Annotated in this window: 43 protein-coding genes and 1 tRNA gene (1 of these 44 running past the window's edge); 18 read left to right on the forward strand and 26 right to left on the reverse strand. The window is 57.5% G+C overall.

Annotation, left to right across the window (positions count from 1 at the left end):
* Window positions 1–113 precede the first annotated feature (113 nt).
* Window positions 114–189 (reverse strand) — tRNA-Gly (locus tag QV747_RS14395).
* 233 nt (window positions 190–422) lie between these two features.
* On the opposite strand from QV747_RS14395, the gene nadA reads away from it, so the two are divergent.
* Complete coding sequence (nadA, locus tag QV747_RS14400; protein ID WP_273432442.1) at window positions 423–1,337, forward strand: quinolinate synthase NadA; 915 nt, start codon at window positions 423–425, stop codon at window positions 1,335–1,337.
* Between the two features lie 116 nt (window positions 1,338–1,453).
* Here nadA and mpl read toward each other — a convergent pair whose 3' ends face one another.
* On the reverse strand, window positions 1,454–2,830 hold the full coding sequence (mpl, locus tag QV747_RS14405; protein ID WP_273432444.1) for a UDP-N-acetylmuramate:L-alanyl-gamma-D-glutamyl-meso-diaminopimelate ligase: 1,377 nt from the start codon (window positions 2,828–2,830) through the stop codon (window positions 1,454–1,456).
* A 174-nt stretch (window positions 2,831–3,004) separates the two neighbouring features.
* On the opposite strand from mpl, the gene QV747_RS14410 reads away from it, so the two are divergent.
* Complete coding sequence (locus QV747_RS14410) at window positions 3,005–3,976, forward strand: GGDEF domain-containing protein (RefSeq protein ID WP_028449888.1); 972 nt, start codon at window positions 3,005–3,007, stop codon at window positions 3,974–3,976.
* Between the two features lie 60 nt (window positions 3,977–4,036).
* Here QV747_RS14410 and QV747_RS14415 read toward each other — a convergent pair whose 3' ends face one another.
* From QV747_RS14415 to QV747_RS14435, 5 genes are read right to left on the reverse strand one after another with little or no spacing between them, the layout of a single operon-like run.
* Window positions 4,037–5,392, reverse strand: a complete 1,356-nt coding sequence (locus QV747_RS14415) for an ATP-binding protein (RefSeq protein WP_273432446.1) — start codon at window positions 5,390–5,392, stop codon at window positions 4,037–4,039.
* Complete coding sequence (locus QV747_RS14420; protein ID WP_273432448.1) at window positions 5,385–6,047, reverse strand: response regulator transcription factor; 663 nt, start codon at window positions 6,045–6,047, stop codon at window positions 5,385–5,387. Before QV747_RS14420 ends, QV747_RS14415 begins: the two co-directional genes overlap by 8 nt.
* Window positions 6,028–6,579, reverse strand: a complete 552-nt coding sequence (locus QV747_RS14425; protein WP_273432450.1) for a cytochrome b/b6 domain-containing protein — start codon at window positions 6,577–6,579, stop codon at window positions 6,028–6,030. Before QV747_RS14425 ends, QV747_RS14420 begins: the two co-directional genes overlap by 20 nt.
* The gene (locus QV747_RS14430) at window positions 6,549–7,295 is read right to left on the reverse strand and encodes a phosphatase PAP2 family protein (protein WP_273432452.1); all 747 of its coding nucleotides are present in this window, start codon (window positions 7,293–7,295) and stop codon (window positions 6,549–6,551) included. Before QV747_RS14430 ends, QV747_RS14425 begins: the two co-directional genes overlap by 31 nt.
* 3 nt (window positions 7,296–7,298) lie before the next feature.
* On the reverse strand, window positions 7,299–7,565 hold the full coding sequence (locus QV747_RS14435) for a PepSY domain-containing protein (protein WP_028449884.1): 267 nt from the start codon (window positions 7,563–7,565) through the stop codon (window positions 7,299–7,301).
* Between the two features lie 223 nt (window positions 7,566–7,788).
* Here QV747_RS14435 and QV747_RS14440 point away from each other — a divergent pair, with 223 nt between their 5' ends.
* Entirely contained in the window at window positions 7,789–9,417 is a 1,629-nt protein-coding gene (locus QV747_RS14440) for a phosphoethanolamine transferase (protein WP_273432455.1), read from the forward strand.
* Between the two features lie 252 nt (window positions 9,418–9,669).
* Here QV747_RS14440 and QV747_RS14445 read toward each other — a convergent pair whose 3' ends face one another.
* From QV747_RS14445 to def, 9 genes are all read right to left on the reverse strand, one after another.
* Complete coding sequence (locus QV747_RS14445) at window positions 9,670–10,302, reverse strand: LysE family translocator (RefSeq protein ID WP_273432457.1); 633 nt, start codon at window positions 10,300–10,302, stop codon at window positions 9,670–9,672.
* Between the two features lie 138 nt (window positions 10,303–10,440).
* A complete protein-coding gene (locus QV747_RS14450; RefSeq protein WP_197053833.1) occupies window positions 10,441–11,910 on the reverse strand; it encodes a TrkH family potassium uptake protein in 1,470 nt (489 codons plus the stop codon).
* Window positions 11,911–13,278, reverse strand: a complete 1,368-nt coding sequence (gene trkA, locus QV747_RS14455) for a Trk system potassium transporter TrkA (protein ID WP_034619554.1) — start codon at window positions 13,276–13,278, stop codon at window positions 11,911–11,913. It abuts the gene before it with no gap.
* A 96-nt stretch (window positions 13,279–13,374) separates the two neighbouring features.
* Window positions 13,375–14,673 (reverse strand): sigma-54 dependent transcriptional regulator, encoded by a 1,299-nt coding sequence (locus tag QV747_RS14460; RefSeq protein ID WP_047393605.1) that lies wholly within the window; start codon window positions 14,671–14,673, stop codon window positions 13,375–13,377.
* Complete coding sequence (locus QV747_RS14465) at window positions 14,666–16,792, reverse strand: HAMP domain-containing histidine kinase (RefSeq protein ID WP_047393607.1); 2,127 nt, start codon at window positions 16,790–16,792, stop codon at window positions 14,666–14,668. The genes QV747_RS14460 and QV747_RS14465 overlap by 8 nt, the downstream gene beginning before the upstream one ends.
* Window positions 16,789–17,418: a DUF4390 domain-containing protein gene (locus tag QV747_RS14470; protein ID WP_288791521.1), complete on the reverse strand. Its 630-nt coding sequence runs from the start codon at window positions 17,416–17,418 to the stop codon at window positions 16,789–16,791. Before QV747_RS14470 ends, QV747_RS14465 begins: the two co-directional genes overlap by 4 nt.
* On the reverse strand, window positions 17,375–18,676 hold the full coding sequence (gene rsmB / locus QV747_RS14475; protein WP_273432463.1) for a 16S rRNA (cytosine(967)-C(5))-methyltransferase RsmB: 1,302 nt from the start codon (window positions 18,674–18,676) through the stop codon (window positions 17,375–17,377). Before rsmB ends, QV747_RS14470 begins: the two co-directional genes overlap by 44 nt.
* Window positions 18,677–18,738: 62 nt before the next feature.
* Window positions 18,739–19,665: a methionyl-tRNA formyltransferase gene (gene fmt, locus QV747_RS14480; RefSeq protein ID WP_273432465.1), complete on the reverse strand. Its 927-nt coding sequence runs from the start codon at window positions 19,663–19,665 to the stop codon at window positions 18,739–18,741.
* A gap of 67 nt (window positions 19,666–19,732) precedes the next feature.
* Window positions 19,733–20,230, reverse strand: coding sequence for a peptide deformylase (gene def / locus QV747_RS14485; protein WP_273432467.1), 498 nt, complete (start codon window positions 20,228–20,230; stop codon window positions 19,733–19,735).
* 158 nt (window positions 20,231–20,388) lie between these two features.
* On the opposite strand from def, the gene QV747_RS14490 reads away from it, so the two are divergent.
* The 5 genes from QV747_RS14490 to QV747_RS14510 all read left to right on the forward strand — a co-directional run bounded on the left by QV747_RS14490 (window position 20,389) and on the right by QV747_RS14510 (window position 28,131).
* Window positions 20,389–21,459, forward strand: coding sequence for a LysM peptidoglycan-binding domain-containing protein (locus QV747_RS14490; RefSeq protein ID WP_047393613.1), 1,071 nt, complete (start codon window positions 20,389–20,391; stop codon window positions 21,457–21,459).
* A gap of 2 nt (window positions 21,460–21,461) precedes the next feature.
* Complete coding sequence (gene dprA, locus QV747_RS14495) at window positions 21,462–22,577, forward strand: DNA-processing protein DprA (RefSeq protein WP_273432470.1); 1,116 nt, start codon at window positions 21,462–21,464, stop codon at window positions 22,575–22,577.
* Window positions 22,578–22,587: 10 nt separating this feature from the next.
* Window positions 22,588–23,046 carry a DUF494 family protein gene (locus QV747_RS14500; RefSeq protein ID WP_047393616.1) on the forward strand — a complete coding sequence of 153 codons (459 nt, stop codon included), beginning with the start codon at window positions 22,588–22,590 and terminating at the stop codon, window positions 23,044–23,046.
* Between the two features lie 89 nt (window positions 23,047–23,135).
* Window positions 23,136–25,427 carry a type I DNA topoisomerase gene (gene topA, locus QV747_RS14505; protein ID WP_273432471.1) on the forward strand — a complete coding sequence of 764 codons (2,292 nt, stop codon included), beginning with the start codon at window positions 23,136–23,138 and terminating at the stop codon, window positions 25,425–25,427.
* 94 nt (window positions 25,428–25,521) lie between these two features.
* Complete coding sequence (locus QV747_RS14510; RefSeq protein WP_273432473.1) at window positions 25,522–28,131, forward strand: EAL domain-containing protein; 2,610 nt, start codon at window positions 25,522–25,524, stop codon at window positions 28,129–28,131.
* Here the strand turns inward: QV747_RS14510 and QV747_RS14515 are convergent.
* The 6 genes from QV747_RS14515 to QV747_RS14540 form a co-directional block, all read right to left on the reverse strand.
* The gene (locus QV747_RS14515) at window positions 28,128–28,877 is read right to left on the reverse strand and encodes an ABC transporter substrate-binding protein (protein WP_273432475.1); all 750 of its coding nucleotides are present in this window, start codon (window positions 28,875–28,877) and stop codon (window positions 28,128–28,130) included. The two genes, QV747_RS14510 and QV747_RS14515, sit on opposite strands and share 4 nt — an antisense overlap.
* A 128-nt stretch (window positions 28,878–29,005) precedes the next feature.
* Window positions 29,006–29,746 (reverse strand): amino acid ABC transporter ATP-binding protein, encoded by a 741-nt coding sequence (locus tag QV747_RS14520; protein WP_273432493.1) that lies wholly within the window; start codon window positions 29,744–29,746, stop codon window positions 29,006–29,008.
* A gap of 73 nt (window positions 29,747–29,819) precedes the next feature.
* Window positions 29,820–30,605 carry a 16S rRNA (adenine(1518)-N(6)/adenine(1519)-N(6))-dimethyltransferase RsmA gene (rsmA, locus tag QV747_RS14525; protein ID WP_028449869.1) on the reverse strand — a complete coding sequence of 262 codons (786 nt, stop codon included), beginning with the start codon at window positions 30,603–30,605 and terminating at the stop codon, window positions 29,820–29,822.
* A gap of 19 nt (window positions 30,606–30,624) precedes the next feature.
* Entirely contained in the window at window positions 30,625–31,647 is a 1,023-nt protein-coding gene (gene pdxA, locus QV747_RS14530; RefSeq protein WP_273432478.1) for a 4-hydroxythreonine-4-phosphate dehydrogenase PdxA, read from the reverse strand.
* Window positions 31,647–32,960: a peptidylprolyl isomerase gene (locus QV747_RS14535; protein WP_273432480.1), complete on the reverse strand. Its 1,314-nt coding sequence runs from the start codon at window positions 32,958–32,960 to the stop codon at window positions 31,647–31,649. The genes pdxA and QV747_RS14535 overlap by 1 nt, the downstream gene beginning before the upstream one ends.
* Before the next feature lie 11 nt (window positions 32,961–32,971).
* On the reverse strand, window positions 32,972–35,152 hold the full coding sequence (locus tag QV747_RS14540; protein WP_273432481.1) for an LPS-assembly protein LptD: 2,181 nt from the start codon (window positions 35,150–35,152) through the stop codon (window positions 32,972–32,974).
* A 64-nt stretch (window positions 35,153–35,216) separates the two neighbouring features.
* On the opposite strand from QV747_RS14540, the gene QV747_RS14545 reads away from it, so the two are divergent.
* The 7 genes from QV747_RS14545 (at window position 35,217) to QV747_RS14575 (ending at window position 45,619) form a co-directional block, all read left to right on the forward strand.
* On the forward strand, window positions 35,217–36,209 hold the full coding sequence (locus QV747_RS14545) for an aminoglycoside phosphotransferase family protein (RefSeq protein WP_273432482.1): 993 nt from the start codon (window positions 35,217–35,219) through the stop codon (window positions 36,207–36,209).
* A 68-nt stretch (window positions 36,210–36,277) separates the two neighbouring features.
* Window positions 36,278–36,970, forward strand: coding sequence for an N-acetylmuramate alpha-1-phosphate uridylyltransferase MurU (gene murU, locus QV747_RS14550; RefSeq protein WP_273432483.1), 693 nt, complete (start codon window positions 36,278–36,280; stop codon window positions 36,968–36,970).
* A 118-nt stretch (window positions 36,971–37,088) separates the two neighbouring features.
* Window positions 37,089–38,813, forward strand: a complete 1,725-nt coding sequence (locus QV747_RS14555) for an alpha/beta hydrolase (RefSeq protein WP_273432484.1) — start codon at window positions 37,089–37,091, stop codon at window positions 38,811–38,813.
* A 246-nt stretch (window positions 38,814–39,059) separates the two neighbouring features.
* Complete coding sequence (gene tkt / locus QV747_RS14560) at window positions 39,060–41,060, forward strand: transketolase (protein WP_273432486.1); 2,001 nt, start codon at window positions 39,060–39,062, stop codon at window positions 41,058–41,060.
* Between the two features lie 331 nt (window positions 41,061–41,391).
* A complete protein-coding gene (locus tag QV747_RS14565; protein ID WP_273432487.1) occupies window positions 41,392–43,116 on the forward strand; it encodes an amidohydrolase in 1,725 nt (574 codons plus the stop codon).
* A 56-nt stretch (window positions 43,117–43,172) separates the two neighbouring features.
* On the forward strand, window positions 43,173–43,706 hold the full coding sequence (locus QV747_RS14570) for a hypothetical protein (RefSeq protein WP_273432488.1): 534 nt from the start codon (window positions 43,173–43,175) through the stop codon (window positions 43,704–43,706).
* A gap of 365 nt (window positions 43,707–44,071) precedes the next feature.
* The gene (locus tag QV747_RS14575; protein WP_273432489.1) at window positions 44,072–45,619 is read left to right on the forward strand and encodes an autotransporter domain-containing protein; all 1,548 of its coding nucleotides are present in this window, start codon (window positions 44,072–44,074) and stop codon (window positions 45,617–45,619) included.
* A 79-nt stretch (window positions 45,620–45,698) separates the two neighbouring features.
* Here QV747_RS14575 and QV747_RS14580 read toward each other — a convergent pair whose 3' ends face one another.
* Window positions 45,699–46,907 (reverse strand): cation:proton antiporter, encoded by a 1,209-nt coding sequence (locus QV747_RS14580; RefSeq protein WP_273432490.1) that lies wholly within the window; start codon window positions 46,905–46,907, stop codon window positions 45,699–45,701.
* Between the two features lie 215 nt (window positions 46,908–47,122).
* On the opposite strand from QV747_RS14580, the gene argS reads away from it, so the two are divergent.
* The 3 genes from argS (at window position 47,123) to QV747_RS14595 (ending at window position 51,167) form a co-directional block, all read left to right on the forward strand.
* Window positions 47,123–48,841: an arginine--tRNA ligase gene (gene argS / locus QV747_RS14585; protein ID WP_273432491.1), complete on the forward strand. Its 1,719-nt coding sequence runs from the start codon at window positions 47,123–47,125 to the stop codon at window positions 48,839–48,841.
* Window positions 48,842–48,902: 61 nt separating this feature from the next.
* Window positions 48,903–49,406, forward strand: a complete 504-nt coding sequence (locus QV747_RS14590; protein WP_273432492.1) for a hypothetical protein — start codon at window positions 48,903–48,905, stop codon at window positions 49,404–49,406.
* A gap of 1,341 nt (window positions 49,407–50,747) precedes the next feature.
* Window positions 50,748–51,167, forward strand: coding sequence for a VOC family protein (locus tag QV747_RS14595; protein ID WP_273432710.1), 420 nt, complete (start codon window positions 50,748–50,750; stop codon window positions 51,165–51,167).
* Window positions 51,168–51,170: 3 nt separating this feature from the next.
* On the opposite strand, the gene recD is transcribed toward QV747_RS14595, so the two are convergent.
* The 3 genes in view from recD to recC are tightly spaced (each overlapping or abutting the next) and all read right to left on the reverse strand, a layout consistent with a single transcriptional unit that may run on beyond the window.
* Window positions 51,171–53,102 (reverse strand): exodeoxyribonuclease V subunit alpha, encoded by a 1,932-nt coding sequence (recD, locus tag QV747_RS14600; RefSeq protein WP_273432708.1) that lies wholly within the window; start codon window positions 53,100–53,102, stop codon window positions 51,171–51,173.
* Window positions 53,095–57,036, reverse strand: a complete 3,942-nt coding sequence (gene recB / locus QV747_RS14605; protein ID WP_273432706.1) for an exodeoxyribonuclease V subunit beta — start codon at window positions 57,034–57,036, stop codon at window positions 53,095–53,097. Before recB ends, recD begins: the two co-directional genes overlap by 8 nt.
* A protein-coding gene (recC, locus tag QV747_RS14610; RefSeq protein ID WP_273432705.1) for an exodeoxyribonuclease V subunit gamma crosses the window boundary here: on the reverse strand, window positions 57,033–57,671 show its final stretch. The gene runs 2,769 nt beyond the window's last position; 639 of the gene's 3,408 nt are visible here — the last part of the coding sequence; its start codon lies off the right edge, out of view — the gene reads right to left on this strand; its stop codon occupies window positions 57,033–57,035. The genes recB and recC overlap by 4 nt, the downstream gene beginning before the upstream one ends.

The raw sequence follows: 57,671 nt of genomic DNA on the forward strand, positions 1-57,671 counted from the left end.
TCTCGACCTATACCTTGGCAAGGTATCGCTCTACCAACTGAGCTAATCCCGCATCGCGATTTGCTTTGATGCTTGTACTACGCCAATCTCACTGGATGCTGACCCTGAAAGGGTGGAGCGGGATAAGAGGCTCGAACTCTCGACCTATACCTTGGCAAGGTATCGCTCTACCAACTGAGCTAATCCCGCACATCCAACTCGCTGTCACATTGCTGCGAAGCGATTTGCAGAGGAGGCGAATTATGGGCATCTGGCTGGGGGCTGTCAACCCTTTTGTCGAAAATTTTTCGCCGAAGTGGGGCAAGTGGCGGAGGCAAAAGGCGAAATTTCAGCCCGCCGGGCGAGGCGGGCATGCTAAAATGGCGGCCAGTTTTTGCTGCGCGCTTGCCGCAGTCTATCCATTGCCTGATCGAGGATTTGTTATGCCACGCGTTGTCACGCTTGCCCATTACTACACGCAGCCAGAAATTCAGCAAATGGCTGACAAGGTGGGCGACAGCCTGGAACTTTCCCTGTTTGCACGCGATGCCGATGCCGACATCATCGTGTTTGCCGGGGTGCGCTTTATGGCCGAAACGGCCAAGATTCTGAATCCGAATGCCACGGTGATCCTGCCGGATGCCGGCTCGACCTGTTCGCTGGTGACCCAAACGGATGTCACTGCCCTGAAGCAATGGCGCGAGGCGCATCCGGATCATGTGCATGTGTCGTACATCAATAGCTCGGCCGAGCACAAAGCGCTGAGCGACTGGATCGTGACCAGCCGCAATGTGGACGACATCATTGCTCACCTGTATGCCGAGGGCAAACAAGTGATTTTCTCGCCTGATCGCAATATGGGCGCGTATCTGAACTTCCAGCATGGCTACGATATGCCGCTGTGGTCAGCCGTGTGTGAAGTGCACGATAAATTCAATCAGGCCGCGCTGGACGAAGCGTTTGCCGCGGTGAAAACCGCCAAATACCTGATCGCACACCCGGAAAGCCCGCTGCCCGTGCTGCAGCAAGCCGATTATGTGGGCTCCACTTCAGGCATGCTGAACTGGATCAAGACTTTCGACAAAGAGCCCGATGCGGCTATTTTCGTGGCAACCGAAGATGGCATTTTGTATAACATGCGTCAGGCTCGCCCCGATCTGAATATCGAGCAAGCGCCGATTTACGCTGGCTGCCAGTGTAATTCCTGTCCGTACATGAAGATGAATACCATCGAAGCGGTGAAACGCGCGCAGGCCGGGCAGGGCACGGTGATTGATTACCTGAGCCCCGCTGATATGGATGCCGCCCGCGCCCCGATCGAGCGCATGCTGGAATTCTCTAAACGCTATTACGCCTAAGCATGGCGCCTGTGTGGCGCCTGTGTCTTGGCCAATAAAAAAGCCCGCTGTTGCGGGCTTTTTTATTGGGTATATGCTGCTAGGCTAATAAATATATTGGCTACAGGGCAATACCCCTAAGCAAGTGCGGCGAGTAGCTTGCTGTGAATGCCGCCAAAGCCCCCATTACTCATCACCAGAATCTGATCGCCCGGCTGCGCCTCGGCCACGATGGCGGCGATGAGCGTATCGAGATCGGTAAAGCTTTGCGACTTCTCGCCCAGTGGTGCCAGCGCTTCGGCGGTATCCCAGCCTAAATTCGCGCCGTAGCAAAACACTCGATCGGCGTCGGCCAAACTGCCGGGCAGGGCTTCTTTCATCGTACCCAGTTTCATCGTGTTCGAGCGCGGCTCCAGCACGGCCAGAATGCGCTGGCTGCCCACTTTCGCGCGCAGCCCGGCTACGGTGGTGGCAATGGCGGTGGGGTGGTGGGCGAAATCATCGTACACCGTGATGTCGTTGACCACGCCTTTGATTTCCATCCGGCGTTTTACATTTTCAAAGCGGCCTAGCGCCTCGATCGCCACCTGCGGCGTAACGCCCACATGGCGAGCGGCGGCAATCGCTGCCAGTGCGTTGTGAGCATTGTGTTCGCCCATCAGGCTCCACACCAGACGCCCTTGCCGCTCGCCATTGAAGATGACCTCAAAGCCATCAGGGTAGACGGTGCCCAGTGCCCAGCCCGCGTGGCCAGTCGGGGTGGCGAAGTGCTCCACCTCTGACCAGCAGCCGCGTTCGAGCACGCGCTGCAGGCTTTCTTCCTTGCCATTCACAACCACGCGGCCTTGGCCAGGGATGGTGCGTACCAGATGGTGAAATTGTGTTTCAATCGCGGCCAGATCGGCGAAAATGTCCGCGTGATCGAATTCCAGATTGTTCAAAATTGCCGTGCGCGGGCGGTAATGGACAAATTTACTCCGTTTGTCGAAAAAGGCCGTGTCGTATTCGTCGGCTTCCAGCACAAAAAACGGAGAAGTGCTGGCCGCATCTTGCCGCGGTGTGCCCGGTGCACGCGCCGAAACGCCAAAGTTCTCGGGAATGCCGCCCACCAGAAAACCGGGCGCCAAACCAGCGTCTTCCAAAATCCACGCCAGCATCGAGGTGGTAGTGGTTTTGCCGTGCGTGCCAGCTACGGCCAGCACCCATTTATCGCGCAGTAGATGCTCGCCCAGCCATTGCGGGCCCGAGGTATAGGGCAGCCCGGCGTTTAAAATCGCCTCCATCAGCGGCATACCCCGCTTCACCACATTACCAATCACGAATAAATCGGGCTTGAGCTCAATTTGCTCGGCGCCAAAACCTTCGATCAATTCGATGCCCAAACTTTCTAATTGGGTCGACATTGGTGGATAGACATTGGCGTCGCAACCGGTGACCTTATGGCCCGCTTCGCGCGCCAGCGCGGCAATCCCGCCCATAAAGGTGCCGCAGATACCCAAAATATGAATATGCATAATCGATCGATCCTGGTTGCCGAGTGCTAGCCCATCTTGGCGCAATCAGCAATATTGATTTTGAATAAAAAGGTGCATCATTGTAGCGAAGTTGCTTGGCTCAGTGGGAGCGCACGCCTTACAATCAAGCCGACTAGCTCTAACGCCCTAATGTATTAACCTAGGTTTTGATTGATGACCTCTGCAACACCGGTGAACCCGGTTGAGATTGCGCGTATCGCACTCAAACGGCTGTCCGAGCGGGGCCTGCCCCCCACGCCTGAAAATTACGCCCAGTTCTACAACGCCATTCTCACCATCAAGGCGCCGGAAAGCAAAACGGCCACCGAGATGCAGCTGGCTTGGCAGGTGCTGTATAAGCTCGATGATGCCGCGACCGATGTCGCCGACATTACCGATGGGCTGCTGCAGAATCTATCTGGCTCGAGCTCAGTGATGCAACAAAGCCTAGGCGATCTGCAATCGATGCGCGAAGCGCACGCCGAGCAGCGCGTGAGCCCCGAGCAGGCGCATGCCTCGCTGGAAGATTTGCTCAATGTGGTCATCAACACCACTAGCAATGTGCACTCTACCGTCACCAGTTCGCACACCGATCTGCAAAGCATCCGTGATTCGATCCGTCATATCGAAGAAGACCTCGCTTTCAACCGCAAGGTGCTGGAACAAGATGCGCTGACCGGCGCGCTGAATCGGCAGGGGCTCGATCATTTGCTGATGCGCGAAGTGAAACGCGCCCAGCGCAATGGCGCTCGCCTGACCGCGGTGCTGGTGGATCTGGACGAATTCAAGCAAATCAACGATCGCTTTACCCATCTGGTGGGTGATCAGGTCTTGATTCACATGGCCAATCTGACCAAGGCCGTGTTGCGCGAATCGGATATTCTGGTGCGCTATGGCGGCGAAGAATTTCTGATTTTGCTGCTGGATACCGATCTAAAAGGCGCCAGCTACGTGATCGACCGCCTGCGGCTGGTGACTGGCCGCACGCCGTATATGCATCACGCCCAGCGCATCGAAGTGCGCTTCTCGGCCGGGATTGCCCAGCTGCGTGATGATGAAAATGGCCGCGCGATGGTGTTGCGTGCCGATGAAGCGCTATATCGGGCTAAAAACAGTGGCCGCAGCAAAACCGAGTTGGCGGATTAAGCCGCAGCGACATACTTTGAAAACTATAAAAAGACCCGCCGTTGCGGGTCTTTTTTTGCCTTAGACGCCTCCAGCGCTTAGGCTCGGGGCTGGCCAGATGAGTTCGATGCACAACCCGCCGCTGGCGCTGTGGCTCAGTTTAAGCTCGGCCCCATGCAGCTCGGCAATACGCCGTACAATCGACAATCCCAGACCAGAGCCACTTTGCGCCTGTCCTGGCGGACGGAAAAAACGCTCACCCAGTCGCGCCAATACGGCCTCATCCACGCCTTGGCCATGATCGCTGATGCTAAGGCCGTGCTGCGTTAGTGTGACCACCAACGGTGGTTGGCCATAGCGCAGCGCGTTTTCAAAAACATTGCGCAGTAAGAGCTGTAGCAAGCTGGCATCGACCGCTGGCGCGAATGGGGCCAGCTCGTGTACTTGTAAATCACCGGCTGGCGCAGCGGGCGCCACTTCGTGCCAGGCCGCCCAAATCAGCGGTGCTAGCGGCTGAGGTTGGCAATCTTGCTGTTGCAGCCGGTCTAGCCTTGATAGCGCTAGTAGCTGATTAACCAGATGGGTCGCGCGATCCACCCCCAGCAAAGCTTTGCCCAGCGCATTATGGCGGGTTTGCTCGCGCGGACTGCTACTGGCTAGCTCCAGCTGGATACGCAGCGCGGCCAAGGGGGTGCGTAATTCGTGCGCAGCATCGGCGGTGAAGCGCTGCTCGCGTTCGATGGCGGTGCCGATGCTGGCGTATTGCTGATTCAGGTTATTCACCAAGGTGGCGATTTCCTGCGGGGCAGGGGTGGCCAATGGGCTTAGATCCATGGGCTCGCGCCGGGCAAGCTCCTGGCTGAGTGCGGCCAATGGCTGCAGCGCGCGTCGGCTGGCCCATTGCAGCATGAGCAGCAGCCCCAGCGCGGCAACCAGCAGCGGCCAGCCAAGATGCTCCATCAGTTCTTCAAACAGCTCTTCTTGCCATTCGCTACGTTCGGCTAGCACCAGCTGCACCCCGGCGCGCTCCACCCGAATACTGACCCAGTGATGGCCATCATGACGTAAAGCATGTAAATGGCCACGCCGCCCGGTTTCGCTGAGCGTAAAAGGGTGCGGGTCATTGCTGCTAATCAGCTGACCATCGGTACTGTAAAGGGCGTAACTCATCCGCTCCGCGGCCGCGAGCTCTTGCCGGGAATTGAGCTGCCCATTTTGATGCAACTCGATCAGCATTTCGCCCGTTGCGCGCAATCGGTCTTCCAGTAGCTCGGCAAAACCATGCCGCGCGACAAAGAAAAAAACCACTAATAACACCGCCCAGACTCCCAGTGTGGCCAGCCCGGTAAACCAGGTGAGCCGGTTGCTGAGCGATTGGCCAAGGTGTTGACGGAGGGCGTGGCGAAGGCGGGCGATGCCCGCGCGTAATTTAGACATCGGCTAAGCGCCAGCCCAGCCCCCGCACATTGCGGATGGCTTCGCTGCCCAGTTTTTTGCGCAGATGCGATAGATGCACATCGAGCGAATTACTCTCCAGCTCGCTTTGCCAGCCAAACAGTTTTTCTTCCAGGGCATTGCGTGATAGATAGTGCGGATAATGGTGGAGCAGCAGATACAGCAGGCGGTATTCGGTTGCAGTTAGCTCCAGTGCTTGTTTGGCGAGCCATACCTGCTGGGTGGCCGGGTTTAGCTCGACATCGCGCCAGCTCAGTAGATGACTTGCACGCTGCTGGCTGCGGCGTAGCAGAGCATTCAGGCGCGCCACTAGCTCGCCCAGCACAAAGGGCTTGGCCAGATAATCATCGGCGCCAGTGTTCAGACCGGCGATGCGTTCATCCGGCTCGGCGCGGGCGGTGAGCACCAGAATCGGCGTGGTATCGCCCAAACCGCGCAGCTGGCTTAATACCTGCAGCCCATCCAGCCGGGGCAGGCTTAAATCGAGCACGATGGCATCAAATTGATGCGGGCTGGATAGCACATGCCAGGCATCTTGGCCGTCTTGCAGCCATTCCACCGTGTAGCCGGCATCAATCAGGCCTTCTTTAATGCCATCGCCCAGAAGAGGGTCATCTTCAACCAGAAGTAGTTGCATCGTGTGAGTCGGTGTCTGCTGGTGGGCGCTTATAGCCATGAATCATGGCCAGCACCAGATTGTCTTGGTGGCGGATGCTTTCGGCGATGGCGGCCAGTACGTGCAAGGCGACGCAGCCGATCAGCACATTGGCAATCCCTTCATGCAGCTCTTCCAGCCACTCTTCTCCCCAGTAGGCATCCAGTCCCATCATATAACCGGTGGTGCCTAGGCTGATTACCAGCGCCATCAGCAATAACATCATCACTGCGCCGGCGGGATTATGCCCAGTGTAATGGGGCGGCTGGCCATGCAGCAAGGCACGCAGGTAAGGGAACAACCGTGACGGCCAGGGGAACCAGTCGCGAAAGCGCGCATACGGTGTACCGATAAAGCCCCAAAGTAGGCGGGTGAGCACCACGCCAGTGGCGACATAACCGGCATAGCGATGCACAGTGGCGCCGCCTTCATTGATAAAGTTACCCAGTACGCACAGTACCAAGGTCCAGTGCAGAATGCGGACTAACGGGTCCCAGACTCGTAGGCGAGACATGATGATGCTCCTTTCGCTTGTGGCCACAGTAGCCAGGCACACAGCAGGCTAACGATCAGCCAAGATAGCCACAGCGTAGCCAAGGTGTGGCTGAGAAAATGTGCGCCTCGCAGTTGCTGAATCCAGCCCAGCATGAGACCGGGCAATAACAGGAGGGGGAGGCGAATCAAGGCCTGGCGCCGCTTAAGCGGAAGCCACAGTGCAATAAAGCCCAGTAGCCAACTGCCGCTGCTGGCATGCCCAGCCGGATAGCACTGCCCCGCGCCCACGCCCAGCGGCAGGCGATCAAACAGACGCAAGTACGGCGCATGGCCGCCAAACTGCTGCAAATCCCAGGGGCAATGCAACACACTCAGGTGTTTGAACTGAGTCACCAGCACCGGCACCAGCAGGGCCGAGAGCCCCACCACCAGCCATTGCCGGGTGGCTAAATCTTGCCAGCCCGCCAGGCGCTGCTGGCGATACAGTTGCCAGGCCACGGCCACGCCCAGCACGACGGAGAGTTTTTTCATCCAATCGTGCCCTAGCTTGGCGGTGAGCCATTGATCCCGCCAGGGAAACTGCCCACTGGCCGGATCAAACATCCAGTTGGCCAGCCACAAATCCACATTGCTGTATTGCTGCAGAATAATCAGTCCGACTAGGCTGCTGATCAGCAAGACGGCATTGCCCAGCAACCACTGTTGCCGGCTAAGAGATGGGCTGGCGTGCGACATGGTTTACTCGATTTCAGATTTCACGACATCCATGGTTTTGGTGTCGAAATAGATCTCGGCCTTTTTGCCATCTTTGGTTTTGCCATACATTTCATAGCAATTGCCATCGACTTTGAATTTCTTGATGGTGTAGCCCTGTTCGGCCAGCTTGGCTTTCACTTGGGCTTCCGGCATCCATTCTGCTTTCGGGTGCGCGGTACATTTGGCTGCGGCCATGGCTTGGCCAGCAAAAACTGCAGTCACGAGGGCAAGTGCGGTGTACTTCAGCATGATGTGCTCCTTGAGCAGGGTGAAAAGACCAGCGTATTTCACCACCGCTGTATGAAGCGAAACTTAAGCCAACCACCGTTCGTCGCTTGTGATAATGTGTCGCCGCCCTGTCGCGAAACCGTATTATCTTTTTATAGGGGCGCAGTTTAGGCGCTTCATTTTCGCTTAAGTCTGCCTGCGCACACTGGCGCGCATCGCCCGATTGTTATTTTTGAGGAAGTCCATGTTGGCCCGAATTTTGGCTCGTCGCTTTGCCTTAACGCTGCCCAAGCTCACGACATTGTTTGCCCTGTATCTGGTGGCGCTGTGCAATACCGCTTTTTGGAGCAAAGCTTGGCAAGCCATCGCCGGCACGCCGGGCAGTAAATTGCCCTTGTTTGCCGGTATGGCGGTATTGCTGATCGCCGGTTTTCAGCTGCTTCTAACTTTGCTGTGCTGGCCGCGCTGGGCCAAAGGCCTGCTGATGGTGCTGGCCCTGCTGGCGAGTATCACCGCCTATTTCACCGCCAGCTATGGGGTGATGATCGATAGCGCCATGCTGCGTAATGTGTTTCAAACCGATACGCGGGAAGCGCTGGAATTACTCAATCTCAAGCTGGTGCTGGATGTATTGCTGCTGGGTGTATTGCCCGCCTGGCTAATTAGCCGCGTGGAGCTGCAGCCAGTGCGCTGGCCACGGCTATTGCTGGGTAAATTGGGGCAGCTGGTGCTGTGCCTGGTGTTGATGGTGGCGGTGATTGGCGTGTTTTATTCGGCGCTGGCCTCGTTTACCCGCAATCACAAGCCGATTCGCTATCTGATCAACCCCGCCAACGGCATTTACGCCACCATTCGCTATGTGGTGGGGGAGCGCATGAAAGCGCCGGTGGTGGCCGAGCCCTATGGCCGGGACGCGAAAAAAATCGCGCCAACCCAGCCACATAAACCTACTCTGCTGGTGCTGGTGGTGGGCGAAACCGCGCGGGCGGAGAATTTCTCGCTCAATGGTTACGCCCGGCCCACCAATCCGGAATTGGCCAAATTACCGATCATCAATTTTAGTCAGGTGAGCTCATGCGGCACTGAAACTGCCGTCTCGGTGCCCTGTATGTTCTCGGGTTTTCCGCGCAGTGACTTTAGCGTGAACAAGGGCGAGGCCCGCGAAAATCTGATCGATATTTTGCGCACTGCGGGGCTGAAAGTGGTGTGGATCGACAATAACTCGGGCAGCAAAGGCGTGGCCAAACGCCTTGGCGAAGTGGCGATCCCCGATGGTGGCCCGGCGCCCGATTGCCGTGCAGATGAATGCTACGACACGGCGATGTTGCCGCAGCTGCAGCAAGCGCTACAGGGCGCGGCGCAAGATACGGTGGTAGTGCTGCATCAGAAAGGCAATCACGGCCCGGCCTACTGGTTGCGCTATCCGGCGGAATTTGAAGTCTTCAAGCCCGTATGCCGTACCACGCAATTGCAAGATTGCCCGCGCGAGCAGATTTTGAACGCCTACGACAATGCGATTCGCTTTACCGATCATTTCCTCGCGCAATTGATCGGTCAGCTGCAGCAGCGCAGCGATTACGATAGCGCCATGCTGTATGTTTCGGATCATGGCGAATCCACCGGCGAAAATGGCCTGTATCTGCATGCTGCGCCATATATGATCGCCCCCAGCCAGCAAACGCATGTACCCATGGTGGCGTGGTTTTCGCCCAGCTATGCGGCCAGCCGGCGGCTGGATCTGCACTGCCTGCAAGGTGAGCGCAGCAAAGCCTTTAGCCACGATAATTGGTTCCATACCGTCTTGGGGGCCACGGGCGTGAGTACGAGCGTGTATCAGCCGCCGCTGGATATGCTGGCGAGCTGCCGCAAGTAAATCGCAGCTAGTAAACCAAAAGGCCAGCAATGCTGGCCTCAGGCTGCGAACAGGGGGGCAGAAAATATGCTTCAAGTCTCGGCAAAGCCGAGCTTAGGAAATAAGGCTTTTCATCTGCAGCCTTGACGTTCTACTTCCACTCCTCCCGTCCCCTCCTTGAGGGGAGCCTCGCTTCGCGAGTGGGCTTGCTGATCAATTTGCGGGGGGCTGCCGGCCTTTTTATGGGCTAGTTATTGCGCATCGTGCTCGGTCTTATTTGAGCAGGGCGTGGTAGCCGTTGGTGATTACTAGCCCGGCAAAATACAAATACAGTACTGCCGAGGCGAGGTGGCAGCCTTGTTTAAAGCGCGGCCCCAGCGTTTGGCCGCCATGATGAGCCACCAGCACGATGAAGGTGCTCCAGGCGAGACCACCGAGGAAAAACCCACTGAGAAAATCGGCCGTGCTGCTCAGGCTGCCATCGGTAGCGCGGGCAATCAGCGTGCCGCCCACCGCGGCAAACCACAAAATCGAGGTGGGTGAGGCCATGGCCAGCGTTAGCCCGCGGGTAAAGAGCTGGCGGCGCGCGGGCAGCGGCGGATGTTCGCCCTCAGCGGCGCTGGCATCGCGCCAGGCTTCGCGGGCCATTTTATAGGCCAGCCACAGCAGCAGCGAGCCGCCGCCCAGCCAAGTGAGCCATTGCACCAGTGGAAATTGCAGCAGAAAGCTCATGCCGATCAGCGCCAGAATGGCATAGGCTAGATCGCCAAAGCAGGAGCCAAAGCCCATCCAGAAGCCAGCCTGACGGCCATATTTGAGGGTGGCGTCGATCATGGCCACATTCACAATGCCGATGTCGAGGCAGAGCGAAATCGACAGCAAAAAGCCGGTAATAAAGGTTTCCATGCCGCTTAGCTTACGGCGCGGGCGTTGGCCTGACTATTGGGGATGCTCGCGATTCGCGGGTTTATGGCTGCATTCAGGGGTATTGTCCGCTAGCTAATTTAAAATATAGCGTAGCAGGCAATACTGGCCTGGGTATGCTTAATTGCGCCAGAATGCGCGGGTAAACAGGATCAGCACCGAGAAAATCTCTAGCCGGCCCAGCAGCATGGTAAAGCTGCACACCCAAGTCTGAAAATCGGTCAGCCCCTGGAAATTGCGCGCAGGGCCCACTTCGCCCAGGCCCGGGCCGGCATTATTAATGCAGGCAATAATCGCCGAGAAACTGCTGATGAAATCCAGCCCCGACACCAGCAACACCAGCGTCAGCACCACAATGCTTGCGAAATAGATAAACACAAAGCCCATCACGGAAAACAAGATATTCGGCGGAATCACCTGCCCATTCACCCGCAGCGGATGCACGCCCTGTGGATGTAGCAACACCGACATCTGGCGGCCCACTTCGCGCACCTGAATAATGGTGCGGATCATCTTGATCCCGCCGCCGGTGGAGCCGGCGCAAGCGGTGATGCAAGATAGAAACAGCATCACCAGCGGCACAAAAATCGGCCACGCACCAAAATCCACACTGGCAAACCCGCAATCGGTGGCCAGCGAAACCAGATTAAAAGCCACATGGCGCAGGGCGGTGAGGTACTCCGGGTACACCTGTTGCCAGTACAGATAGCCGGCCAGCGTGAGCGTGCTGCCCAAAATCAGCAGCAGCATGGCTTTGAATTCGCTGTCTTTCAGGTACACAGATAATTTCCGCCCTGACAGCGCGAAATAGTGGGTGGCAAAATTGGTGGCCGCCAGCAGCATAAAGACAATCAAAATGCCTTCGATCAGCGGCGAATTGAAATAACCGACGCTGGCATCGTGGGTGGAAAACCCACCCAGGCACATGGCCGCAAAGGCGTGGCACACCGCATCCAGCCAGCTCATGCCGCCGGCGTATTTCAGCAGCAGCGCGCAGATCAGGGTGAGGCCAGCGTAAATCAGCCACAGATTGCGGGCGGTTTCGTGAATGCGGGGTGTGAGTTTGGCGTCTTTGATCGGGCCCGGGGTTTCGGCCTTGAAAAGCTGCATACCCCCCACCCCTAATAGCGGGAGAATGGCGACAGCCAAGACGATAATCCCCATACCCCCTAGCCAGTTGAGCAAGTGGCGCCACAGATTAATCGAGGGCGGTAGATGATCCAGCCCGGTAAACACCGTGGCACCGGTGGTGGTGAGCCCCGACATGGTTTCGAAATAGGCGTCGGTAAAACTGGTAGCCGGATTAAACAGCAGCAGGGGCACGGCCGCGACTGCAGGCAGCAAGCTCCAGATGCCCACTACCAGCACAAAGCCATCGCGCGGCCGCATTTCGCGTTTATAGCGGCGGGTCGCCAGCACGGTGAGCCCGCTCACCAACATTAAGCCGCCCAGCGCATCAATAAATGGCCACAGGCCAGCGTCGCCAGTAAATAGGGCGACGACGATGGGTACCACAATCGAGATCGAAAACAGTGCCGACACCCGGGCCAGCACATTGACGGTGGGGAGAATACGTTGTGCCAGCGTCATTTAGAAAAACCCGATTTTGACCGCGAATAATTGCTCGATTTCGCGGATATGCCGTTTATTGTCGATAAACACGATCACGTGGTCTTCGTTTTCGATCACGGTATCGTGATGCGCCATCAGAACTTGTTCACCGCGGATCAGCGCCGCCAGATTAGCGCCTTGCGGTAGTTTGATTTCTTCGACTTTGCGCCCGACCACGCGCGAATTATTGCGATCACCATGGGCAATCAGCTCGATGGCTTCGGCTTCGCCGCGGCGCAGGCTGTGGACCGCGACAATATCGCCTTGCCGTACATGCGTGAGCAGCGCGCCAATGGTGGCTTGCGCGGGGGAAATCGCCACATCGATTTTGCCGCCTTGCAGCAAATCGACGTAACGCGAGCGATTGATGATGGCCACGACCTTGCGCGCGCCCATTTGCTTGGCCAGCAACGAGGACATGATGTTGTCTTCATCATCGGAGGTGAGCGCCATAAATAAATCACAGCGGTCGATCTGCTCGGTATCAAGCAGGTTTTCATCGGTGGCTTCGCCGCGCAGAATCAGGCAATTGGGCAGGTGTTCGGCCAGCCATTGCGCCCGTTCGCGCTGCACTTCGATGATCTTGACCTGATAGTCGTCAGCCAGCGCGCGCGCCAGCCGGTAGCCGACATTGCCGCCGCCGCAGAGGGTAATGCGTTTGATGGTGCGCTCGCTGGCGCGGAACTGGCGGATCACACTGCGAACATGCTGCCGCGCCGCGAGGAAAAATACTTCGTCACCGACGCTGAGGGTGGTGTTGCCATCGGGGGTGATGCGTTTATTGCCGCGATAGATCGACACAATGCGGCAATCGATTTTTTCTAGATACAGCGGCAGGGTGGAGAGGTCTTTGCCATCCATTGCGGCGCCCGCTTCGATGCGCACAGCCACCATTTGCGCTTTACCGGCGCCAAATTCCAGCACTTGCAAGGCCTCGGGCGTGGCCACCAGCCCTTGCAGCAGATCGGTCACGATTTGCGCCGGGGTAATGATATGGTCGATGGCAAAGCCATCTTCGGTGAATAACTCTGGGCGGGCGAGGAGATCCTGATCGCGAATGCGGCCAAGGCGGGTGGGCACATTAAACAGGCTATGCGCGATTTTACAGGCCACCATATTGAGCTCATCCGATGGCGTCACCGCCAAAATCAGATCGGCATCGGCCGCGCCGGCTTGTGCCAGCGTCACCGGATTGGAGGCATGTCCGCACAGGGTGCGCAAATCGAGTTTATCGGCCAGCGGCTGCAAATTGCTCGGCTGTTCATCCACGATGGTGACATTGTAATTTTCGCGCACCAGCTGTTCGGCCACCGATGAGCCAACCCGGCCAGCGCCCAGGATCAGGATATTGGGCAAGTGGTATTCCTTTGCCTGCTGAGCAGGCGATCAAACAACAACGCCGACAAGGGGAGGAGCTTGTCGGCGTTGGTGGGGCGAAGTGGCTTACGCTTCTTCCAGATTGCGCAGCTTGCGCGGCATCTGAATGCCCAATTGCTTGAGCTTGCGATACAGATGCGTGCGCTCCAGACCAATGCGCTCGGCCACGCGGCTCATATTGCCGTTGGAGAGCTCGATCTGGCGTTCCAGATAAAAGCGTTCAAACTGATCCCGCGCTTCGCGCAGCGGCAAATCCAGATCGATTTGCGGCAGCGGCATGGCTTGCTGCACTTCGGCGGTGGCAACTTGCGATTCGGGCGAGAGCTGGGCCAGAAGGCGGCTCACCGGCAGAATATCAATATCGCCATCCCGACCGGTAAGGGCCAGGCTTTTAACCACATTGGCCAGTTGGTCGATATTGCCAGGCCATTCTTGCTGGCTGAGCAGCTGCAGAGCTGATTTGGAAAAACGCCGCACGCCCAGTTTATTGGTCGCTACGGTCTGCGCCAGCAGGCTTTCCGCCAACGCCGGGATATCCTCGGCATGATTGCGCAGCGCCGGCACCGGCACAATGATCTGCGTCAGCTGGCGCAGCAATTCCGGCTCGATTTGGCCCGTGAGCTGATCGAGTGGGCGGGTAGAGGCCGTTACCAGGCGAACTTTTTGTTTTTCCAGTTTTGGAATCAAATTCAGCAAGCCGGCTTGGGCTTTGCGATCCAGCCAGGCGATATCCCGCACGAAAATCGTGCCGTTGGCAGCGCGATTGAGCATATCTTGCGGTGGCAAAGCCAGCTCTTCATTCGAAGTGGGCGACACAAAACCGCCATTGGCCTTGGTCAGGTGGCGCGCGCAGGCTTCAAAGCCGGCGCCAGGTTCGCCGGTCAGGATGATGGGCAGGGTCTGACTTGCTACCTGATCAAGTGCCTCTCGCAGTGCCTGAATGGCACTGCTATTCCCGAGGCTCTGCAGGCCCTGCGTCGGCTTTACCGTGGCAGCGGGTTGTGCAAAAGCCCGTTTGACTGCCGCCAGCAGTTTTTGCAAGCCGATTGGCTTTTCCAGAAAATCCAGCGCGCCAATGCGGGTGGCCTCAACGGCTGTATCCACGGTGGCGTGGCCCGACATCATGATCACCGGCATGGTCAGCTGACCATTGCGCGCCCATTCTTTGAGCAGGGTGACGCCATCGGTGTCGGGCATCCAGATATCGAGCAAGACCAGTTTTGGTTCGGCTTGATTACGGTATTTGCGTGCAGCCTCAGCATTTTCGGCCAGTGCAACGCTATACCCCTCATCAAGCAAGATTTCTGACAACAGTTCGCGAATGCCAACTTCGTCGTCAACAATCAAAATTTCCTGATTAACCACTTGTTGTTTCCTCCCAGAGCGGCAACTCTATCCGAACGAAGGCGCCAGTGGCATTGCCCACTTGTACCCGCCCGTGATGTTCTTCGATAATTTTTTTCACGATCGCCAGACCTAATCCGGTGCCTTTGGCCTTGGATGTTACATAAGGCTCAAAAACCCTAGGCAGTAAGTCTGGAGCAAAACCTTTGCCGCTATCTTCGATGTAAAGACGCGCCCATTTTTCGTCTTTTTCGAGAATAAGGCAAATCTGTTTTTCTTCGGCCTCGGCAATCGCGTCTTGCGCATTTTGCAGCAGGTTGTGAATGACCTGGCGCAGATGAGTCGCATCGCCATTCACCATCAGGGCATCGTGTACCCTAAATTCACGTAATACTGGCGCCGCTTCGTACAGCACCAACACCTCTTGCACCAGCGCCAGTAGATCCAGCGGCTTTTTCTTGCCCGATGGCTTGCGCGCATAATCGCGGAAGGCATCCACCATCTGCTTGAGTGCCGCCACCTGCTTGATGATGGTCTGGGTGTTGCGGGTAAGAAATTCCGCGCCAGTCTGGTCGAGTTTATCTACCAGTTTGATTTCCATCCGCTCGGCCGAGAGTTGAATTGGCGTGAGCGGGTTTTTAATTTCATGCGCCAGGCGGCGGGCCACTTCGCCCCAGGCCGCGTCGCGCTGGGCTGACAAGAGCTCGGTGATGTCATCAAAGACCAGTACATAACCATGCAGATCTTCTGCATCATCAATTAGCTGGCTCAGCCGCGTGCCGCGTACCAGCAGCACCCGTTTTTCTTCGGCCAGCTCAATCTGACGCTGCCAGACTTCTTCATCCGACAAAAAGCCGTGAATGGTGTGGGCCGAAAACGCGGTGAGGGCCGGGTAGCTTTCATTCCAGCGTGATAAGGGCTGGCCATGAATACGCTCTGGGTCTAAGCCCAAAATGCGCAAGGCGCTCTGGTTGGCCGATTGCAGCTGCCATTCTTCATCAAACGACAGCACGCCGGCTGAAAGTGAGCCCAAAATTGCTTCGACATAGGCTTTGGCCTCGGCCTGCTCGGCCTGGTTTTCTTCCAGCTTGTCGCGCGCATCGGCCAATTGGCGGGTCATGCGGTTAAAGGAATGGGTGAGGATGCCTAGCTCATCGCGGCTGATGACCGGATGTTGCTGGGTGAAATCCCCTTGCGCCACCGCGCGCGTTCCCGCGGCCAGCACGCCCAGGGGCGCGGCGAGTTTGTCCGAGAGGTAAATCGCCAGCGCCAATGCGCCCAGCAGGGCAATGGTGAGGGCAATCGTTAGTGTTAGGCTGTAAATGAGTTTAAGCCCTTGCCGCGACTGCGCGAGCTGTTTGTAATCACTGCGCACTTGCTCGACCAGCTCGGCATCTTGCGCCAGCTGGGTCGGCACGGGCTGCATCAGTTGCAGTAGCCGCACGCGATTGCTGATGTCGCTGTCGGGCATCGGTACGATCACCCGCATCATCAGCGCGCCGTTATCGCCTTTTTCAATCCCTTTGTAACTGCCAATCACGGCTTTGCGCACCAGATCACGTGAGGGTAGCTGCGGGATTAGCGGTGCCATTTCGTTGCCGATATTGGCGTAGAGCTGGTTGTTGTCATCAAATAGCGTGATTTCCTGCACGCCGGTTTGTTCGCGCAGTTTGGATAGGCGGGGCAGTAGGCTGCTCACGCTATTGTCGTGGACATCCCAAGCAATAACCGAGGCTTTGCGCTCGAGCTCGGCCAGCTGAAACTCGATGGCGTTGTGCCCTAGATTCAGGCCGCGATCCAGGGCGTTATCTACCCGAACATCAAACCACGCCTCGATCGAGCGATTTAAGAACTGCACCGACAACGTGTACACCAGCGCGCCGGGTAAGACCGCCACCAGCGAGAACATAAACACCATGCGCAAGGTCAGGCGGGAGCCAAACACCTTGCGTTTTACCCGTCCCAGCAAGCGTGTCATGCGCGTGCCAACAAATAGGGCCATGCCCAGTAGCAGGGCCACATTCAGCCCCAGCACTAAGCCGTAATAATTAGAAAAATGCGAGGTGTTGCCCGAGGCAGTGGCGAGCAAGAACAGCAGGACTGTGGCCAAGGCCCCAATAATTAGCAACCAGCGTTTCACTGCACAGGCTCCGTTTCGGCCGGCCGACGCAGCTGGATCTCACTCCAGCCTGATTCCAGTTGCCAGTTGTTGTTGCCGATGGTGCTGAGCTGAAAGGCTTTGGGTAGCTGTGAGCCATCCAGTCGCAGTCGCAGCTTGCCGGCAAAATCTTCACTTTGCAGATCTGCGCCATCCATCACCACCCAGTTTTTCAGCGTGCCCAAGGCCGTGAGGGCTTCATCGAGGCTATTAAAATGCCGCACTACACCGGCGGCCGCGATGCGATATTGCTTGGTCAGTGGCTGAAAGCTCAGCCGATGGGTGGCCGTGGCATTGGGGCCAAACCCTTCGGCCACTTGCCGGTACCAGGCATACAGGCGAGGCTTGGTGAGTTTGAATTCGTAAACAAAGGGAAGAGTGAGGCCATTGCGCAAAGCCTCGTCCAGCTCTGGATTCAGGCTCACGGTGAAGCGGGCAAATAGCTCAATGCGGGGCGGAAGGATATCGGCTTCGGTTTTGATGGTTTTAATGCCGGCAGCATGGGTGCCAAGCGCACCCATGAGCCCGGCCAGCAGCAGGAACAGGCGAAGCCAGGCCGCCAGATTAAGCTGCAGCCTTGCGAAATAACGCGTAAAAGAAACCATCATGATCTGCATTGGGTAATAACTGCCCACCCTGTCCGTCGCGAATCAGATCGGCAGGAATGGCCGGGTGCTGCAAAGGTTCGGCGATGGCATCGGGATGGCGCGCGGCAAATGCTGCCACGGCGGCCTGATTTTCTGCCGGAAACACAGAGCACGTAGCGTACAGTAGTTTGCCGCCTGACGCTACGAGTGACCAAAGCTGATCTAATATTTTTTCTTGTTGACATTGTAATTCAGCAAAGTCGTCGGGGCGGCGCAGCCATTTGATGTCCGGGTGGCGGCGAGTCACACCCGTGGCTGAACAAGGTACGTCGGCCAGAATGCGATCAAACAATTGGCCATCCCACCAGCTCGCGGGTTCGGCGGCATCGGCGCAGGCCGTGCGGGCCGATAATTGCAGCCGTTCGAGGTTATTGCTCACGCGCTCTAGGCGTTTGGCATCAGCGTCCAGTGCCAGTAAATCCAGCTCGGCCAATTCCAGCAAATGGCCCGTTTTACCACCCGGAGCCGCGCAAGCATCGAGTACGCGCTGACCATCGCGCACATCGAGCAGATAAGCGGCAGCCTGAGCGCCCCAATCCTGCACCGATACCCAGCCTGCTGCAAAATCAGGCAGCGCATCCACCGCTTGCGGTTTATCCAGCTGTATGGCTTGCGGGCCCAATATGCGGCCGGTGATGCCGACTTCGTTGAGGCGCGCCAGATAGGCTTCGGCGCTCGTGTGGCGACAATTCACTCGCAAAGTCATCGGTGGATGGCTGTTATTGGCCTGCAAGATTTGTTGCCACTGCTTGGGATAAGCCTGCTTCATGGCGGTGAGCCACCATTTAGGATGGCTAAAGCGGCCGCGTTCGTTCTTTTGCGCGGCGCTAATCAGTTCGGCTTGCTGACGCAGGAAATTGCGCAGCACCGCGTTCACCAGCCCTTTGGCTTTGCCGCTGCCGATTTTGCTGGCCACTTCAACCGCGTGATCGACGACCGCATGGGCGCCAGCGCGGGTGAATTGCAGCTGATACAGGCTGATCAGCAGCAAAATCCGCACTTCCTGCTCTTTCACTGGCTTGGTGGCCAGCTGCTGCAATACCGCCTCCAGCAGGCCCAGATGCCGCAAGGTGCCGTAGCTAATGTCCTGCACGGCGCCACGCTGCTGCGGGGTGAGGTTGGGGTTTTGTCGCCAAGTGGTGCCAAGGGCTTCGGTCAGATTTTGTCCGCCGAGCACAGCAAACAGCGTTTCACAAGCCAGGGTTTGGGTCAGTAACATCCGCTTCTTCTAGGGTATATGGCGCTAGGCCTTATTAAATAAAAACTACAGGGGTATACCCCTTAGGCGCCAAAGCGTTGCCCCGCCGTGAGCGGGCTGCCAGCGAGAAAAGCCTGGGTGGGAAGACGCTTGCCACCGGCCTTTTGTAATTCGCTAATCCGCAAGGCGCCGCTACCGCAGGCGACAAGCAGCGCGTCTTTTTCTACCGCCAGGATTTCGCCTGCGACGCCATCACCCGCGCAGACGCTGGCTTGCCAGATTTTTACTGCTTGGCCGTCGAGCGTGGTTTGTGCGCTGGGGAAGGGGTTAAACGCGCGGATCATGCGGCACAGCGTGTCGGCGCTTTGTTGCCAGTCGATTTGCGCCTCTTCTTTTTTTAGCTTTTCGGCGTAAGTGACGCCGGCTGCGGGCTGTACCTGCCGCTGGGCTTGCAAGGTAGGTAGATCGGCCAAAGCGGCTACAATCGCCTCGGCACCTTGGGTAGCCAATTTGTCATGTAGAGTTTGGGCGTTGTCTTGCGCGCTGATCGGCGTGGTGTGGATGCTGAGCATATCGCCGGTATCCAGGCCGGCATCCATTTGCATAATGGTGATGCCGGTTGCGTCATCGCCCGCCAAAATCGCCCGCTGAATCGGCGCCGCACCACGCCAGCGTGGTAGCAGTGAGGCATGAATATTCAGACAGCCAAAGCTTGGTAAATCGAGTACGGCCTGCGGGAGTATAATCCCGTAAGCCGCAACCACCATCACGTCGGCATTGATACCCTGCAGGGGTTCCTGTTGTTCGCTGGTGCGTAGTTTTTCCGGCTGATACACCGGCAAGCCATGTGCCAAGGCAACGGTTTTCACTGGCGAGGCAGTCAGCTTCATGCCGCGGCCGCTGGGGCGATCGGGCTGGGTGAGCACCAGGGCAATCTCATGGCCGGCTGCAATCAGGGCGCTAAGGGCGCTGGCGGCAAAATCCGGGGTGCCGGCAAAAATAATCTTCATGCTTCAATCTCGGGTGGGCAAAAGCAAAAACGCCAGCCGCTGCTGGCGTTTGCCGTGGGCCATGCGTTTACATGGCTTTGCGTTTTTTCAGTTTTTGCACAATGCGGTTCAGTTTCAGGCGCGAGAGCTTTTCAACAAACACTTTGCCATTGAGGTGATCGATCTCATGCTGGATACAGATCGCCAGCAGGCCATCAGCCGCCAGCTCAAAGGCTTGGCCGTTGCGATCAAGCGCGCGGATTTTAATAGTCTCGGCCCGCTCCACTTCTTCGTAAATGCCAGGCACCGACAGACAGCCTTCTTCGTAAGTTGTGACCCCGTTCATTTCGATAATCTCGGGGTTAATCAACACTAATAAGTCGTCTTTGCTCTCGGACGTGTCGATCACGATCAGCCGATAGTGGTAGTTGACCTGCGTGGCGGCCAAGCCGATACCCGGCGCGGCATACATGGTCTCGGCCATGTCATCGATTTGCCGTTGTAAAGCCGCATCAAATTCGGTAACGGGCTGCGCCACAGTGTGCAAACGCTCGTCGGGGTAGTGCAAAATATTAAGAATTGCCATCTTTGCTTGCTAGACCAAAAGTTTATGCTGCAGAATCGGTTAAATAATTGCTTTAGCTTAATTCATCATATAGATATTTGAATAGTGGCAACATTGCCCTGCAAAGGTTCAAATATCAAAAAATCCTTGCTGTTGCTGGCGAGAACTGGGCTCACACTATGCGTAAATCGATTATATCCTTCCTACTGGCCGCCGGCGTGATGGCCGGTGCCGTCCATGCCGACGAGTTGAAGCTGGCAGACAATGCGCCAGATCGCTACGTGGTGGTCAAAGGCGATACGCTGTGGGATATCTCGGGCAAATTCCTCAAACAGCCTTGGCGCTGGCCAGAAATCTGGCAACTGAACAAAACTGAGATCAAAAATCCGCACTGGATCTACCCCGGTGATGTGATTGTACTGGATCGCAGTAGTGGCAAACCACGCCTGAAACTGCTGAAAAACAGCAAAGCCGACGGACGTGGCGGCAACGGCAAACTCAGCCCGCGCGTGCGCGTGTCGCCACTGGATCGCGATGCGACCCCAAGTATCTCGCTGCAATCGATCGAGCCTTTCCTCTACAAGCCGCTGGTGATGGATTTGCCCACCTTCAAGGCTGCCCCGCGGGTGGCTGCAGGCTCGGATAATCGGGTGATGTATGTGCCGGGGGATCAAATCTATGCGGTTGGGCTAAACGAAGCTCAGGCCGGCGATACCTATCAGGTGTTCCGCCAAGGCAAAGACATCAAAAATCCGGATAACGACAAAGAAACCCTCGGTATGGAAGTGCAGTACCTAGGTGATGTTCGCATCCAGCGTGAAGGCGATGTGGTGACATTGAAAGTCGTGTCGGCGGTGCGGGAAATTCAGGTGGGCGACCGCTTGATGAAGGCGCCGGAGCGCACCTTTATCAACTACGCACCGCATCTGCCGCCGCAAGCCTTGCAAGGCAAAGTGGCCGCGACCTTTGGTCGAGTGAGTGAAGTGGGCTCACTGATGACCGTAGTGGTGAACAAGGGCGCCCTTGATGGCGTGGACATTGGTACGGTGATGTTTAGCTATAAGCCACCACGGCAAGTAGTGAAGGAAGATAAAAGCGAGCCTGATCGTCTGACGCCTCCGATCAAAAATGCCAATCTCTTTATCTATCGCGTTTTCCCGCAGCTCTCTTATGCGCTGGTGCTGGATAGTACGATGCCAGTGAACCAGGGAGATGTGGTGGCTGCTGAAGCGGCAACGCCAGCGGAATAAACTTGACGCTGGATCAAGATCTGCAGCAATGGGTGCGCCTGAGCTTAGTGAATGGGCTGGGCCCCCGTGGTTTGGTCGGATTACTGCGGGCTCTGGGTGAGCCCGCTTTTATTTTATCCGCCACCGAGAAAACACTGGCCGAGTTGGTATCGCCCTCAATTGCGACAGCGATCTGCCAAATGGCCGAGCGCAATCTGGATGCCGAATTTGCGCAGCTAGCCAACTGGTTGGCGCAGCCTAATTGCCAACTACTTACCCTGGCCGATGCGGCCTATCCCAAGCGCCTGCTCGATCTGCCTGACCCACCGCCGCTGCTGTATGCGCAGGGCGATTTGAGTTTGCTTACTCGCCCGGCGGTGAGTGTGGTCGGTAGTCGCAATGCCACGGCACAGGGCATTGCCAATGCCGAGCAGTTTGCGGCGTTTCTAGCGCAGCAAAGCGTGTGTGTAATTAGCGGAATGGCCAGTGGGATTGATGCTGCAGCCCATCGCGGTGGACTGAGTGGGGTGGGTAGCAGCATCGCGGTGGTGGGGACTGGGCTTGATCGCGTCTATCCGGCTGCGAATCGGGCGCTAGCACATCACTTGGCCGCGCAAGGGCTATTACTATCCGAGCTGGCCTTAGGTTCGCCGCCCAAGGCTGAGCACTTTCCCCGCCGAAATCGCCTGATTGCGGCATTAGGAGCGGGGTGTCTCGTGGTGGAGGCGGCGCTGGAAAGTGGCTCGCTGATTACCGCGCGACAGGCGGCGGATTTGGGGCGTGAAGTGTTTGCCATTCCGGGCTCGATTCATTCGCCGGTGGCCAAAGGATGCCATCGCTTGATCAAGCAAGGCGCAAAACTAGTCGAGGCCGGGGCAGATATTCTGGAAGAGCTGGCCGGTAATTTGGCGTTGGATCTTTCGCCGCAAAAAACGCCGAGTGCGGGCCTTGAAACCCCAAGCGAAGAGTCGCCATTATTGGGCTTAATGGGGTGGGACGCGGTTGAATTTGATTGGCTGGTGTTGCAAAGCGGCTTGACGAGCGAGGCGCTGTGCGCGATTCTGTTGGGTTTGGAACTGGAAGGTAAAGTGGCCAGTCTGCCGGGGAACCGGTATCAGCGACTGGGCATTGCAAAATAAGACGCCAATCATGCTTGAAGTACTTGCCTATTTATTTGAACAATTTTACAACGCAGATGGCCTGCCAGATGTCTCGCAGGTGGCCAAAAAGCTGTCGTTGGCCGGTTTTGAGGGCGAGGATATTCATGATGCGCTGACTTGGCTGGGGGAGCTCAAACAGCTGGATATCACCCCTTATTTGGCGCTCGACGAGCAGGGCATTGCCTATCGGCCGCTGCAGCAAAATGAAGTACAGCGTCTGTCAGACGAAGCGGCACAATTTTTCTTTTCGCTCGATGCCACCCGCCTGCTGAGTACCGGTGAACGTGAGCTGGTGCTCGATCGCCTCTGGCGTGAGCCCGACGGCGAGGTGGGCGCTGAGCGCCTGAAGCTGATCGTGTTGATGGTCATTTGGCAAAAGCGAGATGCATTGTCTAATCTCCTGATCGAAGACCTGTTGTTCGGCCGCGACGGCGCGGCTTACCATTGAAAAGCATCCGCAAAGCTTGATATATATATTGGCGGTGACCGTAGCTTGGTTATCGCCATCCTTCGAACTTGTAACCGTAACGGGGAATCATGCCCGCTAATCTCCTGATCGTTGAGTCGCCTTCTAAGGCGAAAACCCTGCAAAAATACCTCGGCAAAGACTTCCAGATTCTGGCCTCGTATGGCCACGTGCGTGGTCTGGTGCGCAAGAGTGGTTCGGTCGATCCGGATAACAGCTTCAAGATGAAGTATCAGGTCATCGACAAAAACAAAAAGCATGTCGATGCCATTTGTGAGGCCGTTGAGCGTGCCGATCATGTCTTTCTAGCTTCCGATCCGGACCGCGAAGGCGAGGCGATTTCCTGGCATATTCTGGAAATCCTGAAAGCGAAAAAGCTGCTGAATCCGGAAAAAACCTTCAAGCGCGTGGTTTTTCACGAAATCACCGAAACAGCGGTGAAGCAGGCGGTGGCCCACCCGCGTGATCTGGATTTCAACCTAGTTAATGCCCAGCAGGCGCGCAGTGCGCTTGATTATCTGGTGGGCTTTAATCTCTCGCCACTGTTGTGGCGCAAAGTGCGTACCGGCTTGTCGGCTGGGCGCGTGCAAAGCCCGGCTTTGCGACTGATCTGTGAGCGTGAGCTGGAAATCCGCGCCTTCACCGCGCAGGAATACTGGACGATCCATCTGGATACCAAAAAAGGTCGCAGCAAAGTTGCGGCCAAGCTCACGACCTGGCAAGGCAATAAGCTCGATCAGTTCGATATTCCGGATGAAGCCACCCAAGCCAAAGTGCTAGCCAGCCTCTCAGGTCAGCCTGCACAAGTGCACGCGGTGGAAAAGAAAAAGAAATCGCGCTCACCCACTGCGCCATTCACCACGTCCACGTTGCAGCAGGAATCGGTGCGAAAACTGGGCTTTACCACCGATCGCACCATGCGCACGGCCCAGTCGCTGTACGAAGGGGTGAACTTGGGTGGTGAAACCGTCGGTTTGATTACCTATATGCGTACCGACTCGGTGGCGTTGTCCAATGATGCGCTCACTGAAATCCGCGAATTTATCGCCAACCACTTTGATAAAGACTACCTGCCCAATGCGCCGGTGGTGTACAAAAACAAAGCTAAAAACGCGCAAGAAGCCCACGAAGCGATTCGTCCTACTTCGATCTTGCGCACGCCCGAATCGGTTAAAACCTTTTTGTCGCCAGAGCAATTTAAGCTCTACCAGATGATCTGGAAGCGGACATTGTCCTGTCAGATGACTGCGGCCAAGTTTGATACTGTGGCCGTGGATATCGCCGTGGGTGGGCCGGAAAATCTATTCCGCGCCACCGGGCAAACCTTGGTGTTCCCAGGCTTTATGGCGGTTTATCAAGAAGACGCCGATGATGTTGAAGACGATGAAGACGAAGCGCGCCTGCCGGTTCTGACCGAAGGCGATGTACTGCCTGTCGAGCAGATCTATGGCGAGCAGCATTTCACCCAGCCACCGCCGCGTTTTACCGAGGCCAGCTTGGTCAAATCGCTGGAAGAGTTCGGCATCGGCCGGCCTTCAACCTATGCCTCGATCATCTACACGCTGAAAGACCGCGAATACGTCATTCTGGATAAAAAGCGCTTCACACCGACCGACACCGGCGAAGTGGTGAATAAATTCCTGACCGAGCATTTCACGCAGTACGTGGATTACAACTTCACTGCCAAGCTGGAAGACAAGCTGGATGAAATTTCCACCGGCTCGCGTGAGTGGGTGCCGGTGCTGGAAGAATTCTGGAAGAAATTCCACAAGCAGGTCGAAGACAAGCAAGCGCTGTCGCGGGCGGAAGTCACCCACGAGGCGCTGGACGAAGATTGCCCGAAATGTGGCAATAAGCTCTCGATCCGGCTGGGTAAGCGTGGCCGCTTTATCAGCTGTACCGCTTATCCAGAATGTGACTACACCCGCAATCTGGGCGATGATCCGAATGCCGCGCCGGTCGAGCCGGAAGTGGTACCTGATCGCACCTGCCCGAAATGTGAATCGGCGCTACACATCAAAGTGGGGCGCTATGGCAAGTTTATCGGTTGCTCCAATTATCCGAAGTGTAAGCACATCGAGCCATTGGAAAAGCCGAAAGACACTGGCGTAGAATGCCCTGAATGCCACAAAGGCAGCCTGATTGAGCGCAAGAGCCGCTATGGCAAGATGTTCTATTCCTGCAATACCTATCCGGATTGCAAATACGCTACATGGAACCCGCCGATTGCCGAAGCTTGCCCGCAGTGCCAGTGGCCCGTGATGACCATCAAGGTCACCAAGCGCCGCGGAACGGAAAAAGTTTGTCCGCAGAAAGAATGTGGCTACAGTGAGGTGATTGAGCCGCCAGCGCCAAAAGCCTGACGGCCCCACGCCAGCATGTAAGACGGGGATTGGCGACAATCCCCGTTCGTTTTTGGCTGCCAGCCATGGCTTGGTAGCGAGCAGAGGTGGAATTTTGCGCTCTGATTCGGTTGGTTTTTCTCCGCTAGGCCCGGCTGAGCAGCAGGCACTGGGCACCTATCACACCTATTTCAACGCTTTTGATAGCGTTGTGAATATCCTCGCGCATCCGGAAGAACCTGAATATCTGCAAGATATGCTGCAGGTCTTGGGTCAGGCTTCGGCCAGCGGGATGACGGGCCTTTATCTCAATGAAGGCCAGCGCAAAGCCCGCTTGGTGGCCGCCTGGCGGCGGCCCGATTGTCGTCTGCTCCAATATACCCCCGAGCCGTTTCTGCATCTAGACTATGACCAGTATGCCTTGCTGGCAGATACCCTGGCTGTGGGCATGGTGCTGAATAAATCGCTGCTGGAGTTACCGCTGGCCGAACAGATGCTGCTGGCCCAGGTGGGCGTGCGGCAGCTGTTGTGTATTCCGCTGCTGCAGCGTGGCGAAATGTTCGGGTTTTTGGCGTTTCTGAATGACGACGAGCGCCATCAGCGTGATTCGGTCGAGCTGCGCCTGCTGTCGATGTTGGCCAACCATGTGGCGCAAGCCTTGGTACGGGCGCGGCTGGAAAGCGAAGCGCTGGCCAATCAGCAGCGGCTGCGGGCGCTGGTGGGCGCCACGCAGGATATGGTGTTCGAGCTGGACGCGCAGGGTGTGGTGCGGCAGGTCTGGTCTGGCCACCCGGCCTTGCCCGCTGCCGAGCAACTGCTCAATCGTCCGATGGCAGCGGTCTTGCCTTATGAGCTAGCCAATGAGCTCATCCGGGCCTTGCCGGCGATCATGGCCGGACAGGCCAGCCGCCAATTTAATTGCTATCTGCCGCAACAGGAAGTGAGCTTGCTGGTGCGCATTCAGCCGGTGGGCGAAACCCATGAACGCCAAGCCGTGGTACTGCTGCAAGACGTTACCGTGCTGATGCAAGATGCTGCGCGCAAGCGCACGATGCTCGATACGCTGAATCTGTTGGAAGAGGCCATCGTCGATTTATTGCCGAGCGGCATTCTGGTCGAGGCGACTGCGGCTTGGGCTAATCTGCGGGCGATTGAGAGCCGCGAAGTGGCGGCCGAGCTGGGCCGCCCGCTCACCACCTGGGTGCACCCGGAAGACGCCACGGCGCTGCAAGCCTTGATGAGCCAGCAGTTAAAATCGCTTGAGCCCGCCAGCTTGCGTTTCCGGTTGCTGCGCTCAGATGGCGACTTTATCTGGGTGGAGCTCCGATTGATCGCGCATCGCGGGCCAGAAGGGCGCATTACCGCCTTGCGCGGGGTCTTGCGCGATGTCACCGTGGCGCATATCAATGAGCAAAACATCACCCAGATGGCGCTCTACGATGGCCTGACCCGGCTGCCCAACCGGATTTTGCTGGATGATGAAATTCACCGGGCGATTGATGAAGCGGCGCGCTTGCAGCATAAAGTAGCGCTGGGCTTTATCGATCTGGATCACTTCAAGCAAATCAACGATGCCTTTGGCCACAAGACCGGCGATGAACTGCTGATTACCCTGGCCCATCGCCTGCAGGGTGCCTTGCCCGAGGGCGGGTTGCTGGCGCGCTGGGGCGGTGATGAGTTTGTGGCCTTGATTCCAGAATTACACGATCAGCGCCAGCTGGCCGTGATTGCCGAAAACCTGCGCCTCGCTGCGCGGCAAGGTATTTTGATCAACGGCGTAGAAACCCAGCCCACAATCTCGCTGGGCTTCGCGATTTACCCGGATAACGCCGAAAGTGGCGAAGAGCTGCTCTCCGCGGCCGATCACACCATGTATCACGCCAAACACGCCGGTCGCAATAGCGTGTGTTTCTACAGTGATATCGTGCATTTGAAAGCGCTGGGGCGGGAGCATGTGGCGATTCAATCGCGGCTCTCGAGCGCCATTCAGCACAGTGGCCTACAGGTGTTTTACCAGCCCATTGTGAATACTCGCAGCGGTGAAGTGATGGCGGTAGAGGCGCTAGCGCGCTGGCAAGATGACAAGAGCGGCTGGATTAGTCCTGAGCTGTTTATCCCGATGGCAGAAAAAGTCGGGCTCATTCAGGAACTCTCCGAGCAGATTATGCTGCAAGCCTTTGCCAAGCTGCGCGACTGGCGCGAGGCCGGGCTAAGCCAGCGGCTGATGGTGAATATCTCGCGCAGCCAGCTGTATCTGCCAACCTTTGTACCGCAAATGGTGGAGCGGCTGGCGCAATTCAAGCTGCGGCCAAGCGATATTATTATCGAAATTACCGAAGGCATTGCGCTGACCGATTACGCGCGGCAAATGCGCCATCTGCGCCAGCTGGCCAATGCGGGCTTTGTGTTGGCGATTGATGACTTTGGCACTGGTTATTCTTCGCTCTCGCAGCTGCATGAAATGCCGGCCAATATGCTGAAAGTGGATGTGTCGTTCTCGCAGCGTCTGCATACCGAAGAAGGGCGCCGGGTGATGCAGGCGATTGCGCAAATGGCGCAGGGCTTGCAGCTTGATCTCGTGATCGAAGGGGTGGAGAACATCGAGACGGTGCGCTTTCTGCAGGGCATGGGCGTGCACTATATGCAGGGCTTTTACTTTAGCCAGCCGGTGCCGCCAGGGGTGGCGGAGCTCTGGATGCGACTGGGGATGCAGGCCCGCACTTAACGCGGGTTGGCAAAGCGATAGGGCGCGAGTTTTTGCTGCCACGCAGGGTCGGCATTGAGCTCGCGTACCGCAGTGAGTACAAATTGCGCCAGTGCCGGCTGCCGCTCCGACACCAGTAGCTGGCGCGGATAATGATTGCGCGGCTGGCGCGCCACGCTTAAGCCCTCGATGAGGCTCGGATTGGTGTGCTGGTAATCCCCCCAGCTGCTTTGCGGCACAAAGATCACATCCACTCGCCCCGAGGCCAGTTTGCGCAGATTGCTTTCCTGATTAGGGGCGTCGTCGCGTTGCACCTGACCGCTGTTGAGGGCGTCGCTCAGCTCCATATAATGGTGCCCCAGAATACCACCCAAGGTGAGCCCCGTGAGGCTGGCCGGGCTGCTGTATTGCAGCGGTTTGCGGCTGATGACCAGATCGGCATCCAGAAACAGCATGTCGCTCCAGAGCCCGCCTTGGGTCGTAGGAAACCATTGTGGGTTGACCCACGGTACCACCCCTTGCCAATTGGGCTGGGCGAGCAATAAATCCAGCCGTTTGCGCGGGGTGAGTTGCACCACAAACTGATACCGCCCTTGGCTGCGGCGGGTGAGCTCGTCGGCCAAGTCGCGACTTAGGCCTTGTTTAGCGGTGAGGAAGGGTGGGTAATCGTAATGGGTATAAATGGGCACTACACTGGCGGCCCAGCTGCTGGCTGCGCCAAGGCAACTGATGCTCAGCCAGCAAAATAAAAGTCGGAACACAGACATCGAATAGCGCCGCCATAGCGATGGGTAGAGCTATTAGCTTAGCCAGTCAGCGCTGTTTTGTGAATCTAGTAAGGTATATAAAAGAAGCCATTCATCCGAATGGCTTTCTGGAATATACCCGGTGGGGGTTATTGGTGCAGCGGCGCAAGGATCTGGCGCAGGAACTGCTTGGCGCGATCGGTGCACGGGTTGGTGAAGAAAGCTTCTGGCGTGGTGTCTTCCAGAATCTCACCTTGGTCGAGGAAGATGATGCGGTCGGCTACTTCGCGGGCAAAGCCCATTTCGTGGGTCACCACCATCATGGTCATGCCTGATTCGGCCAGCGATTTCATCACCGATAGCACTTCGCCAATCATTTCCGGATCCAGCGCACTGGTCGGCTCGTCAAACAGCATTACCCGTGGGCTCATCGCCAGGCCGCGCGCAATCGCTACCCGTTGTTGCTGGCCACCGGAAAGATTGCTGGGGTAGGCGTCTTTTTTATGCGCCAAACCCACCCGCTCCAGCAGTTCCAGCGCCGTTTTTTCGGCTTCGGCTTTACTTTGCTTTTTCACCTGAATTGGGGCAATGGTGATGTTTTCCAGCACAGATAGATGCGGGTAAAGATTAAAGTGCTGAAACACAAAGCCGACTTCTTCGCGCAGCTTGTTGATATTGGTTTTCGGGCTATTGGCCTGAATGCCATCAACCCAGATCTGGCCGTCATTGATCGGCTCTAGCTGATTGATGGTGCGGATCAGCGTTGATTTACCCGAGCCAGAAGGCCCGCAGACGACGACCACTTCGCCCTGTTTCACTTCCAGATTCAGATTCTTCAGCACATGGTGGTCGCGGCCATACCATTTGTTTACTTGCTCGAAGCGGATCATTGTTGTCGGTGCATTCATCAATCAAGCCTTTGATTGTCCGGTCTTTGTTGGGGCCAGCCTAGCGGGGAAAACCCTAGCTGGCGAGGGTGTTCGAGAGCGCCACATATTGCGCGACGCTGATGTTTTCGGGCCGCCAGCTCGGCTCAATCCCTACCGCCGCCAGCTGTTCATCGCTGGCAATGCCTTTGAGATTATTGCGGATGGTTTTGCGGCGCTGGGCAAAGGCGGTGATCACCAGTTTTTGCAGGTGCTCTTCGTTCACGGCCGGATGCGGCAGCGTATCGTAGGGCACCATCCGCACCACAGCCGAATCCACCTTTGGCGGCGGATCGAAGCTTTCAGGCGGTACATCAATGATGTGATCCATCAAATAGCGATACTGCAGCATGATCGAGAGGCGGCCGTAATCGGTGGTGCCCGGTTCGGCCACCATGCGGTCAACCACTTCTTTTTGCAGCATAAAGTGCATATCGTGGATTACCGCGCCAAAGCTGGCCAGATGAAATAGCAGCGGGGTCGAGATATTGTAGGGCAGGTTGCCCACGAGCTTGATTCGGCCGCCGGGGGCAATCTGGCGCGCCAGCGCACCAAAATCGAATTGCAGCGCATCGATATTGTGAATCACCAGCCGCTCAGCGCTATAGCGGGCGGAAAGGTGCGTCACGATGTCGCGATCGATCTCGACCACATGCAGGGTCGGTACGCGATCGAGCAGCGGGGCGGTGAGCGCCGCCAAGCCGGGGCCGATTTCCACGATGGCATCGTCTTTATGCGGATCCACGGCATTGATAATGCCGGCAATCACGCCCTGATCTTGCAAAAAATTCTGCCCGAAGCGTTTGCGCGGGATATGGGCCATACAAATTCCTTTGAAAACTTTAGACTGCGCGCGCTGCCGCCAGCTGGCTGGCAAGTTGATAGGCGGCGAGTAAACTGCCGGTTTCGGCGCGCCCGGTGCCCGCCAGATCGAGCGCCGTGCCGTGATCCACCGAAGTGCGGATCAAGGGCAAGCCCAGGGTGATATTGATGCCCGCGCCAAAAGTGGCGAACTTGAGCACCGGCAAGCCCTGATCATGGTACATCGCCAGCACGGCGTCGCCCTGCGCTAGGATGGGCGGATTAAACAGGGTGTCGGCCGGTAGCGGCCCAATCAGCTGCATGCCTTGGGCGCGCAATTCATTCAGTACCGGGATAATGACGTCGATTTCTTCGCGCCCCATATGTCCGGATTCGCCCGCATGCGGGTTGAGCCCCGCCACCAGAATGCGCGGCTGGGCGAGGCCAAAATGCTGCTGCAGATCATGATGCAAAATCTGTAGCGTGCGGCGCAAAGAATCCGGCGTCAGGGCTGCTGACACGGCTTGCAGTGGTAAATGCGTGGTTGCCAGTGCGACCCGCAGCATCTGCTGCTGGCCATATTCGCCCGCCAGCATCATGACGACTTGGGGGGTATTGGTCTGCTCGGCAAGGTATTCGGTGTGTCCAGAGAAATACCCGCCATCAGTACTTTCGTTGATCACCCCTTTGTGAATCGGGGCTGTGACCATGCCGGCAAATTCACCGCGCTGACAGCCGGCAATGGCTTGATCAAGCAGGGTGAGTACGTAGTGGGCGTTGGCCGGGTTGAGCGAGCCAGCTAGGGCGGGCGCGGCCAGTGGCACGTCGGCAATGGCCACCGGCGGGTGTTCTGCTGAAAGCTGGTTAGCCTGATAAGCTGGCCAGCTTGCCACCAAGGCCGGGTCTACCCCGACGCAGGTGGCGCGCTCGATCAGTAATTGCCGGTTGCCCAGAATCACGCAGGGATGCGGCAAGGCGCCGGCGGCGACTTTTACACAGATTTCCGGGCCGATGCCCGCCGGCTCGCCACTGGTGATGACCAGTGGCGCAACAGCTGCCTGCATTATTCGTCCTTCAGGCGGATTTCGATCCGCGCGCGGTCACGCAATTGGCGCAGCCAGTCTTCGTATTGCTCTTCGGCTTTGCGCTGGCGTAGCTCATTGCGGATTTTGAAGCGGGCTTGTTCCAGCGTCACGTCTTGGTCACGGCGCTCTAGCACCTGAATCAGGTGAAAACCAAAGGGCGATTGCACCGGCTGGCTGATTTCATTGAGCGCCAGCGCATCCATGGCCTGTTCAAATTGCGGCACTGTTTCACCCGGATTGAGCCAGCCCAGATCCCCGCCTTTGGCTGCGCTGGGGTCTTCGGAGAAGGCTTTCGCGACTTGCGCAAAATCCTGGCCAGCCATGATGCGGGCGCGCATTTGCTGCAGTTTTTGCTGTGCATCGGTGGTGGATACCAGCTCGTTGCTACGGATCAGGATATGGCGAGCGTGAGTTTGCTTCACAATAACTTTTTGATTCTGATCGCGCTTATCCAGCAGTTTGAAGATGTGGAAGGCCACCGGAGTCCGTACGATATCGGTGTATTCACCCGGTTTCATTTTATCCAGCAGGGCGGTAAAGGCTGGCGGTAATGAACCGGCAGCACGCCAACCCAGATTGCCCCCCTTGGTGGCGCTTGCATCATTCGAGTAACTCGCGGCGACCGTGGCAAACGCTTTGCCATCCGCCAATTCTTGGCGGGCATTCTGGATCCGTGCGCGTTTGGCTTGCACTTGTTCCGGCGTGGCGTTTTCTGGGATATTGACTTGGATTTGCGCCAGCTCGTATTCCTGTTTGGCGCGGCTGCCGGCGATTTTCAGGTAATCATCGATTTCCGACTCGGTGACCACCACCCGGTTATCCACTTCGCGCTCTTTCAGCCGGCCCAGCGTGATTTCCTGGCGAATGTCTTCGCGTAGCTGGCGCCAAGTGATGCCGGAGGCCTCAACTTTTTTGCGAAACTCGGGCAGCGACAGCTGGTTTTGCTCGGCCAAGCGGTTCAAGGCGATTTCTAGCTGACGATCATCGATGCGCAAACCACTTTGCTCGGCATATTGCAGCTGGACTTGGTCGATGATCATCCGGTCGAGGACTTGCTGTTGCAGCACATCATCTGGTGGCAATTTTACTTTTTGCCGTTCCAGATTTTGCTTGATGGTATCGACTTTACGCGCCAGCTCGACCTGGGTAATGGCGCTACGATTGACCACTGCCACCACGCGATCGACGGTCACCACGCTGGCACTGGCGCCCGCGCTGAGCAAGGCGGCAATCAGCGGCGCGCTGTAGCGGATGCGGTTAAGCAAAGAGCTGAGTTTAGGGCTGCTTGTCATAGAAAACCTGTTTAACGCAATTTGGGCGATGCGTATGTATCCGCATAGCCAGGAATCGATTGGCGCAAAGCTGAGATCGGGTTCATCCCGATGCCGGCCAAGCCACCCAGTTCGAGCAGAAGGAAATAATTGGTTTTGTATTCGCTATTGGTGGTGATAAAGCGTTGCGCCGCGATCCGCAGCGCCCAGCATCCGGCATTATATTCAACCCCGGCCAGCGCCTCTAGCGCCTGATTGTCTTTCAGCGAGTAGTTATAGCGGGCAACGCCGTACCAGCCCCCGCCCAGCGGCCATTGCGCACTGGTATCCAGTTGCTCGGTATTCGTTAGGCGGTTCACGCTGTAGCGCAGATTCAAGGTTTTGAATTCACCCGGGTGCCAGTTCAGATTGACATCGGAGCGCACGGTTTTGTCTTCCCGCGTATTGTGCTGCAGGCTGTAATCCACGCGCAGATCGTAGGGTAAATTGCCGCCAAGCAAGAACAGCATGTCCGAGGTTTTCACCTGATCATCGGTCAGATTGCCCGAGAGGCCCACCTTCGGTGAATGCAGGTACAGGCGCTGGCCAATCCCGGCGGAAAAGCGTTCAACCCCGCTCTCGTCATCAAAAATGCGGCTGTTGAGCGCCAGGGTGATTTCGTTGGCATCGTTGATCCGGTCATTGCCCGAATATTTGTTCTCGGCAAATAGGCCCGACCAAGAAAGATCCGTGGCGCCAGAGTCATAGTTAGGCAGCTTGGACTGATCTTTGTACGGCACATACAAATAATACAGCTGGGGTTCCAATGTTTGGATGATGTTGCTGCCAAACAGGCTGCCCTCACGCTCGAAGAACAAACCACCGTGCAGGCTGGCGATAGGGAGCACGCGGCTCTCGCTACCTAGATCGCGGCCGTTGGCGGTTTCGGTACTGTAGTACGTCGCATGCACCCCAAGTTTCGGGGTGAGGAAACTGTATTGATTCGCCAGCGGCAGGCTCACAGTCGGGTAAATCCAACTGCGTTGGCCTTGATCTTTGGTGTCGTGGGTAAAGCGGGTGAATTCGGCGCTGACATTGCTTTGCGTGCCATACCCCAAGCTTGGGTTATAGCTGGCGTACCACTGCGGCAGACGACGATAGGGCTCTTCGACGGGGGAGGTGGTACTTTGCAGCGTTTGGTATTGTTGCGCCCGCAGATAGGTCGACCAGTTGCTCCCCGAATAGCTCAGCACGGCTTCTTGGGGCAGATTGACTTGCGATGCCACACTCAAGCGATCACCAAAATCACTGAAATACTTATCATCCGACACGCGCTGGTAGTTTAAATCCAGCTGCAGTCGGTCAGCCAGCTGCTGGCTATGCTGAAACAGCAGGCTATAGCGGCGATCGTTGGCGAGGCTGTCATCAATACCTTCCAGCTTGAGCATCCCGCGGTATTCTGGCTGCAAATAACGAAACTCTCCGCCCAGCATCATGCCGCGCTTGGAGAAATAACTCGGGAAAATCGTGGCGTCGTAGTTGGGCGCTATATTCCAGTAAAACGGCGTGGTCAGCTCAAAACCGTTGCGATTACTGTAATTAAAATTCGGCATTAAAAAACCGGTTTTGCGCCCGCCATCCAGTGGGAAATCGATCCACGGATAGTAGAAAATCGGTACGCCCTGAAATTCTAGCCAGCCATTCCAGGCCTGACCGTAGTTTTGCGTGTAATCGAGCTGCATTTCGCGGGCGTGGACATACCAGGCGTTTTGTTCCACCGAGCAGGTGGTGAGATTGCCTTTGTGCACGCGGTATTTATCTTTGCCCTCGAAATCTACCTTTTCGGCCTGCCCGCGGGCTTGGCCGTAGTTCAATTCGTAAGTGGCCTCATTGAGCGCGCCTTCACGCGTACCCAAGGTGATGTCCAGCTGCTTGCCGCAGATGGTGTCGCCATCTTTTTTCAGTTTGACCTGATCCCCCGCCAGTAATTTGTCCGCCGCAAACTGGTAGCGCGCCCAGTCGGATTCCACCTCGACCGCATCGCGGTTCATCACCACATTGCCGCGGGCTTCGGTGTATTCGCCTTCCTGCACCATGGCCTGATCGGCTTCGATAAAGACCGGCGGTTCGGCGGGAGTGGGCGGGGCGCTCTCGGCGAAGGCCCAGCAGGGCAAAATGGCCAGTGAGAGTTTCAGAATCGACAGGTGAAAGGGCGGTGAATGGCGCAACGGCATGTGGCCTTGTTCAGCTAACTGGTAGAATGCGACGATTCTAGCAGATTCGATTGGATTTCCTCGCATGAACCGACAAGAACAAATTACCAGCTGGCTCAGTCAGGTCATGGGGCAAGCGCCCAGTGAGCTGACCTTGGCCGCCAGCGATGCCAGTGTGCGCCAATACTGGCGGGCCCGCTGGCCTGAGCGCACGGCGATCGTGATGGATTTTGACCCGGCGGCATTTAGCGCCGAGCCCTTTGTACAGCGGCAGGCGCAGCTGGCCGGTGCCGGCGTGGCAGTGCCGCAGCTGCACGCCCATGCGCCTGAGCTGGGCTTGGTGCTGCTGGAAGACCTAGGTGATGTCACGCTAGCGCAAGTCTTGAATGAAGAGAATGCCAAGGGGTGGTATCTGCGTGCAATCCACGATTTGATTCAATTGCAGGCACATACCCTAGATGAAGGCTTGCCGGTATTTGATGCAGCCTTTATTCAGCGCGAGCTGGATATCTGCAAAGAGTGGTATATCGGTCAGCAATTTGGCCATACCCTCACCGCCACCGAAGAAAAAATCTGGGCGCATAGCTGCCAGCTTTTGCAGCGCGAAATCCTGCTGCAGCCCACGGTGTTTATGCATCGCGATTACCACTGCCGCAATTTGATGGTGCAGGGTGAGGCGCTGCGGGTGATCGATTTTCAGGATGCGGTAAAAGGCCCGGTGGCCTACGATCTGGTGTCGCTGCTGCGCGACGCTTATGTCACCTGGAACGAAGCCTTTGTACTTGATCTGGCGATCCGCTATTGGGAACAAGCCCGCGAAGCGCATCTGCCAGTGCAGGAAGATTTTGCCGATTTCTACCGCGCCTTTGAAATGGCCGGCTTGCAGCGGCATATCAAGATTTTGGGGCTGTTTGCGCGCCTGAATCTGCGTGATGGTAAGCCGCAATATCTGGCCGATCAGCCGCGCGTGTTCGAATATGTGCGCCAGGTATGTCTGCGCTATCGCGAGCTGACGCCGCTGGGGCGCCTGCTGCTGAATCTGCATGGCACGCCAGTGGAATCCGGTTTTACCTTTTAATGTGGGTATCGGGCGGTAGCTCGCAATATCATTGCGCTACGGCCTGATACTGCGACGGGTATGTTTGAATGAAAGCAATGATCTTGGCCGCAGGCCGTGGCGAACGGATGCGCCCGCTCACCGATACCACCCCCAAGCCGCTACTGGATGTGGCTGGGCAGCCCTTGATTGGCTGGCACCTGCAGGCGCTACGGGCGGCGGGCTTTGCGCAAGTGGTCATCAATCATGCCTGGCTAGGGGCGCAGATTGAGGCACGGTTACAAGATGGCGCGGCCTATGGCCTGCAGCTGACGTATTCAGCGGAAACTCAGGCGCTGGAAACCGCCGGCGGCATTGCCACGGCCTTGCCGCAATTAAGCCCGGATGGCGCAACGCCATTTCTGGTGGTGAACGGCGATGTGTTTACCGACATTGATTTTGCTCAGCCAGTGCTGCAAAGCCTGGCGCCGGGGCGCTTGGCGCATCTGATTTTGGTGCCCAATCCCGAGCATCACCCCGCTGGTGATTTTGGCCTTGCGGCAGGGCTGGCCGTGGCTGATGGCAGCCCGCTCTACACCTTTAGCGGTGTGGGGTTGTATCACCCGGCCTTGTTTGCGCAAACGCCAGCCGGCCAACCGGCCAAGCTTGGCCCCTTGCTGCGCGAGGCCATGGCGCAGGGGCTAGTGAGTGCCAGCTTGCATCAGGGGCAATGGCTGGATGTAGGTACGGTTGAGCGGCTGCAATGGGCGCGAACGGTGGCATTGCAGCGCCTTGGCGACTGACTGGCGGCAGGGGGCGATTGAGGTCGGGCTGATGCGGATGGTCAGGCGGTAAAATGGCCATTGAAAATTGCTGCGCTGCAGCGTAGATTGAAAGATATCGCCGCGCGGAGCCGCCATCATGCCTGAGAAAGTCGTCACGCAATTCGCTGCCGAACAACAGCAGCGCAATCAGACCCTGCAGCATCAGATGCGGCAGCTGTTCGATCCCTTCGGTTTGTGGGCCACCACGCAGCAAGCCCATCAGGCTTGGCTGGCCCATCCGCAGCAGCTCTTGGAAGTATGCGGCACTTACAATCGGGATTTAATCCGCCTCTTGGGCTTTGCCACTCGCCGCTACTGGGGCGAGCCCGACACCGATGTGATTCCGCCTCATCCCGAAGACCCACGTTTTGCCGATCCGGTCTGGTGCGATTCACCGTACTGGGACAGCATCAAAGAGCTGTATTTACTCAATACCCGCTGGCTGCAAAATTGCCTGTACGCTACGCCGGGCTTGAATGAGCAGCAACGCAGTATCAGCGCCTTCTGGTTACGCCAATGGCTCAATGCCTTGGCGCCGACAAATTTCCTGCTGACCAATCCGAATGCGCTGGCCACTGCGCTAGAAACCCGCGGCGAGAGCCTGGCGAAAGGCTGGCAGAATTTCCTGGCCGATATGGCGCGTGGCGATATTTCCATGACGGATCTGAGCGCCTTTAAGGTGGGCGAAAACCTCGCCACTACTCCGGGTGCCGTGGTGTATCGCGGTAAACTCCTTGAAGTACTTCACTTTGAAGCTAATACCCCCACCGTGCATAAGGTACCGCTGGTGCTGGTGTCGCCGTGGATCAATAAATACTACGTGCTGGATTTGAATCCGCAAAAGAGCATGATCCAGTATCTGGTTGACCAAGGCTTTTCGGTGTTTGTCACCAGCTGGAAAAACCCTGATGCCAGCATGAGCGAAGTGGGGCTGGATGATTACCTCACCGACGGCGTGGCGCAGATTATTGATGTGGCCTGCGAGATTTCCGGTAGCGATAAAGTTAATCTCTTGGGGTATTGTATTGGTGGTACCTTGGTTACCACTTATCTGGCCTGGGCCAATCGGGCGCAGCCGGGCAAAGTGCCGGTGCAAAGCGCCACCTTGCTCACCACACTGACCGATTTTGCTCGGCCGGGGGATATCGAAGTCTTTATCGATGAAGATGGCCTCGATTACATCGACCGGATTATGGAAAACAAAGGCTATCTGGATGGCAAAGACATGGCGGCGAGTTTTCGCCTGCTGCGTAGCAATAGCCTGATCTGGAATTACTGGGCCAGCAATTATCTGCTCGGTGAAACGCCGATGGCCTTTGATGTGCTGTATTGGAATATGGATACCACCCGCATGCCCAAGTGCATGCACCACACCTATCTGCGCGAGCTGTACTGGCACAATAAACTGGTTCAGCCCGACGCCCTCACCCTGGCGGGCCAGCCCATCGATCTGGGGCAGATCACCCAGCCCATTTATATGGTCAGCGCCGAAGAAGACCATATCGCGCCGTGGAAGCAAACCTACACGCTGGTCGAGCGCGTGGCTGGGCCAGTGCAATTTACCTTATCGACCTCAGGCCACATCATCGGCATCATCAACCCGCCGGGGCCCAAGTGTAAACGCAGCTACTGGCAGGGCACGCCAACTAAAGGCGCCGGCGCTGAGGACTGGCTAGCCGGCCAGACGCAGGTGGCGGGTAGCTGGTGGTCCAATTGGGTGGAATGGTTGCGCCCGCAGTCGGGTAATCAGGTGAAGCCCAAACTGTCGAGTCGCAAACACGCCAAGCTGTGCGCCGCACCCGGTACTTACGTGCTTGAATAAACGGCGCGACATGCACCCCCGCACCCGCCGCCCATTTGCGGCGGGTTTGTTTTTCCGCAACATTACTGGCATGGCTGCGTGCTCTAATGGGCGCGTGGATTTTTTTAGGCTGGCCACTATGCCAATTTGGTGTGGGCAGCGATAATGCAGAGACTTTTTTGACCTTGGGTTGTGGCCTGGATTGGGCGGCTAAACATGGCTGATCACGGGCGGCAATTCGTTTTTCATTGATTAAGGAAAACCGTGATGGCAGCTACGCGTACTGATTTAGCAAATGCAATTCGCGCACTGGCGATGGACGCTGTGCAAAAAGCCAATTCAGGTCACCCAGGCGCACCGATGGGGATGGCTGAAATTGGTCTGGCATTGTGGGGTGGCCATATGCGCTTTAACCCGCAAAACCCAGCTTGGGCGAACCGCGACCGCTTTGTACAATCGAATGGCCACGGCTCAATGCTGCAATACGCATTGCTGCACCTCACTGGTTACGATGTATCGATGGAAGACATCAAAAACTTCCGTCAATTCCATTCAAAAACCCCAGGTCACCCCGAAGTTCACTACACGCCTGGTGTAGAAACAACGACTGGCCCGCTTGGCCAAGGTATCACCAATGCCGTGGGTTTCGCTTTGGCAGAAAAACTGCTGGCGGCGCAATTTAACAAACCGGGCCTCGATATCGTTGACCACCACACTTATGTGTTCCTGGGCGACGGTTGCTTGATGGAAGGTATCTCTCACGAAGCGTGCGCGCTGGCCGGCACTTGGGGCTTGGGCAAACTGATCGCGTTCTGGGACGACAATGGTATTTCGATTGATGGCCACGTTGAAGGCTGGTTCACCGACGACACGCCAAAACGTTTCGAATCTTACGGCTGGCACGTGATTGCTGGCGTTGATGGTCACGATGTGGATGCACTGAACGCCGCCATCGTTGCCGCCAAAGCTGAAAGCAACAAACCAACCCTGATCTGCTGCAAAACCATCATCGGTAAAGGCTCGCCCAACAAAGCCGCTAGCCACGATTGCCACGGTGCGCCATTGGGCGACGCGGAAATCGCACTGACGCGCGAAGCGATTGGCTGGCCACACGCCCCATTCGAAATCCCTGCTGACGTGTACGCTGGTTGGGACAAAAAAGCCGCTGGTGCTGCTGCTGAAGCTGAATGGAACGCGCTGTTTGCGAAATACGCCGCGCAATACCCAGCCGAAGCCGCTGAATTCACTCGCCGTATGAAAGGCGACTTGCCAGCGAACTGGCAAGATCTGGTGAAAGCTGCCATTGCTGAGATCAACGCGAAAGCCGAAACCATCGCCACGCGTAAAGCCAGCCAAAACGCGATCCAAGCCTTCGCACCAAACTTGCCAGAAATGCTCGGCGGTTCGGCTGACTTGACCGGCTCTAACCTGACCAACTGGAAAGGCTCTAGCAGCCTGAAAGTCGAAAACGGCCAAATCAGCGGCAACCACATCAGCTACGGTGTGCGCGAATTCGGTATGAGCCACATTATGAACGGCCTGGTACTGCACGGCGGCTTCCGTCCATTTGGCGGCACCTTCCTGATGTTCTGCGAATACGCACTGAACGCAGTACGTATGGCCGCGCTGATGAAAACCAACAATATCTTCGTTTACACGCACGATTCAATCGGCTTGGGCGAAGATGGCCCAACTCACCAGCCGGTAGAGCAACTGCAAACCCTGCGTTGCATCCCGAACATGAATACTTGGCGTCCAGCCGACACCGTTGAGTCGGTCGTGGCTTGGGCCGATGCGATTGAACAGCGCACTACGCCATCTTCATTGATCTTCAGCCGTCAAAACCTGGCTTTCCAAACGCGCACTGAAGAGCAAATCGCGAACATCAAACGCGGTGGCTATGTACTGCGCGATGCGGCGAATGCCAAAGTGGTGTTGCTGGCCACCGGTTCTGAGCTGGATCTGGCGGTGAAAGCGTTCGACGCACTGGCGGCTGAAGGTATCGCAGCCCGCGTGGTTTCAATGCCAAGCACTAACGTGTTCGACAAACAAGACGCAGCGTACAAAGCTTCAGTCTTGCCAGCTGGCGTGCCACGCCTGGCGGTTGAAGCGGCCACCAGCGACTTCTGGCGCAAATACGTAGGTCTGGAAGGTGACGTAATCGGTATCGATACCTTCGGCGAATCAGCACCTGCGCCATTGCTGTTCAAGCACTTCGGCTTCACGGTAGAAAACGTGGTGGCACGTGCGAAAGCACTGGTGAAATAAGCGTCAGCACGCCAAACACAACGGGCCCTGCGGGGCCCGTTTTTTTATGTCCGTTCAATGGGGGTTGGTATGGGTTTGTGTTGGGTATGTGTCTGAACGCTATTTAAATCAAGGCCTATGTGGCAATACCCGTATTGATTACTACCTAGCGCTCAATGCCGTATGCGCCTCCCCGGCTCGCCAGCGCAGCTGGCTTGTTGGTGAATACACACAATGCTGTAGTGGGCATTGGTTGTCATTTTTTAGTGTGCAACAGTGTGCTATTAATTACTGTCGGCAAGCTTCCAGCTTGTTGTCTCATAAATAAATATCACCTGCGGAGAGGCTTGCTATGCACACCCAATTTCATTCGATTACCCTTGCACTGACTTTGGCTTTTGGTGGCGGGCTTGCCGCTGCTGCCCCCGCCAAAGTGGCCGATGCCATTTACTACGGCGGCGATATTGTCACCATCAATGATCAGCAGCCCACTGCCGAAGCTCTGGCCGTGAAAGGTGGGGTGATTCTGGCGGTGGGTAGCCGCGCCGAGCTGGGCAAGCTCAAGGGCAAACAGACCAAAATGGTCAATCTGCATGGGCAGACTTTATTGCCCGCTTTCTTGGATGCGCATAGCCACTATATCAATTCACTCACCGTAGCCAGCCAGCTTAATCTCTACGCGCCACCTGCCGGCCCCGCGAAAGATGTGCCCAGCATTGTGGCCGAGCTGAAAAAATTTGCCGCTGAGAAGAAAATCAAAAAAGGCGAGCTGATTCAGGCCTATGGCTATGACGATACCGCGATGCCCGAGGGGCGCTTGCTCAATCGCGACGATCTGGATGCGGCGCTGCCCAATAACCCGGTGATCGTGCACCATGTGTCGATGCACGGTGGGGTGCTCAATAGCCTGGCGCTGAAAAAATTCAACATCAATGCCGACACCAAAACCCCGGAAGGCGGGATTATCGTGCGCAAGGAAGGCACCAACGAGCCCTACGGCCTGATTATGGAAACGGCGTTTATTCCGGTCTTTGGCCAGTTGCCCAAACCGACAACCGATAAAGAAATCGCCGCGGCCACCCGCGCGGGCCAAATGCTGTTTGCCCAAACCGGCATCACCACCGCCCACGAAGGCGCCTCGCATGAAGGCGATATTGTGGTGATGCAAAAGGCCGCCAAATTGGGTGCGAATATCATTGATGTGATCGCTTTTCCATTTATGACCGATATGGAAAAAGTGCTCAAAACCAATCCGCCAGCCACCTTCGGCAAATACCACAATCGCTTCAAACTCGGTGGCATCAAGGTGACGATTGATGGCTCACCACAAGGCCGTACCGCCTTCTTTACCACGCCCTATCTCAATGGCGGCCCTGGCGGTGAGCAAGATTGGAAGGGCGAGCCAACTATTCCGGCGGAGTTGACCAATAAAGTAGTGAAACGCGTATATGACCTGGGCTTGCCACTGAATCTGCACGCCAATGGCGATGCCGCAATCGACCAATTTATCGCCGCGCACGAATTCGCCGCGGCGGGTAGTCTGGATAAAGATCGCCGTACCACGGTGATTCACTCGCAGTTTGTGCGTAAAGATCAGCTGGGTAAATACGCGCAATACAAGATCATTCCGTCGATGTTCACCTTGCATACCTTCTACTTTGGCGAAGCGCACAAAGCCAATCGCGGCATGGAGCAAGCCAGCTATATCAGTCCGATGCGCGATGCGATTGATCGCGGCATCACCGTGACCAACCACACCGACTTTGTCGTGGTTCCGCTCGATCAGATGTTTATGCTGTGGTCGGCGGTGAACCGTGTTTCGCGTGGTGGTGAGGTGTTTGGCGCTGAGCAACGCATCACTCCGCTGGAAGGCTTGAAAGCCATGACCATCAATGTGGCTTATCAATATCGCGAGGAAGACAAAAAAGGCTCACTGGAAACAGGCAAGCTGGCTGACTTGGTCATCCTTGATCAAAACCCGCTAAAAGTTGAGCCAATGGCGATCAAAGATATCAAAGTCGTTGAAACCATCAAAGAAGGCAAAACCATTTACCGTCGCGCCAAACAAGCCAAGTAATCAGCGCCAACAGGCCGCCAGATGGCGGCCTGTTTGCTGCTAAAACCTGATCAAGCATGAAACTAAATCTGCACTTTGTTGCCTTGAGTCTGGCCCTCAGTTTGCCGGCCGCATCGCTCTGGGCCTGTATTTATGATGGCGCGGGCGGGCCGAGCGAAGTTGACCCTGCCGCCCCAACGGCGGTTTTTGCTACCCAGATTGCCATCAGCGATGGTGAGCTGGCGGCGATTGAGCCACTGAGCGGGCAGGTGGCTTTGCAGCGCAGTTTGCACTGGCTGGAGCAGTTGCGCGATCTGCAGGAAGCCGCCGGAATGACGGGGACTTTGCATATTTATCTGGCCGAGGGCGGCCTATGGTCGCGCCTGAGTGATCAGGATGATCTGTCTGCCAGTAGCCTGCTGGAGTCGGCGCACCGCCTCAAGCTGCAAACCCATAGCCTGCCGCCCCGTGGCGGCGAGCGGATATTGATAGTAACTGAAGCCGCGTTAGCGGCGCTGGTGAATCAGCAATTAAGCCTGCAACAAGCCCAGCAACTGGGCATCGCTAAACTGAAAATCAAGCCTTATCCCATTAAGTTGCAATCTAATTGATGGGTATTGCGCTGAAATTATTTATAAAAATGCTCCGTACCGATATACCTATGCAGGGTATACAAAAGGAGGGTGAACAATGAAACACACACTACTGAGTTTATCGATTGGCGCAATATTGATTAGCCCGGTATTTGCGCAAACCACCTCATTGCAAGAGGCCGCTGGCAGCCCGTCGCCCCCGAGAAAGGCAAGGTGAAGCCGGCCACTTTACCCGCGATGAGGCCACAAGCTGCCACGCGCGAATTGCAGGCACAAACCACCGCCAGCCTGACCGCTTTGCTATCACACAAGCACGATCACTAAACCTGACTTCACGCCAAGCTAGCTGCTTGGCGTGAGTATTCAATTTGCTTGAGAATGTTATGAATCCAGTTTCTTTCGCATGTCGCCATTTACCGCTGGCCGTAGCAATGGCGTTTCCGCTCTTGGCGTATGGCGCCGATTGCGCCGATCGGTTTGAAACGACCCAATTTGATTATCTGGGGCGCAGCGCCGATAACAGCAAATCGTATTGGATTACCCAGAGTAATCGCGCTGATTCTTTTCGGGTGAGCGCGCCGGGCGTGGCCTCGATTGATAGCTGGCAAACCAGTGGGGCATCGACGCATATTACCGAATCAACGGTGGTTAAAAACGACGTCAATGGCACGCATAAACTCGACCGAATGAAGCCGGATGGCTCGTATGATTGCTTTTTGCAATCTCGCAACCAAACCAACCCCTTGCTGCCGCCAACGTGGCGCCCACCGGCCAAGCCCGAGCGTCCAGAGGTCGTGCGCCCTCAAATACCCGAGCGCCCCGTAGCTGTGCGGCCGCAAATTCCTGATCGGCCGGTGGCGATACGCCCGAGCATTCCTGAATTGCCGGTGGCGGTACGGCCCGAAATCCCGGATTTGCCGATTGTGGCACGGCCACAGCTGCCCGATCTGCCGGTGGTGACGCGCCCGGGGGCGATCCAGATCGCGATGAATGGCTATAGCTATGAATTAAGCCGCAGCCAGCTACTGCAGTATTGCCCCAGCGCGGTGATCGACGAGCAAGGGCAGGTTGATGATGCCTCGTTGCAAACGTGCTCGGGGCTGGTGGCGGCATTAAAAGTTGCTCCACTCACCCCGGGGCGTGATTTACTCGCCCCCAGCGAGTGGAATGCCTGGGCTGATCTGCAATATCTGCACTCCGACAATCGCCGCGGCTTTAGCCCCTTAGAAGGCGAGGGCAGCACGCTTAGCTTGGGGGCTGATCGCCTACTCAACCCCGAGCTGTCGCTGGGTTTTATGCTGACACTGAGCAAGCAAAATGCCGAGGCCTTTCGCGGCGCGCTCAGTAGCGATGCCGATAGCGTAATGGCGGGGCCGTATCTGGCCTATGCCTTAAACTCGAACTGGTCGCTGTTTGCCAATGTGCTGGCTGGGCGCGTTAGTCATGATTACCAATTGTTAAGCCTGCAGGGCGATAGCTCGGCAACTAAATACAGCGCCAGCCTCAATTTGCAAGGCGAATACGCGCTCGACGAGCGCAATGTAATTCGCCCCAAATTCGGGATAAGTTATAACAAGGAAGCGGCGAAAAGCTACCAATTCAGCGGCGTGTTGCTGGGTAAATCCTTGCAGGTGGTGGTGGATGATCCGCGCCATGAATCCGGGCAGATGCAGGCCAGTGCGGAATACAATACCCGCCTGCAAACCCAGCAGGGGCAAGTGTTCGTACCGTATCTTGAGGGCGGTGTGCTCTATAACTACCTGCAGCCTAATCAGTCGCTCAACCCCGATTGGCAAGGCTTGGTGCGGGCTGGTGTGCGCACGGTGGCGAGGCAAAGCTGGCAGGTGGACGTGAGCGCCAGCTACCAGAGTCTGGGCGTAAGTCAGCTGGAGGTGTGGGATTGCAAATTGTTTGTTTCCCACGCGTTCTAATCGCGACGCAAGCCTAGCCACACACAGCAAAACACCCCAGCGCGCTGGGGTGTTTTTTATGATGCACTTGCTGATTTGCTCAGCTGGCCTCCGCCGGTTTGCTCTCCGGCAAGAGCCGGGTCAGGATGGAAAACAGCGGTGGGTTGAGCAAGATCGACAGCAGCGCGCCAGCGATAATCAGCGCATTGGCATCGGTGCTCAGCAGCCCCAGCGCCATGCCCATGCTGGCCAAAATAAACGAGAATTCGCCAATCTGCGCCAGGCTCGCGGCAATGGTGCTGGCCACGGCATTGTTATAGCCGTATAGCCGCACAATGCCCCAAGCCGCCAGCGATTTACCCACCACAATCACCAATACGGTACCCAGCAGCGCCAGCGGTTGCTCCAGAATAATCGCTGGGTTAAACAACATACCCACCGAGACAAAAAACAGCACTGCAAACGCATCGCGTAGCGGCAGCGATTCTTCGGCCGCGCGATGGCTGAATTCCGATTCGGCCAACACCATACCGGCGAAGAACGCCCCCAGCGCAAACGACACGCCAAATAAATGCGCCGCGCCGTAGGCAACGCCCAGCGCAATCGCCAGCACGCCTAGGCGAAATAGCTCGCGGCTACCGGTCCAGACGGTTTTTTCCAGCACCCACGGGATCACTCGGCGGCCCACTACCAGCATAAAGGTCACAAAGGCGGCCACTTTCAGTAGCGTCATCAAGATTAGCTGCCCCAGCGCCACATCGCCGTGCCCACTGCTGGTGCCGCCCAAAAGGCCTGCCAGCGCCGGCAGCAAGACCAAGATCAGCACCATGGCCAGGTCTTCTACAATCAGCCAACCAATCGCAATCCGGCCTTGCGGGGTTTGCTCCAGCTCGTATTTTTGCAGTGCTTTTAACAGCACCACCGTGCTCGCCACCGATAGCGCCAGCCCAAACACCAGACCTTCGCCCGACGGCCAGCCCATCGCCCACGCTAGGCCCATGCCCAAGGCGGTGGCGCAAGCAATCTGTAGCACCGCGCCGGGGATGGCGATTTTCTTCACGCTCAGCAGGTCTTTCAGCGAAAAATGCAGGCCCACGCCAAACATCAGCAAAATCACGCCCACTTCGGCCAATTCATTGGCCAGCGCCTGATTGGCCAAGGGCCCCGGGGTAAAAGGGCCGACAATAATCCCGGCACACAAATAGCCGATCAGCGGCGGCATGCGGCAGCGCTGGGCCAGCATGCCGAATAAATAAGCCAGTCCCAGGCCCAAGACTAAAGTCGTTAACAGCGGTGTATCGTGGTGCATCGCATCTCCATCGCTTTGATTCTGCTCGATTATGACAGACGCACAGCTTGAAGCTGAACGGCAAATTCACATTCATGGTTGAAATTGTAATTTTCCCCTGCGGTTTTTGAGCTGGCGGCACAAGCAGGTACAATGGCGGTTTTGGCTCGCTGGCTGGCATTTGGTTCGCCACAGCGCCCCCTGCGCGGGCCCCACTTACGAATTTAGGCCGCTTCATGACGATTTCCCAACTCCTGAACCAGCGCGTACAAGCTGCGCTGGCCGCTGCTGGCGCCCCCGATGCGCCGGCTGTAATCCAGCCTTCCGGTAAACCAGAATTTGGCGATTTTCAGGCCAACGGGGTAATGGGCGCCGCCAAAGCGCTGAAAACCAACCCCCGCGAGCTGGCGGCCAAAGTGGTGGCTGCGCTGGATCTGGCCGGTATCGCCGACAAAGTCGAAATCGCCGGACCCGGCTTTATCAATATTCACCTCGCGCCCGAATTTCTGGCCCAGCGCCTGAGTGCCGCGCAAAGCGACGACGCCCTCGGTATCGCCAAGCCCGCGCCACAAAAAGTGATGGTGGAATATTCATCGCCCAATCTGGCCAAAGAAATGCACGTGGGCCATCTGCGCTCCACCATCATTGGCGACGCCATCGCGCGCGCGCTGGGCTTTGTGGGCCATGATGTGCAGCGCTGCAACCACGTTGGCGACTGGGGCACGCAATTTGGTATGTTGGTGGCTTACCTCGTCGAAACCCGTCAATCGGGCGATGCCGAGCTGGAGCTGGCCGATCTGGAAAACTTCTACCGTAAATCCAAAGTGCGTTTTGACGAAGACGCCGTTTTTGCCGATACCGCGCGTCAATACGTGGTGAAACTGCAAGGCGGCGACGCCGAAGTGCTGGCGCTGTGGAAGCAGTTTGTCGAAGTTTCCATGCAGCATTGCCAAGCGGTGTACGACAAGCTGGGCGTGGGGCTGGATCTGGCCGCGGTGCGCGGCGAATCGGCCTACAACGACGATCTGCCTGTGGTAGTCAGCGATCTGCGCAATGCCGGCCTGCTGGTGGAAGATCAGGGCGCGCAAGTGGTGTTCCTGCCGGAATTCAAAAACCCGGAAGGCGAGCCGCAGGCCATGATCATCCAGAAAAAAGATGGTGGCTTCCTGTATGCCACTACCGACCTCGCCGCCGTGCGCTATCGCCACCGCAGCCTTGATCTGAAACGCGTGGTGTATGTGGTGGATGCGCGGCAAAGCCTGCACTTTCAGCAATTGTTCACGCTCAGTCGCAAAGCCGGTTTTGCCCCCGCCGATATGGCGCTGGAACACGTGGCGTTCGGTACGATGATGGGCGAAGATGGCAAGCCATTCAAAACCCGCGCGGGTGATACGGTCAAACTGGTCGAGCTGCTGGATGAAGCCATTGAGCGGGCGTATACACTGGTAAGCCAGAAAAACCCTGATCTAGCGGAAGATACCCGCCGCAGTATCGCCAAAGCCGTCGGCATTGGCGCGGTGAAATACGCCGATCTATCCAAAAACCGCACCAGCGATTACATCTTCAACTGGGATACGATGCTGGCCTTCGAAGGTAACACTGCCCCGTATCTGCAATACGCCTACACCCGCGTGCAGTCGGTGTTCCGCAAAGTGGGCGCGGTGAATACCAACGCCGCCATCGTCATCACTGAGCCAGCCGAAAAACAGCTGGCGCTGCAATTGGCGCAGTTCGACGAAGTGATCGAATCAGTGGCCAGCACCTGCCAGCCGCATCAGCTGTGTGCGTATCTATTCAATCTGGCCCAGCAGTTCTCGCGCTTCTACGAAGCCTGCCCAATCCTCTCGGCCGAAGGCGCCGCCAAAGACAGCCGTCTGGCGCTGGCGGCCTTAACCGCCAAGACCTTGAAAACTGGGTTGAGTTTGCTGGGGATTGCGGTGTTGGAAGAGATGTAATTGGATTGATTAATAAAAAGGCGACCGGGAGGTCGCTTTTTTTTGGAATTTGGATCCCAAAATGAATGATTTTTTGCTAGGGTTTATTGGCTTGGATGTATTTGGCTTTAGTTTGATTTTTGGTTTTGTTTTATTAAATGTTGCTCTTTTTTATTTTTTGCTGGATCAAGATCGAGTTTGCCATGAACGGGGTGAGTTTCAGTGGGCTCGTTTTGGAATTGCCGTAGTATGCTGGGGCTTTTCTGTTGTAGGTATATTGATGTCATTTATGGTGATATATCCCATTTTGGCATGGGTGTGGCTACTAATTATGACGTGCTTCTGGGTTATTAATAAATCGAAGGGGAGGGGTTTTGCTTTAACTGGCTTATTTCTTGGTGGGGGCTGCTTTCTTTCCTTGCTGCTTCCAGCGTTGTATTCGTTTATATTAATTGGTGAAATTAGCTGGGCCAGTTTTATTATCTGTTTTTCAGGTCCTTTATTTTTCCTTGTGCTAATTTTGCCAACGCTAATTTTGGCTATTTTTTTGACTAGGTTTCACTGTTTTGAATTTAACGCGCAATAAACACTGAAGGGCGTAATCGCCGCAGGCATTACGCCGCATGAGTTGTTAAATCAACAATCGATGTTTCACCTGACTGGGGTTGGCGGCTGTGCGCCGCAGTACTTACTTCTCTTGCTTCGCCAAGAGAAGTAAGCAAGAGAAGGCGACCCGGGCGAAAAGCGCTCCGCGCTGCCCTTGCTTCGTCGTGAGCCAAACGATAAAGCCGTTCATCTCCCTCCTTGCTGCGGTTTTCGCTACACGGGAAACCGCCCCAACTTCACCAGCGCGGCAGATACTGGCGCTAGTATTGTGCTGTGATCCTTTATTTTCATGCCTTTCATGGATATACCCCTGCCGTGGTTGGCACGAGTCGCCCGTGGAGCCGCGCCGTTCGGGAGGCGGTTGGCAAGGTTTTAAGCCGCAACCTGTTTGAGCTGCGCGACGCTAGCGCGCAGCGAGTTTTGCGGCGCCTTGCCAAGCGCTGGACGGACGGGGTTTCGCGGTGATCGGGCGCGTTAGGGTTGCAAGGGGCAAGGCAAGACTGCCCCTTGCTCGTCCGGCGGGCGAAACCGCCGGTATACCGCCTGCGCCAGCAGGCCATGCCATCGTGAACCTTTAAAGTCAGCAGGTTTTTTGCGCCGTTGGCGCGATGTTTTAATGCGCGTTCCGCCGCGCAGACGGGAAGGGGTATTTGCTTCGCCAAATACCCCTTCACCCCAAAGGCGACCCGGGCTCAAAGCGCTCCGCGCTGACCTTGCCGCGTCGTGAGCCAAACAAAAGGCCGTTTGTCTCTCTCCTTGCTGCGGTTTTCGCTACACGGGAAACCAAGCCCCAACTTCACCAGCGCGGTAAATACTGGCGGCAGTATTGTTCTGCAGGCATTGATTTTCTTGGCTTTTGTGGATATACCCCCGCCGTGGTTAGCGCGAGTCGCCCGTGGAGCCGCGCCGTTCGGGAGGCGGTTGGCAAGGCATGGCGTAGCTTGGCAGCTTTGCCGCCTTAGCGGAGACTGTGGCCTTGGGCCATTTTAAGATGTGGCTGTTTGAGCGTTGCGACGCTAGCGCAACGCGAGTTCCCGCATCGCCTTGCCAAGCGCTGGACGGACGGGGTTTCGCGGTGATCGGGCGCGTTAGGGTTGCAAGGGACGGAGCAAGACCGACTGGCCTAAGGCCACGGCCTTCGCTAAGGCGCTAAAGCGCCAAGCTCCGTCACGCCTTGCTCGTCGTACGGCGGGCGAAACCGCCGGTTCACCGCCTGCGTAGCAGGCCATGCTCAACCTGCTCCTGCAGGGAATACAATCCACCTTGACGCGCCATCACCCCCACATCAACAATCGCTCTACTTTCAACCCACGGAACCATCATGCGCCCTCGCCTCAACCTGATTTTGCTCGGTGTAAATGATCTGGCGCGCGCCAGCGCATTTTACGCAGCGCTGGGCTGGCCCAAAGCGCCGTCGAGCCATGCGGGCTTTGTGAAAATTGATCTGGGTGGCGTGGTGTTGGGTTTGCTCGATCGGGCAGCGCTGGCAAAAGATTGCCTAGCTCCGGCGCAAAACCACAGCGGATTTGCCGGCTTTGCCCTCGTTTATATTGCGCATTCGGCCGCCGAAGTTGGCACCGTGCTCGCGGCGGCGGCCGCGTGCGGGGCCGAGATCGTAAAGCCTGCCACCACCACGGCTTGGGGAGTGGCGGGCTATTTTCGCGATCTGGATGGCCATCTCTTTGAGGTGTGCTACGAGGCGGGCTGGGTCTTTGATGCCGCTGACCACCTCGTGGTGTAACGCTTAGCGCAATAAGCGCTGCGCCAGCCCCGACTGGCGCTCCACCTTGCGCGCCACCGCCTGGCGCACGCTGCGCTCGTCGCCCCACAGCGTAACGCGGGTTTTGGCGCGGGTGATGGCGGTGTAGACCAGCTCGCGGCTTAAGAGCTGGCCGGCGCCCGCTTCGCCGGCGGGCAGCAGCAAGAGCACATGGGCAAATTCCGAGCCCTGCGATTTGTGCACCGTCATGGCAAAGGCGGTTTCCACATTGGCCAGCCGCGCCGGTGATACGCAGCGGGTGCTGCCATCGGCTTGCAAAAAATGCACCCACAGCTTGCCGCTGGCATCGGGCAGTGTGAGGCCAATATCGCCATTAAATAAGCCCAGCTCGTACAGATTTTGCGGGATCAGCACGGGCCGGCCGGCATACCATTGCTGCTCGGGTAGCTTGTGGCCACGGCGGGCGAGCTGCTGCTCGAGCAAGGCATTTACCTGTTCGACACTGGCCGCGCCACGGCGCAGCGGGCTTAAGACCCGAAAGGCGTCAAACGCGGCAAACACCGGTGCCGCGCTAGGCAATTCCGCGCCGGCCAAGGTGGCGGTGGTCTGCGCACTGGCATAGTTGGCCACGGCGGCAAGATAAGGCTGATATGCCGCCCACAGCGGGGCTAATAGTTCGGGCAGGCCGCTGCTGGCCGGATCGGCCGCCAGCCAGGCGAGCTCTGGCGGCGGTGCCGCATTCAGGCTGGCTGGCAACGCGGCCGGGCTCATGGCATTGGGCTGCAATAATTCAAACACCGCGCGGATTTGTTCCTGATTAATCGCGCGGGCCAGCTGGCCAATCTGGCCGGAAAAGCGATAACTTTTCACCAAGGTAATCACATGATCGCCAAGCTGGCTGGGCGAAAACTCAGGCTGCACCGGCTGGCCGGTGAGCGCACTGAGCTGCGCGGCAAACGCAGGTGATAGCCCGACATCGCTACACAAATCGCCCAGCACCGCGCCCGCCTCCACCGAGGCGAGCTGGTCTTTATCCCCCAACAGCACCAGCCGCGCATGGCTGGGCAAGGCAGCCAGGAGTTTACTCATCAGGGCCAGATCGACCATCGAGGCTTCATCCACCACCAGCACATCCAGCGCCAGCGGGTGGCCGGCATGATGCACAAAGCGCACCGAATCAGGCCGGCTACCCAACAGCCGATGCAGCGTGCTGGCCTCGGTGGGCAGCGCGGCCAGCACCTCGGGCGCGAGCTGATCAGTCAGCTGGCTGCGGGCATTGCGAATGGCTTCCTGCATGCGGTTGGCCGCCTTGCCGGTGGGCGCCGCCAGCCGGATATTCAGCGGCGTGCCCGCGGTTTGCAGCGCGCCGGCTTGAAACAGCGCCAGTAGTTTGACCAAGGTGGTGGTTTTGCCGGTACCCGGCCCACCACTGATCACCATCAGCGCCTTGCATTGCGCCGCCGTGGCGGCCACGCGCTGCCAATCCAGCTCTTTGCCAGCTGGGCCAAAGAGCTGGGTGAGTTGCGCAGCCAGCCCTGCGGGCGGGGCGAGCTCGCGCGCGCACAGCGCGGTTAGCCGTGCCGCCAGCTCGGCTTCGTAGGCATGATAGCGCGCCAGATACAGCCGGCCCGCTTCGGCAATCAGCGGGCAAAATTCACCCGGCGCTCCCACCGCACCGCTGGCGCGCCAGGCGGCCAGATCACTGCCGGGCGGAATGTTGACGCAGACATCACCGCGCTCGCTGGCGCTGGCGGCCTGCAGCGCCAAGCCCAGTAAATCAGGCGGCGCGCTGGGGCAGGTTTTGCGCAGCAGCGCCACCAGCGCCTGACCATAGGCACTGCCACTGGCGGTGCTCGCGCCGGTCAGCGATGCGGCGCGGGCGGGCTCGGCCACGGCAGGCTCAGTTGACGCTAACTCGGCCGGGGCGGTCAATTCGGTTTGCGGTGACTTAATCATGCTGCGCTCCCAGTACGGCATCCAGCGCCTCAATTAAACCCACCGGGGGTTTATGCTGCCAAATACCGGCTTCATTAACCTCTGGGTGCATACCCCGAATAAATAAATACATCACGCCACCAAAATCACGCTGATAGTCATACGCCGCGCCCAAGCGCTGGCGCAAATAGCGATGCCAGGCCACCACATACAGCAGGTATTGCAGATAGTAATGCGCATCGGCCATCGTCTCGGTCAGCCGTGCGGGCTGATAGTCATCCCAGCTGGCGCCCAGATGGTTGGATTTGTAATCGACGATGTAATAGCGCCCCGCATGGACGGCCACCAAGTCGATCACGCCATTTAAATACGCCTCGATCTGCTCGGGCTTTAGCCGCTGGCTGGCAGCAATAAACGCCGCCGGCACGCCATATTGCGGCTCGGCCAGCACCGCGCAAAAGCGCCGCAAATCCAGCGTGGGGCAATGCAGCAAAAACGGCCATTCGTTCAGCCGCTGTCTCCGGCTCAGGCTGGCCAGCGTAAAGCGCGGCTCATCGCCGACCCCTATTGGGGTATCTAGTACTTCACCCAGCCAATCTGCGATCTCGGAGAGCATACCCTCCTCGGGTACATCCGCATCCGCAGGGCTGCTGCTATCAACTGATGGCAGCAAGCCGGCTTGCTGCAATTGCTGCGCGATCACCGGCCACCATTGCTGCCGCTCGGGCTGGCTGAAATCCCAGTGTTCAAACATGCCGTGCAGCGCCGTGCCGGCATCGGCGCCACGGGTAAAGCGAAAACGTAGCGGCCCCAGCCGCTCGCTACTCAGCGTGGGCAAGACATCGCGATCATGATCGGCGGCGTGCTCGGCCTGCTCGCTGCTGCCATGCCGCGCCACCCCGCGCGAGAGCGACGAGAAACTCACCAGCCGCCATGGCGCTGCCCACGGGCGCGACGGCAGCTGCGCCACCGCCAGCGTGGGCTGCTGCGCCGCCGGCGGCTGATAGCGGGCCTGCAGCGGCAATTCGCTCAGATCGCTGATACTCACCGGCCCCAAAGCCTGCAGCGCGCTGGCCAGCTCGCTGGCGCTCCACTCGCCGATTTTGCTGTGCAGCGTGGCACCCTGCACCCGCAGCACCTGCGCCAGCGCCGCGTTATTCAGCGCGGGCTTGGAGGCGAAATGTACTTTTTCGGTAAAGCTGGGATAGGCCAGATATAGCCGATGCTTGGCGCGAGTCAGCGCCACATACAAGAGCCGCAACTGCTCGGCATAGCCCTCCAGCCGCGCTTGCTCGGCCGCGGCCTGGCGCGCTTCGGGGCTACCGTGCAAGAGGGTGCGCGCTTCGCCGCTGCCGGTGTGATATTGCAACAGCTGGCCATCGCGGCTGAGCTCACCCGGCCCGCGCCAGAGCAAAGGGCAAAACACCACCGGGTATTCCAGCCCTTTAGAGGCATGAATGGTCACAATCTTCACCCGCTCGGCATCGCTTTCCAGCCGCATTTGCTGGTTTTCCGCCTGCCCATCCGGCTCGGCAATCTGCCGATCCAGCCAGGCCAGCAATAAGGCCGGGCTGGGGCGCGCGCGGGCTTCATGCTGAATCAGCTCGGCCACATGCAATAAATTAGTCAGCCGGCGCTCGCCATCGGCAAAACCAAGCAAGCGCGCCGGGGTGCCGCTGTGCACCAGCCAGCGGCGGAACATCGCCATAAACCCGGCTTTGCGCCATTCATCGCGCAGGGTTTGCAGCTGCTCGATCTGCGCCAGCCACGCCGCTTCATCCGCTTGCAGCGCAATCAGTTGCGCCACACTCAGGCCCACCACCGGGCTAACCAGCGCACGGCGCAGCAAGGCCGGATTGGCCGGCTCATTTATCGCCAGCAGCAAGGCCAGCAGCCCCTGCGCCTCGGGCGCGGCAAATACGCTCTCCCGCACCTGCGTCACCGAGGGCACACCGGCGCGCAACAAGGCACGGCGCAGCTGTTCGGCATCGCGGTGGCTGCTGACCAAAATCGCAATATCCCCCGGCGCCAGCGGCCGCTCGCCCAGCGTGGCCTGCCCGGCCGCCGCGCGCTGCAAGAGCTGCACGATTTCCTGCGTTACCCCCTGCACAATCAGCTGGCGTGCAGCTTCGGCCTTGGGCGCCGGATACACAAAGGCATGCACCGCCTGCCGCTGATCGGCGATCTGTAATTTGGATGGCCCGCTGTGCTTGGCCTTGATCTCCGGGTGCTGAATTTGCGCTTCGACAAAGGCATCGGCCGGCGCAAAAAGCCGGTTGATAAAGGCGATAATCGCTGCATCCGAGCGAAAATTAGTATCGATCGAATAGCGACCCGTCGCCGCTTGCCGCGCCTGCAGATAGGCATACACATCGGCGCCACGAAAGGCGTAAATCGCCTGCTTGGGATCGCCCACCATAAAGAATGGCGGCGCACTGCTCGACTCTTCTACCCCATTTGCCCCAGCCTGCTCATCCCCATCCGCCGCCTGCGGCGTGCCAAACAGCGTATCCAGAATGCAAAACTGGGTTGGATCAGTATCTTGAAATTCATCCACCAGCGCAGCGCGATATTTCTGCCGCACCTTGGCCACCAGATGCGCGCGGCGGCGCTCGTCCTGCAAGGCGCTGGCCAGGAGATTCAGGCTGTCATCAAACGACATTTGCCCCGCTGCGGCTTTGCGCAACGCCAGCTCGCGGCGCACATAGCGGCCAAAGCCCAGCAACCAGTGCGCCAGATACAGCGCCAGATCTTGCTCCAGCGTAGTGCGGGTATCGATCAGCGCCTCTACCGCAGAGAAAAACTCATCGTGCGGCACGCTGTCTTGGTGTTTTTTCAGCACCGCATCATTTAAGGCCGTCTGCGCCAATGCTTTCAGCTCGGTCGGCAACGGCCCATTGGGCGCGGCAAAATAGGCCTCGATGCGCGCAGTCCAACCGGCTTCGGCTAGAAAACCCAGTTTGTTTTTCTTGAGCAGCCCTTGCGTGTGCAAAATGCTTAGCGCCGGCACCAGCCGCGCCGATGCCCACAGCCGAGCGCAGGCCGCGACCGCCTGCTGCCAGCGCGCGGCCACTTGCCCCAGCTCGGGGCAAGCCGGCAATGGATCCAGCCGGGCTTCATCCAGCCCCGCCCAGCGGTGCGCCATGCGCGCCAGCGCATCTACCCCCAGGCCTTTTGTGCGCCCCACCGACACTTGTGCCAGATAATTCACCCAGATGGGATCAGCGGGGTATACCTCGCTACGCCAGAAATCTCGAGCGATCTGGGCCAATACCTCTGATTCATCGCTAATCATCTCGCGATCAAAATCAAAGCCGGCCTCAAACGCTTGCTCGGTCAGCAGGCGCTGACAAAAACTGTGAATCGTCGAAATTGCCGCCTGATCAAGCGTCGCCAGCGCCAGCCGCAGCTGATCGAGCAGCGGTTTCACCGCCACGCCCTGCGCCACAATCTGCGCCCACAGCGTGGCGCAAAATGGCTCGGGCTCGCCATTGAGCAAAACGGGGCTTTCGTCTTGCAGCGTTTGCGCCAGTTGCGCCAGCCGGGTGCGGATGCGATCTTTCAGCTCGGCGGTGGCAGCCTTGGTGAAGGTCACCACCAAGATCTGCTCGGGCAGCAAGGCGCGACTGAGGTCAAACTGCGGCGCGGCGCCAGACTCTTCTGCGTCGGTATGCGCCCCCAGCACCAGCCGCGCATAGAGGCCAGTGATATTGAAAGTCTTGCCAGTGCCGGCCGAGGCCTCGATCAGATTGCGCCCGCCCAGCGGCACGGTATGCACGGCCAGTGGGACCAGCTGCAAGGCAGCTGACTGTTGGGTGGGCTCTGCTTCAGCAGTAGTAGCAGTCGCGGCAGCGCTCAGCTCAGGCATGGCGGTAGTCTCGGTGGGGTTGGCGTTACTACATAAATCCGGCCCGAATAAATCTGGCTGCGCGTGGATAGGCTCATTCGGCGTCATAGTGCCTCCGGCGTGGCGGCCTGGCGGGCCAGATCGGCGCGTAAACTACTGCGGCTCAGGTGAGCGAACAGCGGCGCCAATAGTCGCTCGCTCCAGTCGGCAAATTCATCCCGCCATGGGCTCTCCTCGGCCAGCGGATCTTCCGGCCACAGCAATTGAATGGCCGGATCGGCATATTCGCCCAACTTATCAAAGCTGTCGTACCAGCTTTTGCTCAGGACATCCCAGCGCTGCTCCGGCTCGGCCGTCTGCCACTGCAGCGCAGTTTTGCTAAACCAGGCCTGCGGGCGTTGCCAATGCGCCAGCACAAAGGCCAGCACGGTATTGAGCTCACTCAGCGCCGCTACGGCACTCAGCGGCGCAAAACACCAGACTTCCTCCGGCGCTAACACCCGCGTTGGCGCCGTGCCGCCCAGCGCGCAATATGCCAGATGGCGCAGCCAAAAGCGCAGTACCTCGCGCGGAAAAACCTTGCTGCGCTCAATCAGCTGCCCGGCCGGATACAGCCGATCCAGCGTGACTGCCAGCGGGTAGCTCTGGCCCGCGTGGCTGAGCGCCAGCCATTCACTCAGCACCTGTTCGTCCGCCTCGCCGCGATAGCTGGGTAGCGCCTGGCGCAAGGCATCGGCGGCCTC

Source organism: uncultured Chitinibacter sp., assembly GCF_945957625.1.
Taxonomy (GTDB): Bacteria; Pseudomonadota; Gammaproteobacteria; order Burkholderiales; family Chitinibacteraceae; genus Chitinibacter; species Chitinibacter tainanensis.

Coding starts and splice junctions, on each gene's coding strand:
- fmt (WP_273432465.1), bottom strand. CDS start 19,665: ATGAAGATTATTTTTGCCGGCACCCCGGATTTTGCCGCCAGCGCCCTT.
- QV747_RS14515 (WP_273432475.1), bottom strand. CDS start 28,877: ATGTCTGTGTTCCGACTTTTATTTTGCTGGCTGAGCATCAGTTGCCTT.
- QV747_RS14450 (WP_197053833.1), bottom strand. CDS start 11,910: ATGACGCTGGCACAACGTATTCTCCCCACCGTCAATGTGCTGGCCCGG.
- mpl (WP_273432444.1), bottom strand. CDS start 2,830: ATGCATATTCATATTTTGGGTATCTGCGGCACCTTTATGGGCGGGATT.
- recD (WP_273432708.1), bottom strand. CDS start 53,102: ATGATTAAGTCACCGCAAACCGAATTGACCGCCCCGGCCGAGTTAGCG.
- QV747_RS14410 (WP_028449888.1), top strand. CDS start 3,005: ATGACCTCTGCAACACCGGTGAACCCGGTTGAGATTGCGCGTATCGCA.
- topA (WP_273432471.1), top strand. CDS start 23,136: ATGCCCGCTAATCTCCTGATCGTTGAGTCGCCTTCTAAGGCGAAAACC.
- QV747_RS14470 (WP_288791521.1), bottom strand. CDS start 17,418: ATGATGGTTTCTTTTACGCGTTATTTCGCAAGGCTGCAGCTTAATCTG.
- argS (WP_273432491.1), top strand. CDS start 47,123: ATGACGATTTCCCAACTCCTGAACCAGCGCGTACAAGCTGCGCTGGCC.
- QV747_RS14490 (WP_047393613.1), top strand. CDS start 20,389: ATGCGTAAATCGATTATATCCTTCCTACTGGCCGCCGGCGTGATGGCC.
- QV747_RS14590 (WP_273432492.1), top strand. CDS start 48,903: ATGAATGATTTTTTGCTAGGGTTTATTGGCTTGGATGTATTTGGCTTT.
- QV747_RS14535 (WP_273432480.1), bottom strand. CDS start 32,960: ATGACAAGCAGCCCTAAACTCAGCTCTTTGCTTAACCGCATCCGCTAC.
- QV747_RS14420 (WP_273432448.1), bottom strand. CDS start 6,047: ATGCAACTACTTCTGGTTGAAGATGACCCTCTTCTGGGCGATGGCATT.
- QV747_RS14540 (WP_273432481.1), bottom strand. CDS start 35,152: ATGCCGTTGCGCCATTCACCGCCCTTTCACCTGTCGATTCTGAAACTC.
- QV747_RS14555 (WP_273432484.1), top strand. CDS start 37,089: ATGCCTGAGAAAGTCGTCACGCAATTCGCTGCCGAACAACAGCAGCGC.
- rsmA (WP_028449869.1), bottom strand. CDS start 30,605: ATGGCCCATATCCCGCGCAAACGCTTCGGGCAGAATTTTTTGCAAGAT.
- QV747_RS14595 (WP_273432710.1), top strand. CDS start 50,748: ATGCGCCCTCGCCTCAACCTGATTTTGCTCGGTGTAAATGATCTGGCG.
- QV747_RS14580 (WP_273432490.1), bottom strand. CDS start 46,907: ATGCACCACGATACACCGCTGTTAACGACTTTAGTCTTGGGCCTGGGA.
- QV747_RS14415 (WP_273432446.1), bottom strand. CDS start 5,392: ATGTCTAAATTACGCGCGGGCATCGCCCGCCTTCGCCACGCCCTCCGT.
- pdxA (WP_273432478.1), bottom strand. CDS start 31,647: ATGCAGGCAGCTGTTGCGCCACTGGTCATCACCAGTGGCGAGCCGGCG.
- QV747_RS14435 (WP_028449884.1), bottom strand. CDS start 7,565: ATGCTGAAGTACACCGCACTTGCCCTCGTGACTGCAGTTTTTGCTGGC.
- rsmB (WP_273432463.1), bottom strand. CDS start 18,676: ATGTTACTGACCCAAACCCTGGCTTGTGAAACGCTGTTTGCTGTGCTC.
- QV747_RS14545 (WP_273432482.1), top strand. CDS start 35,217: ATGAACCGACAAGAACAAATTACCAGCTGGCTCAGTCAGGTCATGGGG.
- QV747_RS14445 (WP_273432457.1), bottom strand. CDS start 10,302: ATGGAAACCTTTATTACCGGCTTTTTGCTGTCGATTTCGCTCTGCCTC.
- nadA (WP_273432442.1), top strand. CDS start 423: ATGCCACGCGTTGTCACGCTTGCCCATTACTACACGCAGCCAGAAATT.
- recB (WP_273432706.1), bottom strand. CDS start 57,036: ATGACGCCGAATGAGCCTATCCACGCGCAGCCAGATTTATTCGGGCCG.
- QV747_RS14430 (WP_273432452.1), bottom strand. CDS start 7,295: ATGTCGCACGCCAGCCCATCTCTTAGCCGGCAACAGTGGTTGCTGGGC.
- def (WP_273432467.1), bottom strand. CDS start 20,230: ATGGCAATTCTTAATATTTTGCACTACCCCGACGAGCGTTTGCACACT.
- QV747_RS14565 (WP_273432487.1), top strand. CDS start 41,392: ATGCACACCCAATTTCATTCGATTACCCTTGCACTGACTTTGGCTTTT.
- murU (WP_273432483.1), top strand. CDS start 36,278: ATGAAAGCAATGATCTTGGCCGCAGGCCGTGGCGAACGGATGCGCCCG.
- QV747_RS14500 (WP_047393616.1), top strand. CDS start 22,588: ATGCTTGAAGTACTTGCCTATTTATTTGAACAATTTTACAACGCAGAT.
- QV747_RS14520 (WP_273432493.1), bottom strand. CDS start 29,746: ATGATCCGCTTCGAGCAAGTAAACAAATGGTATGGCCGCGACCACCAT.
- QV747_RS14575 (WP_273432489.1), top strand. CDS start 44,072: ATGAATCCAGTTTCTTTCGCATGTCGCCATTTACCGCTGGCCGTAGCA.
- tkt (WP_273432486.1), top strand. CDS start 39,060: ATGGCAGCTACGCGTACTGATTTAGCAAATGCAATTCGCGCACTGGCG.
- QV747_RS14425 (WP_273432450.1), bottom strand. CDS start 6,579: ATGTCTCGCCTACGAGTCTGGGACCCGTTAGTCCGCATTCTGCACTGG.
- QV747_RS14440 (WP_273432455.1), top strand. CDS start 7,789: ATGTTGGCCCGAATTTTGGCTCGTCGCTTTGCCTTAACGCTGCCCAAG.
- QV747_RS14570 (WP_273432488.1), top strand. CDS start 43,173: ATGAAACTAAATCTGCACTTTGTTGCCTTGAGTCTGGCCCTCAGTTTG.